This is a genomic window from Kocuria turfanensis, from assembly GCF_001580365.1.
Classification (GTDB): Bacteria; Actinomycetota; Actinomycetes; order Actinomycetales; family Micrococcaceae; genus Kocuria; species Kocuria turfanensis.
Window position 1 is genome coordinate 113,422 of the sequence record NZ_CP014481.1, and the last position, 47,517, is coordinate 160,938.

General features: G+C 67.0%; 49 protein-coding genes and 3 pseudogenes (1 of these 52 only partly in view). 24 read left to right on the forward strand and 28 right to left on the reverse strand.

The features are described 5' to 3' along the window. From AYX06_RS17580 to AYX06_RS17595, 4 genes are all read right to left on the reverse strand, one after another. Nucleotides 1-297 carry the 5' end (the start) of an FAD-dependent oxidoreductase gene (locus AYX06_RS17580; protein ID WP_062737235.1) on the reverse strand. 1,089 nt of this gene lie to the left of the window's left edge, so 297 of the gene's 1,386 nt are visible here — the first part of the coding sequence; it begins with the start codon at nt 295-297; its stop codon lies beyond the left edge, outside the window. 75 nt (nt 298-372) lie between these two features. Continuing rightward, complete coding sequence (merA, locus tag AYX06_RS17585) at nt 373-1,818, reverse strand: mercury(II) reductase (RefSeq protein WP_062737236.1); 1,446 nt, start codon at nt 1,816-1,818, stop codon at nt 373-375. A 233-nt stretch (nt 1,819-2,051) separates the two neighbouring features. Continuing rightward, nucleotides 2,052-2,972 carry an AAA family ATPase gene (locus AYX06_RS17590; protein WP_084271809.1) on the reverse strand — a complete coding sequence of 307 codons (921 nt, stop codon included), beginning with the start codon at nt 2,970-2,972 and terminating at the stop codon, nt 2,052-2,054. Beyond that, nucleotides 2,959-4,374, reverse strand: coding sequence for a Mu transposase C-terminal domain-containing protein (locus tag AYX06_RS17595; RefSeq protein WP_232319473.1), 1,416 nt, complete (start codon nt 4,372-4,374; stop codon nt 2,959-2,961). Before AYX06_RS17595 ends, AYX06_RS17590 begins: the two co-directional genes overlap by 14 nt. Nucleotides 4,375-4,823: 449 nt before the next feature. Here AYX06_RS17595 and AYX06_RS17600 point away from each other — a divergent pair, with 449 nt between their 5' ends. Together AYX06_RS17600 and AYX06_RS17605 are read left to right on the forward strand one after the other, a co-directional pair. Next, complete coding sequence (locus AYX06_RS17600; RefSeq protein WP_062737276.1) at nt 4,824-5,912, forward strand: IS110 family RNA-guided transposase; 1,089 nt, start codon at nt 4,824-4,826, stop codon at nt 5,910-5,912. Continuing rightward, nucleotides 5,905-7,152, forward strand: coding sequence for an IS256 family transposase (locus AYX06_RS17605; protein WP_062737237.1), 1,248 nt, complete (start codon nt 5,905-5,907; stop codon nt 7,150-7,152). The genes AYX06_RS17600 and AYX06_RS17605 overlap by 8 nt, the downstream gene beginning before the upstream one ends. Nucleotides 7,153-7,198: 46 nt before the next feature. Here the strand turns inward: AYX06_RS17605 and AYX06_RS17610 are convergent, their stop codons facing one another. Then, nucleotides 7,199-7,837 carry a recombinase family protein gene (locus AYX06_RS17610; protein WP_062737238.1) on the reverse strand — a complete coding sequence of 213 codons (639 nt, stop codon included), beginning with the start codon at nt 7,835-7,837 and terminating at the stop codon, nt 7,199-7,201. 371 nt (nt 7,838-8,208) lie between these two features. Here AYX06_RS17610 and cmtR point away from each other — a divergent pair, with 371 nt between their 5' ends. The 4 genes and pseudogenes from cmtR (at nt 8,209) to AYX06_RS17630 (ending at nt 11,130) form a co-directional block, all read left to right on the forward strand. Further along, nucleotides 8,209-8,568 (forward strand): Cd(II)/Pb(II)-sensing metalloregulatory transcriptional regulator CmtR, encoded by a 360-nt coding sequence (gene cmtR / locus AYX06_RS17615; RefSeq protein ID WP_062737239.1) that lies wholly within the window; start codon nt 8,209-8,211, stop codon nt 8,566-8,568. After that, nucleotides 8,565-9,164 carry a cadmium resistance transporter gene (locus AYX06_RS17620; RefSeq protein ID WP_062737240.1) on the forward strand — a complete coding sequence of 200 codons (600 nt, stop codon included), beginning with the start codon at nt 8,565-8,567 and terminating at the stop codon, nt 9,162-9,164. Before cmtR ends, AYX06_RS17620 begins: the two co-directional genes overlap by 4 nt. 95 nt (nt 9,165-9,259) lie before the next feature. Next, a pseudogene (locus AYX06_RS17625) lies at nt 9,260-9,949 on the forward strand (Gfo/Idh/MocA family protein); the annotation flags it as partial. A gap of 62 nt (nt 9,950-10,011) precedes the next feature. Further along, nucleotides 10,012-11,130, forward strand: coding sequence for an NAD(P)/FAD-dependent oxidoreductase (locus AYX06_RS17630; protein WP_371860085.1), 1,119 nt, complete (start codon nt 10,012-10,014; stop codon nt 11,128-11,130). A gap of 328 nt (nt 11,131-11,458) precedes the next feature. Here the strand turns inward: AYX06_RS17630 and AYX06_RS17635 are convergent, their stop codons facing one another. Continuing rightward, nucleotides 11,459-11,818, reverse strand: a complete 360-nt coding sequence (locus tag AYX06_RS17635; RefSeq protein WP_062737242.1) for a hypothetical protein — start codon at nt 11,816-11,818, stop codon at nt 11,459-11,461. Nucleotides 11,819-11,951: 133 nt separating this feature from the next. Continuing rightward, the gene (locus AYX06_RS17640) at nt 11,952-12,434 is read right to left on the reverse strand and encodes a hypothetical protein (protein ID WP_062737243.1); all 483 of its coding nucleotides are present in this window, start codon (nt 12,432-12,434) and stop codon (nt 11,952-11,954) included. A 752-nt stretch (nt 12,435-13,186) separates the two neighbouring features. On the opposite strand from AYX06_RS17640, the gene AYX06_RS17645 reads away from it, so the two are divergent. Further along, nucleotides 13,187-14,014: a DUF2382 domain-containing protein gene (locus AYX06_RS17645; protein ID WP_062737244.1), complete on the forward strand. Its 828-nt coding sequence runs from the start codon at nt 13,187-13,189 to the stop codon at nt 14,012-14,014. A gap of 155 nt (nt 14,015-14,169) precedes the next feature. Here the strand turns inward: AYX06_RS17645 and AYX06_RS17650 are convergent, their stop codons facing one another. Continuing rightward, complete coding sequence (locus AYX06_RS17650; RefSeq protein ID WP_147017943.1) at nt 14,170-14,844, reverse strand: hypothetical protein; 675 nt, start codon at nt 14,842-14,844, stop codon at nt 14,170-14,172. Between the two features lie 204 nt (nt 14,845-15,048). Here AYX06_RS17650 and AYX06_RS20635 point away from each other — a divergent pair. The 6 genes and pseudogenes from AYX06_RS20635 to AYX06_RS17685 form a co-directional block, all read left to right on the forward strand. Next, nucleotides 15,049-15,612 (forward strand): annotated as a pseudogene (locus tag AYX06_RS20635) (transposase); the annotation flags it as partial. Nucleotides 15,613-16,002: 390 nt separating this feature from the next. Beyond that, nucleotides 16,003-16,359 (forward strand): hypothetical protein, encoded by a 357-nt coding sequence (locus tag AYX06_RS17660; RefSeq protein ID WP_047801998.1) that lies wholly within the window; start codon nt 16,003-16,005, stop codon nt 16,357-16,359. Then, nucleotides 16,356-16,658, forward strand: a complete 303-nt coding sequence (locus AYX06_RS17665; protein ID WP_062737246.1) for a hypothetical protein — start codon at nt 16,356-16,358, stop codon at nt 16,656-16,658. Before AYX06_RS17660 ends, AYX06_RS17665 begins: the two co-directional genes overlap by 4 nt. A gap of 712 nt (nt 16,659-17,370) precedes the next feature. Continuing rightward, on the forward strand, nt 17,371-17,802 hold the full coding sequence (locus AYX06_RS17675) for a general stress protein (protein ID WP_062737277.1): 432 nt from the start codon (nt 17,371-17,373) through the stop codon (nt 17,800-17,802). Nucleotides 17,803-17,862: 60 nt separating this feature from the next. After that, nucleotides 17,863-18,951 carry a hypothetical protein gene (locus AYX06_RS17680; protein ID WP_047801994.1) on the forward strand — a complete coding sequence of 363 codons (1,089 nt, stop codon included), beginning with the start codon at nt 17,863-17,865 and terminating at the stop codon, nt 18,949-18,951. Nucleotides 18,952-19,277: 326 nt separating this feature from the next. Then, nucleotides 19,278-20,060: a hypothetical protein gene (locus AYX06_RS17685; RefSeq protein WP_047801993.1), complete on the forward strand. Its 783-nt coding sequence runs from the start codon at nt 19,278-19,280 to the stop codon at nt 20,058-20,060. A 92-nt stretch (nt 20,061-20,152) separates the two neighbouring features. On the opposite strand, the gene AYX06_RS17690 is transcribed toward AYX06_RS17685, so the two are convergent. The 6 genes from AYX06_RS17690 to AYX06_RS17715 form a co-directional block, all read right to left on the reverse strand. Further along, complete coding sequence (locus tag AYX06_RS17690) at nt 20,153-20,398, reverse strand: hypothetical protein (RefSeq protein ID WP_047801992.1); 246 nt, start codon at nt 20,396-20,398, stop codon at nt 20,153-20,155. A gap of 338 nt (nt 20,399-20,736) precedes the next feature. Next, a complete protein-coding gene (locus tag AYX06_RS17695) occupies nt 20,737-21,414 on the reverse strand; it encodes a PepSY domain-containing protein (protein ID WP_062737248.1) in 678 nt (225 codons plus the stop codon). Between the two features lie 50 nt (nt 21,415-21,464). Continuing rightward, complete coding sequence (locus tag AYX06_RS17700; protein ID WP_186815706.1) at nt 21,465-22,049, reverse strand: recombinase family protein; 585 nt, start codon at nt 22,047-22,049, stop codon at nt 21,465-21,467. A gap of 288 nt (nt 22,050-22,337) precedes the next feature. Further along, nucleotides 22,338-23,593, reverse strand: a protein-coding gene (locus AYX06_RS17705) for an IS3 family transposase (protein WP_147018050.1) whose coding sequence is annotated in 2 segments (ribosomal slippage) — nt 22,338-23,320 and nt 23,320-23,593 — 1,257 coding nt in all. Because the reading frame shifts where the segments join, the coding sequence is not laid out codon by codon here. A gap of 11 nt (nt 23,594-23,604) precedes the next feature. Continuing rightward, nucleotides 23,605-23,769, reverse strand: coding sequence for a hypothetical protein (locus AYX06_RS19980; RefSeq protein ID WP_157093481.1), 165 nt, complete (start codon nt 23,767-23,769; stop codon nt 23,605-23,607). 60 nt (nt 23,770-23,829) lie between these two features. Next, entirely contained in the window at nt 23,830-24,495 is a 666-nt protein-coding gene (locus tag AYX06_RS17715; protein WP_062737250.1) for an NAD(P)-dependent oxidoreductase, read from the reverse strand. Between the two features lie 778 nt (nt 24,496-25,273). Here AYX06_RS17715 and AYX06_RS17720 point away from each other — a divergent pair. From AYX06_RS17720 to AYX06_RS17735, 4 genes are all read left to right on the forward strand, one after another. Then, on the forward strand, nt 25,274-25,969 hold the full coding sequence (locus AYX06_RS17720) for a hypothetical protein (protein WP_147018020.1): 696 nt from the start codon (nt 25,274-25,276) through the stop codon (nt 25,967-25,969). Between the two features lie 427 nt (nt 25,970-26,396). Further along, complete coding sequence (gene istA, locus AYX06_RS17725) at nt 26,397-27,605, forward strand: IS21 family transposase (RefSeq protein WP_084271588.1); 1,209 nt, start codon at nt 26,397-26,399, stop codon at nt 27,603-27,605. Beyond that, nucleotides 27,605-28,390 (forward strand): IS21-like element helper ATPase IstB, encoded by a 786-nt coding sequence (istB, locus tag AYX06_RS17730; RefSeq protein ID WP_047802659.1) that lies wholly within the window; start codon nt 27,605-27,607, stop codon nt 28,388-28,390. The genes istA and istB overlap by 1 nt, the downstream gene beginning before the upstream one ends. A gap of 420 nt (nt 28,391-28,810) precedes the next feature. Continuing rightward, the gene (locus tag AYX06_RS17735) at nt 28,811-30,823 is read left to right on the forward strand and encodes a coiled-coil domain-containing protein (protein WP_062737252.1); all 2,013 of its coding nucleotides are present in this window, start codon (nt 28,811-28,813) and stop codon (nt 30,821-30,823) included. 127 nt (nt 30,824-30,950) lie between these two features. On the opposite strand, the gene AYX06_RS17740 is transcribed toward AYX06_RS17735, so the two are convergent. Continuing rightward, a complete protein-coding gene (locus AYX06_RS17740) occupies nt 30,951-31,922 on the reverse strand; it encodes an alpha/beta fold hydrolase (RefSeq protein WP_062737278.1) in 972 nt (323 codons plus the stop codon). A 121-nt stretch (nt 31,923-32,043) separates the two neighbouring features. On the opposite strand from AYX06_RS17740, the gene AYX06_RS17745 reads away from it, so the two are divergent. Further along, nucleotides 32,044-32,646: a TetR/AcrR family transcriptional regulator gene (locus AYX06_RS17745; protein ID WP_062737253.1), complete on the forward strand. Its 603-nt coding sequence runs from the start codon at nt 32,044-32,046 to the stop codon at nt 32,644-32,646. A gap of 258 nt (nt 32,647-32,904) precedes the next feature. Here the strand turns inward: AYX06_RS17745 and AYX06_RS17750 are convergent, their stop codons facing one another. The 7 genes from AYX06_RS17750 to AYX06_RS17780 form a co-directional block, all read right to left on the reverse strand. After that, the gene (locus AYX06_RS17750; protein ID WP_062737254.1) at nt 32,905-33,237 is read right to left on the reverse strand and encodes a hypothetical protein; all 333 of its coding nucleotides are present in this window, start codon (nt 33,235-33,237) and stop codon (nt 32,905-32,907) included. Between the two features lie 247 nt (nt 33,238-33,484). Beyond that, nucleotides 33,485-33,709: a PLDc N-terminal domain-containing protein gene (locus tag AYX06_RS17755; RefSeq protein WP_158279251.1), complete on the reverse strand. Its 225-nt coding sequence runs from the start codon at nt 33,707-33,709 to the stop codon at nt 33,485-33,487. A 55-nt stretch (nt 33,710-33,764) separates the two neighbouring features. Beyond that, complete coding sequence (locus AYX06_RS17760) at nt 33,765-33,992, reverse strand: hypothetical protein (protein ID WP_062737256.1); 228 nt, start codon at nt 33,990-33,992, stop codon at nt 33,765-33,767. Nucleotides 33,993-33,995: 3 nt separating this feature from the next. Further along, nucleotides 33,996-34,409: a hypothetical protein gene (locus tag AYX06_RS17765; protein ID WP_147017954.1), complete on the reverse strand. Its 414-nt coding sequence runs from the start codon at nt 34,407-34,409 to the stop codon at nt 33,996-33,998. Between the two features lie 156 nt (nt 34,410-34,565). Beyond that, a complete protein-coding gene (locus AYX06_RS17770; protein ID WP_062737258.1) occupies nt 34,566-34,760 on the reverse strand; it encodes a hypothetical protein in 195 nt (64 codons plus the stop codon). A 223-nt stretch (nt 34,761-34,983) separates the two neighbouring features. Continuing rightward, entirely contained in the window at nt 34,984-35,472 is a 489-nt protein-coding gene (locus tag AYX06_RS17775; protein ID WP_062737259.1) for a GNAT family N-acetyltransferase, read from the reverse strand. A gap of 155 nt (nt 35,473-35,627) precedes the next feature. Then, nucleotides 35,628-36,224 (reverse strand): GNAT family N-acetyltransferase, encoded by a 597-nt coding sequence (locus AYX06_RS17780; protein WP_062737260.1) that lies wholly within the window; start codon nt 36,222-36,224, stop codon nt 35,628-35,630. Between the two features lie 162 nt (nt 36,225-36,386). Here AYX06_RS17780 and AYX06_RS17785 point away from each other — a divergent pair, with 162 nt between their 5' ends. After that, nucleotides 36,387-36,788, forward strand: coding sequence for a hypothetical protein (locus tag AYX06_RS17785; RefSeq protein ID WP_062737261.1), 402 nt, complete (start codon nt 36,387-36,389; stop codon nt 36,786-36,788). Nucleotides 36,789-37,008: 220 nt separating this feature from the next. Here the strand turns inward: AYX06_RS17785 and AYX06_RS17790 are convergent, their stop codons facing one another. Further along, nucleotides 37,009-37,602 carry a recombinase family protein gene (locus AYX06_RS17790; RefSeq protein WP_062737262.1) on the reverse strand — a complete coding sequence of 198 codons (594 nt, stop codon included), beginning with the start codon at nt 37,600-37,602 and terminating at the stop codon, nt 37,009-37,011. 239 nt (nt 37,603-37,841) lie between these two features. Here AYX06_RS17790 and AYX06_RS17795 point away from each other — a divergent pair, with 239 nt between their 5' ends. The 4 genes and pseudogenes from AYX06_RS17795 to AYX06_RS17810 all read left to right on the forward strand — a co-directional run bounded on the left by AYX06_RS17795 (nt 37,842) and on the right by AYX06_RS17810 (nt 41,120). Next, nucleotides 37,842-38,318, forward strand: coding sequence for a hypothetical protein (locus AYX06_RS17795; protein ID WP_062737263.1), 477 nt, complete (start codon nt 37,842-37,844; stop codon nt 38,316-38,318). Nucleotides 38,319-38,356: 38 nt separating this feature from the next. Next, nucleotides 38,357-38,692: pseudogene (locus AYX06_RS17800) on the forward strand (histone-like nucleoid-structuring protein Lsr2). Between the two features lie 316 nt (nt 38,693-39,008). Then, on the forward strand, nt 39,009-40,010 hold the full coding sequence (locus AYX06_RS17805) for an Abi family protein (protein ID WP_232319475.1): 1,002 nt from the start codon (nt 39,009-39,011) through the stop codon (nt 40,008-40,010). A gap of 36 nt (nt 40,011-40,046) precedes the next feature. After that, nucleotides 40,047-41,120, forward strand: coding sequence for an IS630 family transposase (locus AYX06_RS17810; protein WP_084271814.1), 1,074 nt, complete (start codon nt 40,047-40,049; stop codon nt 41,118-41,120). A 45-nt stretch (nt 41,121-41,165) separates the two neighbouring features. Here the strand turns inward: AYX06_RS17810 and AYX06_RS19985 are convergent, their stop codons facing one another. The 4 genes from AYX06_RS19985 to AYX06_RS17820 form a co-directional block, all read right to left on the reverse strand. Continuing rightward, on the reverse strand, nt 41,166-42,569 hold the full coding sequence (locus AYX06_RS19985) for an SAVED domain-containing protein (RefSeq protein ID WP_186815696.1): 1,404 nt from the start codon (nt 42,567-42,569) through the stop codon (nt 41,166-41,168). A 103-nt stretch (nt 42,570-42,672) separates the two neighbouring features. Continuing rightward, complete coding sequence (locus AYX06_RS20980; RefSeq protein WP_084271815.1) at nt 42,673-43,134, reverse strand: Mov34/MPN/PAD-1 family protein; 462 nt, start codon at nt 43,132-43,134, stop codon at nt 42,673-42,675. Beyond that, nucleotides 43,131-44,744 carry a ThiF family adenylyltransferase gene (locus AYX06_RS19510; protein ID WP_147017899.1) on the reverse strand — a complete coding sequence of 538 codons (1,614 nt, stop codon included), beginning with the start codon at nt 44,742-44,744 and terminating at the stop codon, nt 43,131-43,133. Before AYX06_RS19510 ends, AYX06_RS20980 begins: the two co-directional genes overlap by 4 nt. After that, nucleotides 44,741-45,772, reverse strand: a complete 1,032-nt coding sequence (locus tag AYX06_RS17820; RefSeq protein WP_062737266.1) for a nucleotidyltransferase domain-containing protein — start codon at nt 45,770-45,772, stop codon at nt 44,741-44,743. Before AYX06_RS17820 ends, AYX06_RS19510 begins: the two co-directional genes overlap by 4 nt. 183 nt (nt 45,773-45,955) lie before the next feature. On the opposite strand from AYX06_RS17820, the gene AYX06_RS19990 reads away from it, so the two are divergent. Beyond that, nucleotides 45,956-46,450 carry an SRPBCC family protein gene (locus AYX06_RS19990; protein ID WP_147017901.1) on the forward strand — a complete coding sequence of 165 codons (495 nt, stop codon included), beginning with the start codon at nt 45,956-45,958 and terminating at the stop codon, nt 46,448-46,450. Between the two features lie 101 nt (nt 46,451-46,551). On the opposite strand, the gene AYX06_RS19995 is transcribed toward AYX06_RS19990, so the two are convergent. Beyond that, a complete protein-coding gene (locus AYX06_RS19995) occupies nt 46,552-47,319 on the reverse strand; it encodes an HNH endonuclease (RefSeq protein ID WP_330999252.1) in 768 nt (255 codons plus the stop codon). Nucleotides 47,320-47,517: the final 198 nt, after the last annotated feature.

A 47,517-nucleotide genomic window follows, 5' to 3' on the forward strand; every position in this document is an offset into this window, starting at 1 on the left:
CAGGTCGCGCACGAGCACGGCGCGGCGGTGCAGGTCGATCTCCAGGACCTCGTGACCGGTGCGGGCGTCGATGGCGTGGTGGTCGCGGAACTGTTGCGGGGTACGGGCTATCAGCTCCGTGGTGTCGGCGACGTCCTTGCCGATGAAGTACGGGATCCCGCAGGCCGAATACGAGGTGTAGTGGCCCCGCTCGAAGGCCACGATCTCCAACTGGTCCTGGGGCAGCTGGCGGCGGGCGGCGGAGGCCGCGCTCATCCCCGCGGCGTCCCCACCGATGACGATCAACCTCTGGGCCATGACTTCCCCTTCCGTTACAGTGCCTGCTGAGTCGTCAGCTCCCGGCTGTGCTCGATGCTCGAGGCCGACCGATCCTCACGCGGCGCAGCAGGAGAGTTTGGAGACGTCGGTGCGGAAGGACTGGGCGGCGATCTTCAGGCCTTCGGCCATCGTCAGGTACGGGCACCACAGGGTGGCGACCTGGTCCACCGTCATGCCCGCGGACAAGATGTAGACCCCGGCCGCGGCAAGCTCCCCGGCGTCCTTGGCCACCGCGGTGATGCCCACGATCCGCCCGGTCTCGGCCTCGGCGACGATCTTCACGAACCCCCGGGTGTCACGGTTGACCAGCGCCCTGGGCACGTACTCCAGGGGCAGCACCCGGCACTCACACCGGAGGCCGGCTTCCCGGGCCTGCTGGTCAGTCATGCCCACCGCCGCGATGGCCGGGGAGGTGAAAGTGACCCGCGGCAGGTGGGTGTAGTCGATCTGCTGGCCGGTGTGGTGGAAGGCGTTCTCCACCGCGGTGACCCCGTGGGCCGAGGCCACGTAGACGTACTGGGGGTGCCCGGTCACGTCCCCGGCCGCCCACACCTTCGGATTCGAGGTCGCCATCCGGGCGTCGACGAGGATCTCCCCGCGGGCCCCGGTGTCCACCCCGACCGAGCCGAGGCCCAGGTTCTCGGTGACCGGACGGCGCCCGACCGCGACCATGAGCCGGCCCGCCCGCAGGGTGTCCTGCCCGCCCGGGCCCGTGACGGTGGCCACCACCTCCCCGGTGTCCCGGTCGGGCGTCACGGAGGAGACGGTGGCCCGGGGGATCACCCGGATGCCCTCCTCGGCGAACACGCCCCTCAGGGTCCGGGAGACCTCGGGTTCCTCATGGGAGGCCAGCCGGGACCGCACGACCATGGTCACCGCAGTGCCCAGGCGGGCGAAGAGCTGAGCCTGCTCCAGGCCCACGTACCCGCCGCCGATGATCAGCAGCGACTCCGGCACCTCGTCGAGTTCCATGGCCGTGGTCGACGTCAGATACTCCACCTGATCCAAGCCCTCGATCTCCGGGACGATCGGGGTGGAGCCGGTGGCCACCAGGTAGTGGGCCGCCCGCACCCGGCGGCGGGAACCGTCGGCTCCGGTGACCTCCAGTACCGGATCCTCGGCCGTGCCGGTGAACACCGCTTCACCGGTGGCCAGTTCCCAGCCGTAATCGGCGATCAGATCCAGGTACTTGTCCGAACGCATCCCTTCCACCAGCGCGTCCTTGCCAGCGATCAGCCCGGGCATGTCCACCCCGGCGGCCGACGTGCTCAGACCAGGAAACCGTCCTGTGGCGTCCAGCGCCACGTGGCGGGCCTCGGCGGCGGCCAGCAACGCCTTCGACGGCACGCACCCGGTGTTCACGCAGGTGCCCCCGACCGTGGCACGCTCTACCATCACCACTGATTTGCCGAGATTGGTGGCCCGGATCGCGGCGGCAAAAGCACCACCGCCGGAACCGATGATCGCCAGGTCCACCTCGTGCGTTCCCGTCTCAGGCATGACCGGCCTCCGTAAGTCCGTGATGAAGGCCCCGACGGGCCGTCTGTGTGCGGTGCTGTGCTGTGCTGTGCCCAGCCTGCACCTTCCCCTGAAGAGGAAGGTCAAGACGTCACCGCGGCAATGTCATGTGCACGACCGTATGTGCCCCAGACCCGGGGGCCCTTTCGAGGAGTCGCTGCCAGAGGCGATTGCCTGGCCGGTGGATCTCAGGAACTGGTGGCCGGCCCGTGTGCTCAGTGACCGATCAGGAGTGACTCGCGGGCGGCTTCGACCACTTCGGGGGTGACGGTGGCCAACTGGTTGATCGTGAGGATGCGTTTGATCTGGGTGAGGAGGCGGTCGACGAGACGGAAGTTGCCGCCGGTGATCCGGGCGACGGTGGCGATCGCGACCGCCTGGGTGAACTCGTCATCGGTGGCGAGTCCGTCGGTGTGCCAGCGGCGGTTCAGGACGGCGGTGAGCTCTTCGGGGGTGAGTTGGCGGTATTCGTGGGCGAAGCCCACACGGCTGTAGAGCTGGGGGTAACGGGCCAGGCGCTTGTCGATGCCGGGCATTCCGATGAGGATCACCCCGATGGTGTGGCGGTCGTAGTAGTCGCGGACCTGTTCCAGGCCGGTGGTCTTGAGCCGGTCGGCCTCGTCGATGATGAGCAGCTCGGTGAGCCCGGAGGAGCGCGAGTCGGGGTGCACGAACGGGTCGACGCGGCCGTGGTGGTGGTAGTCGATGGCGTAGGAGATCTGCTGGCAGGCCCGCGGCAGGGCTTGGTCGACCTGTCGGGGGCTGGCGGTGACGGTCGGGGTCCACAGCGCGGTGCGGGCCTGCAGGACCTGCTCAGGGATGGGGCCGGGCTCGCGGTCCTCGCCCAGGTCTCGTTGCCACTGCTCCCATTGCGAGGCCCCGGCGTAGTGGCGGGCCGAGAGGGTCTTGCCGACCCCAGGTGGGCCCCAGCACAGGCCGATGTAGCGGTGGGCGCGGACGGTGTCGGCGAACTCGGTGAAACGGCGGTGCTCCCGGGTGGGCAGGAACGCCGGTGAGCCCGGGGGCGGGGGTGAGGTGAGCCCGTTGACCTCTCCGAACGTGCCGGAGAGGAAGCGCCGGCCGTCGTCGTTCTTGCCCAGCAGGCTCCGTGTGGAGTCGGGATCAGTCGGTGGCATAGGTCCGCAGCCGGTGTCGGGGCGCCGGCTCCGCTGGCGGGTCTGCGGCCGGGCCCGGAACCGGGGCGGGTGGTGGTGCCCAGCGGTCGTCGGCGGGCAGGGCGTCGGCGAGGCTGCGCCGGGCGCGCAGCTGCTGCTTGAGCGCGGCGCGGCGTGCGCTCCGGGCCTGCTGCAGTTGCTGGAGGGTGATGGTCTCGGCGGCCAGTTCGGGGGCGATCGCCCGGCACAGGTAGGTGTCCTGGTGGTAGACGCGCACCTCGCCGGCGTCGCGGGGGTCGTAGCGGATGGTCACGGTCTCGGAGACATAGGCGGCCAGCACTGGACAGATGTAGCGGGTGCCGTGGAAGCGGATGCCGTCGCGCTGGACGATGCGGGTGGTCGCGGCGGTGAGCAGCAGCAGGTCGAGGTCCTCGCCCCGTGCCGGGGTGCGCGGGATCCACCCGGCCCCGATCCAGCGGGCGGCCGGGGCCTGTCCGGTCTCGGAGTGCACCCGGGCGTGATAGTCCTCGATCAGGTAGCGCTGGACCACCGCGTCGAGCTGCTCCAGGCTCAGGGCGGGTGGTGAGGTGGGGGTGCCGCCGGTGCCGTGCGGGATGTGGCCGGGCAGGTGCGGGAGCACCTCGGTGGTGATCGTGCCGTAGAAGCGTTCGATCTTCCCCCGGCCCTGCGGCACCCCGACGCGGGAGTGGATGAGCCGGATGTGGGTGTCCAGGCAGACCCGGTCGAGTCGGGTGCTGGTGAAGTCGGCCCCGTGGTCGCTGTAGAGCACCTCGGGCAACCCCTGCACCGGCCACCGCGGGTCGGGTTTGGCCCGCACCGCCTGGTGCAGGGCCAGGGCGGTCTGCTCGGCATTCGGGGCGCCGGTGAAGACGGTGTAGCCGGCGACCGCGCGGGAGTAGTCATCCAGGATCACGCTCAACCACGGCCGCACCGGGCGCCCCCGGTGGTCGAGGATCGCCACGTCGAGCAGGGTGTGGTCGGCCTGCCACTGCTCATTGGGCCTCACCGTCGTCCGGCGGTGCACCAGTTCGTACCGGTCCCGGTAGGCGGTGTCTCCTTCCAGGGCCAGGGTGCGCAGCCCGGGGTCGATGGCGGCGATCACGCTGCGCACGCTCGAATAGCTCGGGGGCGCCCAGCCGCGCTCCGGGGCCAGATCGCACACCCGGCGGTGGATGAAGGCGGTCGTCGGCGCCGGCCGGCGCAGCGCCAGGGCCTCGATCACCGCGATCAGCTCCGCAGGCAACCGGCGGTGGCCGCGGTCGCTGCGGGCCTGGCGGTGCAGCCCGGCCGCCGAGGAGTCCGCCCGATACTCGGCGGCCCAGCGCTGCAGGGTGCGGACCGAGACCTGGGCGTGGGCGGCGAGCCGGGTCAGCGGCACCCCGTCGTCGAGGTGCTGGCGCAACAGTGCCGCTTTCTCCTGCGGACTCAGCTGCACCACCACCATCACCCCACGAGGGTCAGTAGTTGAGCCCCCGATAGTGGTGTAGCGCGGTGGCCCTGCTCGTCGTCCCGGACGAGAGCGCGGCCACCGTGAGATCTTTCGAGTTCACCTCTCACAGCACCCTCGAAAGGACATCATCACGATGACCGCTCCTCATATTGTCGACAGTGAGGATGGAGTCCGGTACCCCGGGCGGGGGTCTGACTCGATTGTCGACGGGCGTCATTGACTGCGACTGCCTTTGCATGGGATTTGTCGGCCTCGTTGCCCGGGGTGCCGCGCACGTGACCGGACGAGCGGTGTGACCTCATAGGAGCTTGTGCAGCAGCCCCATCACTGTCATGTCCACCTCGGGTGCCGGTCGTGTGCCGTCCCCTGTAATCGGACTTGAAAGGCGGCACGGAATCATGATGACTGAGAACTCTCCGGTCCTGGAGGTCTTCGGCGGAGTCGACACCCACTCGCTCACCCACCACGCCGCGGTGGTGGACACGCTTGGCCGTGAACTCGACGACCAGGAGTTTCCCGCGACGCCGGCCGGTTACGAGGCATTGCAGGCATGGCTGGTCGGTTTTGGCCAGCTCGTGAGAGTCGGCGTTGAAGGGACCGGTTCCTACGGTGCGGGATTGATGCGAGTACTGACCGGCACCGGGATCGTCGTGGTCGAGGTCGACCGTCCTGACCGCACTGCGCGCCGCTCGCTGGGCAAGTCTGATCCGCTGGATGCCTATGCGGCGGCCCGGGCAGCGGCGTCTGGACGTGCCACGGGAACTCCGAAGTCGCGCGATGGCATCGTGGAGTCGATCCGGTGCCTGCGCTTGGCGCAACGCTCGGCGATCAAGGCGCGGACCCAGTGCATCAACCAAATCCGCGCGCTGCTGGTCAACGGGCCCGCCGATCTTCGTGAGCACCTCGCGCAGTTGCCCACGGCGAAGATGATCAAGTCCCTGACCCGTCTGCGACCCACCACCGACCTGACCGACCCTCACGTGGCCTGCAAGCTGGCGTTGCGGTCCTTAGCGCGCCGCTACGCCAGCCTGGATGAGGAGATCAAACAGCTGCACCGTGGGCTTTGCGACCTCACCCGGCAGGTGGCCCCGCAGTTGCTCGAACGTCCGGGCATCGGCGTTCAGGTCACGGCTCAGCTGTTGATCACCGCTGGCGATAACCCCGGCCGGTTGGGCTCCGAAGCGTCCTTCGCCCATCTGGCCGGAGTTGCCCCCGTTCCCGCATCCTCCGGGAAGCGACAGCACCGCCATCGGCTCAACCGCGGCGGGGACCGCTCCGCGAACAACGCGCTCTACACCGTTGCGCTGGTCCGGATGCGCTACCACGAGCCAACCCGGGCCTACGTTGAGCGACGCACCGCCGAAGGCCTCTCGAAGAAGGACATCATCCGCTGCCTCAAACGCGCGATCGCCCGAGAGGTTTACCGTCTGCTCACCAGGCCAACAGTCCCGCTGGTACGCACGGTGACCGCACCACCCGCAGCTGCTTGACTTCTATAGGAGCATCCCTGCCGGCCTGCTCGGCGAAGCCCTGACCGAAGCCTCCCCGGACTTGATGCGGACCCTGCTGCAGACAGTGATCAACGCGCTGCTCTCCGCCGACGCGGACGCGGTGGTCGGCGCCGAGTGGGGCAGACCCGCTCCCGAGCGGGTGACCCAGCGCAACGGGTACCGGCACCGCGACCTCGACACCCGGATGGGTACGATCGACGTGGCCGTCCCGAAGCTGCGCGCTGGCACCTACTTCCCGGAATGGCTGCTCGAGCGCCGCAAGCGGGCCGAATCCGCCCTGATCACCGTGGTCGCCGACTGCTACCTCGCCGGGGTCTCGACCCGCCGGATGGACAAGCTGGTGAAGACCCTGGGCATCAACTCCCTGTCGAAGTCCCAGGTCTCCCGGATGGCCACCGACCTCGACGAGCACGTGGAGTCCTTCCGCCACCGGCCCCTGGGCGAGGCCGGGCCGTTCACCTTCGTGGCCGCCGACGCACTGACCATGAAGGTCCGCGAGGGCGGGCGGGTGGTCAACGCGGTCGTGCTGCTGGCCACCGGGGTCAACGGCGACGGCCACCGGGAGGTCCTCGGGATGCGGGTGGCCACGGCCGAGACCGGGGCGGCCTGGAACGAGTTCTTCGCCGACCTCGTCGCCCGGGGACTGGGCGGGGTCCGGCTGGTCACCTCTGATGCCCATGCCGGGCTCAAGGACGCGATCGCCGCGAACCTGCCCGGTGCCGCCTGGCAACGGTGCCGCACCCACTACGCGGCCAATCTCATGTCGATCTGCCCGAAGAGCATGTGGCCGGCCGTCAAAGCCATGCTGCACAGCGTCTACGACCAGCCCGACGCCACCGCCGTGAACGCCCAGTTCGACCGCCTCATCGACTACGTCACCGAGAAGCTCCCGGCGGTGGCCGAGCACCTGGCCAATGCCCGGGAGGACATCCTCGCCTTCACGAGCTTCCCCAAGGACGTCTGGGCGCAGATCTGGTCCAACAACCCTGCCGAGAGGTTGAACAAGGAGATCCGGCGCCGCACCGACGCGGTCGGGATCTTCCCCAACCGCGCAGCCATCGTCCGCCTCGTCGGCGCGGTGCTGGCCGAGCAGACCGACGAATGGGCCGAGGGCCGCCGCTACCTCGGCCTGGAGGTCCTCACCCGCTGCCGGCTCACCACCGTCGCCGACACCGGAAGCGAGGTGAGCCCCGACCCCCTGACCGCCCTCACCGCCTGATCCCCGCACGAAGGATCGCTACACCACTCCCGGGGGCTTGACCGGGTCAGTCCACCGGACCGCGGTCGGGCTCTGGTTCGGCGGCGGTGACCGGCCCGGCCGTCACCGGCTCCGGGGGCCGGGGCGGGAGGTGGCGGTAGAGACTGGTGCGGGTGATCCCGGTCTTGGCCACGATCTCCGCCATCGTGTGCCCGGACTCGCGCAAGTGTGCCGCGTAGGCCAGCTTGTCCGGGTCCACCACCGTAGGCCGCCCGATCCGCCGGCCCTTCGCCGCGGCCACCGACCGGGCGTGGGCGGCCCGCTCCAGGGTGTAGGTGCGTTCCATCTGCCCGAACAACGCCAGCAGCACCACCGCCAGCTGCGCCATCGGATCGTTCGGGTTGGTCGAATCCACCTTGATCGGGTCCGCGAGGTTCCGCACCCCCACACCCCGCTCGGCGAGGTCGTGGATCAGGTTGAGGGTGTCGCGCACGGTGCGTCCGAGCCGGTCCAGGGTGTGCACCACGATCACATCGCCCTCCCGGGCGTAGGCCAGCGCCGCGGTCAGACCGGGGCGTTCCGTGGTGGCCCCGGACTTCTTGTCCACATAGATCCGCTCCGGGGCGATCCCGACCTGCCGGAGGGCATCGATCTGCCGGTCGAGGTCCTGTTTGGCCGTCGAGACCCGCGCATAGCCCAATTCCATGCGCCCAGCGTACCGGAAGTCGGTTCCGTACGACCTAAATGGTTCAGTATTTTTGGCCCAAGTTCTGGTACAGGAATCGCCGATCATGCACATCGGGCATGAATCTCCACGCGGGCCGTCCCACTACCTAGGAAGTGGGACGGTTACCCGCGGCCGGTCAATCCGTTGATTACCTCGAGCTCGGCCGGTCCGACGACTCCGATCGAGAGGCAAGACCTCGATGCCGCCATTTAGCTCTGTCAGAACACCGCCACTTGTCGCTGCGGTTCACAGCCTCGGACGGACAGATTTCGCCGGTCGGTATTTTTGTAGCGGAATCCTTCGTTTTCGGGTCAAGGGGACGATTCAGTCGATACTGTACAGTCCAGTACATGCTGACTATTACTACTCGACTGGATGTGATGAACCGGTTGGGTCGGGCGATGGCCGATCCAACCCGGTCACGGATCCTGATGACCCTGCTGGAGGGCCCGGCCTACCCTGGGCAGCTGGCCCGGGACCTGAAGCTGACGCGTTCGAACGTGTCGAACCATCTGACGTGCCTGCGCGACTGCGGGATCGCGGTCGCCGTGCCCGAGGGCCGTCAGACCCGGTATGAGATCGCCGATCCGCATCTGACGCGGGCGCTGACCAACCTGGTCGCGATCACCCTCGCGGTGGATGAGAACGCCCCGTGCCTGGACCCGGCCTGCTCGGTGCCCGGATGCTGCACCGTGGAGGAGGAGGCATGATCCTGTCCTCGATCCTGCAAGCGATCGGCCTGTTCATCGCCACCAATATCGACGACATCATCGTGCTCTCACTGTTCTTCGCCCGCGGGGCGGGACAACGCGGCACAACGACCCGGATCATCCTCGGCCAGTACCTGGGGTTCGCCGGCATCCTCGGCGCGGCCGTGCTCGTGTCCCTGGGCGCAGGAGCGTTCCTACCCCCGGAGGTCATCCCCTACTTCGGGCTCGTTCCCCTGGCCCTGGGGTTGTGGGCGGCCTGGCAGGCCTGGCGCGGGGACGACGATGATGACGACGAGGCCAAGATCGAAGGCAAGAACGTTGCCGTGTGGACTGTCGCCGGGGTGACCTTCGCCAACGGCGGGGACAACATCGGCGTCTACGTCCCAGTCTTCCTCAGCGTCGGCCCGGCCGCGGTGGTGGCCTACTGCATCGTGTTCCTGCTACTGGTCGCGGTCCTGGTGGGTCTGGCCAAGTTCGTCGCCACCCGCCGGCCGATCGCCGAAGTCCTGGAACGCTGGGAACACGTCCTGTTCCCGATCGTGCTGATCGGTCTGGGCATCGTCATCCTGGTCAGCGGCGGAGCCTTCGGGCTCTAACCCATCCGAGGTGGGCACTCCACCCGGAGCCCTTGCTCCAGGTGGAGTGCCCACCGCCATTTGAAAGCGACAGAACACCGCCATATAGAGGCGAAAGCCACACCGGGGTGGTCCTCACCGTGTTCCAGAACCGTCGCTGGGACGCTGACTTCCTCACCCTGCGCAAGCTGGTCGAGACAGGCGCCCTCGGCCGGGTCCGCACCTTCGAGTCTCGCTTCGAGTGGTGGATGCCGGATGGCTTCGGCTCCTGGAAGGACGAGGCCCCACTTTCGGAGGCCGGCGGTATCCTCCACGACCTCGGCGCTCACCTTGTCGACCAGGCGCTGCAGCTCTTCGGCCCGGTGCGCGACGTCCACGCCGAGCTCGCCCGCCACACCCATCCCGAGGCATCCGACGCCGAGCAGGACGCCTTCGTGTCGCTGCTCCACGAGAACGGGGTCCGCTCCCGCCTGTGGATGAACGGTCTCGCCGCACAGGTCGGCCCCCGCTTCCACGTGCTGGGCTCGGAGGCCGCCTACACGAAGTGGGGTCTGGACGGACAGGAACCGGCCCTGGATGCCGACACCTCCCCCACCGACCCCGCCTACGGTGAGGAACCCCGGAAGGACTGGGGAGTCCTCGGTAACGACGGAGCCCTCGCTCCGGTGCCGGCCGAGCGCGGGGACTACCCCGCCTTCTACCGAGAACTCGCCGCGTGCCTACGGGATGGTGGGCCACTGCCCGTGGACCCCGCCGACTCCGTGGCGGCTCTGCGGATCATCGAACAGATTCACGGCCTGAACTGAATCAGGCCCGTCCCCGGCAACGGATCACACCCCATAGAAAGAGAGCGTGCACCTTGTCCGCAATTACTCCCAACCCTCAGCGCGTCGTCGTTCTCGGCGGCGGCATACTCGGCGTCTCCACCGCCGTCCACCTCCTCCGAGAGGGCGTCACTGTCACCCTCGTGAGCGAGTCCGAGCTCGCCAGCGGAGCCACCGGCCGCTCCCTGTCCTGGCTCAACTCCGCCGGCGCCCGCACCGATCCCTACCACCGGCTGCGCACCCTGGGGATCGACCGCTACCGAACCCTCTTCGCCCAAAACCCCGACCAGGACTGGCTGCGCTTCGACGGCGGGCTCTTCTGGGACTCCCCCGGACAGGCCACCGCCACCGAGGAACGGCACCAGCACGAGAAATCCCACGGCTACGACTCGCTGCTGCTCAAGCCCGAACAGATCGCTGAGGTCACCCCCAACATTGAGGCAACAGCGGTCGAGGACGTCGCGGTCTTCAACCCCGGAGAGGGCTGGGTCAGCCTGCCCCACCTGGTCGATCACCTCATGGAAGAATTCGATGCCCGAGGCGGTGAGTTGCTCACCGGGGCCGGCAGGTCCTCCCTCGAAGTGGTCGACGGGCGTGCCACCGGCGTGCGCACCGCCGACGGCACACTCCACACAGCCGATGCCGTGGTGGTCGCCTGCGGGGCCGCCACCCCCTCCGTAGTCGCCGAGCACGGGGTAAAGATCGACAACGGATCCCCCGTGTCCATGCTGGTGGTCACCGAACCCGTGGAGCATGGCGTGCAGGCGGTGCTGAACACCCCGCGCGCAGCCCTGCGTCCCAACCCCGGCAATACCCTTGCCGCGGACCACGACTGGTATGAGGCGAGCATCGTCGAACACGAGGATGGTTCGTTCACGATCCCCGATGAGGTCGTCCAGGAGCTGCTCGACGAGGCCTCCGCCCTGGTCGCCGGCACCCCGCACCTCACCGCGAACAACTGGAAGATCGGTTACAAGCCCATCCCCGGAGATGGCGAGCCAGTGTTCGGAGAACTCGAGCGAATTCCGGGATGCTTCGTGGCCTTCACCCATTCCGGAGCCACCCTCGGGCTGATCGGCGGGGAACTGCTCGCCGGTGAAGTGGCAACAGGAGAGAAGCACCCGCTGCTGGAGACCTTCCGACCCGAACGCTTCGAGCGGTAACACCGAAGCAGGACATCACGACGCTGGTCGAACCAGCTCTTTGGACCCATCACAGCTCCCAGCTCGCCCGCCCGAAGAATAGGGCTAGCTACTGCACCGACTGCAAGGGCTAAAGCCCCTCAGACAATTGGCGGCAGGAACAGGGCAGGCCCCGGCGCATGATGCGCCGGGGCCTGCCCTGTTCCTATCCATCTACCAGAAGAGGCAGCCGGCTGGAGTGCTGGCGCAGTAGCGGATCAAAGGATAGATTCGAGCGACTGCTGACAGCCCCGCTGTCGGCGCCGGCGAGCATATTTTGGGCCAGCCGACGATGCCCGCGCAGGAACCCTTAGTGCTCCACCGGACAAGCGGCGGGTGGGTCCTCGTCGGTGAACGTGAACATGACGGTCATCACCGGCCCCAAGGGGTCCTCGGGGTCCGTGGGCACCAGGGCCGCCCGCAGCCGGGCCGGCAGGTCGAGGATCGGTTCCTCCCACGGGATGAACCCTTCCCGGGTGCCATGGACGTAGGTGCCGACACGGATCTTGCCCTGTCCATGAAGCCCCACGATGTAGTCGATGGCGTTTTCCTCGGTGGCGGGCAGGCCGTAGGTGGTGGCATCGTCGATCACGTTGGCGACCATCACCCAGTCGATCTCGTTGCGCTCCCGCAGCAGACGCTCAAGCCCTGCATAGTCCGGGCTGCCCATCGCGCTTCCTTTCTCCAGCGTGCCCGTGGTCCCTGTCCCTGAGGTCGCGGGGCCAGGCCTGTCGCCCCACCGCGACGACACGACGCCAGCGGTCGCCGGTACGATCACCGGGCTCCCAAGCGCTGTCAGAGGCTCACGGGATCCGGACCTCGCAGGTCTGACCGGTTGGTGTCCCGTCCAGGGTGAACTGGAGTCGAAGGATCCCGGCCGCTTCCGGGTGCTGGGGCACAAACTCCCAGGTCGCCTCCCATTCGGTGCCGTCCCCGGCCGCCTGCCCAGCGATCAGTCGGTACTCGGTGCCGGCCTCATCCGTAAGCACCACCCCGACCCGGTCCAGAACGGAGAACCCCGGCATGAGCGGCACCGGCTCCTTCCCCCGCCTTCCGCCATCCTCCCGCTGGGCCCAGGCCAGGCGGGCGGCCTGGAACTGCCCATCCCGGCGCATGGTCTCGGCGCCGCGCACCGCGGCGAGACTGATCCGCACACCGTGGACATCCGGTGGCTCCTGCGCGTGGGCAGACAGCTCGGCGGCGAGATCGATGCCAGCGAAACGCACATCGATCCCGTCGCTGGTGGCGATCACCAGATCGGCAGGAGCAGACACGATGGATCCCATGCCACCACCGTAGAGACATCAACAGGTCTCAGGCTCTCACGCCACGCGCCCTCGCTCTGCACGGGTCAGCCGAATTTGAGAATCACCGCAAGCGACCACCGGACACTGCCCCGCACCCGGGCACGAACCCCAATCGCAACTTTGTTCTCGTGAGCCACTGGCCGGTAAGTCCGCCATATGTAAAGCAACGAGTGAGAGCTCGCCTGCGTCCGTGCCGTCGCCGGTCCGATCAGGAGTTGTCCGGACGGTCCTGAGGCACCGATCGCATCCCGGATACAGGGTGCAGCTCGCCTGAAGGAATCCCGGGCACGGAACCGCCAACATAGTGACAAGCATGCTTTCTATCAGTAAGCTTCATACTTACGCTGGCCGCAGTGGTCGGCGTACGGGGTGATCGCACAGTCGGGTACGACGGTGCCGGCACCCCGGGAGCCTGCCGTTACTCCGCGGTGAGGTCCTCGCCTCCGCGCCGCCAGCCATGACGGCGCGGAGGCGTTCCCCGGCACGTATCAACCGTGTGAGGGCAACTTCAAAGACCGTCTCCTAGATCGGCCGCGGCTGTGAGGAGCTGCGCGGATCACCCCTCGCCACACGAAGGTTCCGTTCTCGGTGAAGCCATTGATCAGTAGGCTGATTATCAGTACGCTAAAGGACAGCAGTCGAATGCACCTGTCCGCCCCCTCGGCGGGCACCGTCTGCGCCGGGCTTCCGCCCGTGAGTTCGTGCCACGCGAATTACCCAAAGGAGATTTCATGGCCACCTACGACGTCAACGCCCTTCTCTCCGCCACCGCCTACGGGTCGGACGGCGACAAGATCGGCAAGGTCGAGCAGGTCTTCCTGGACGACAACACCGAAGAGGTCACCTTCGTGACCGTCAACACCGGTCTGTTCGGCACCAAGGAGAGCTTCGTCCCCGCCGACGGCGCCCAGCAGGACGGCGACCGCCTCGTCCTTCCCTACACCAAGGACGTCGTCAAGGACGCCCCGAACGTGGACGCGGACCAGCACCTCTCCCCGGCCGAGGAGGAGGAGATCTACCGCTACTACAAGATGAACTACTCCGGCACCGGCGGCCGCGACGACCGACACGCCACGGAAACCGATCGTAACGCCGCTCCGGCGGCCGGAACCGCCGGGTACACCCGCAATGACCAGTACACCGACGAGACCGCGGACCGTCACGACACCGCCGCTCGCGCCGATCTCGACGACAACGAGGTCATCCGTCACGAGGAGCGCCTGCACGTCGGCAAGGAGCGTCAGGAGACCGGCCGCGCCCGTCTGCGCAAGTACGTCGTGACCGAGCACGAGACCGTTGACGTCCCCGTCCAGCGCGAGGAGGTCCGGGTCGAGCGCATTCCCCTCGACGGCACCGAGGTCACCGGCGGCACCATCGGTGAGGACACCGTGGAGGTCACCCTCCACGAGGAGCGTGCCGTGGTGGCCAAGGAGACCGTGGGCGTCGAGAAGATCGAGCTCGAAAAGGACACCGTCCGCGACACCGAGCGCGTCGACGCCGAGGTCCGCAAGGAGCAGGTCGAGATCGAGACCGACACCGATCGTCGCGACCGCATCTGATCGCACCCGATCGACTCCGGGGCCCCCGTCACCGTGCCGGTGATGGGGGCCCCGTCGTCGTACCGGGTACAGCTAGCAGCGGCACCTCGATCGGGGCCCTGTCTGGCAGAATCTGGTCGGCCGCACAGACGCCGTCTGACGTTGAGCGCGGGCGCTCAGGACGTGCTCTGCGGACGGTCGTTCAGCAGCCCGGGAACGACTGTGGAGGTCCGCAACCACCCGGCCAAGTCACGATCAATGATCCCGGCAAGCTTGAGACAGGCCTGATGGGCGTCCTGCACCTCGAGCCTGATGCGCTGACCAGGCAGTGGGAAACCGTTGACGAACGGCTCGTGGTGAGCCGCCCGGTTACGGGCAGCATGGACCACGGTGACTTTCTCCAACGTCCACGAGCGGGTGAACTGGGCTCCCTCGGCCCGGGCCATGAGCCGGCCCCCGGGAAAGGCCCGGTGCAGGCAGTGCACCCACAACGCTTCGTGGTCGGCGCGGAACCGCTGCGGGGCCCGGCCCACATACCCGCCGGGCTCGAGGAGGCCCTTCCAGAAACCGAGCATCAGCCGGGCCACCAGATGGCCCGGTGTTTGACTCCCCGATGGCAGGGCCGCCCACGCCTGGGCAAGGCTCTGCCGCGTCGGCCCGTCAAAGCCCACGTCGACCTCGAACCATCGGGGGCCGTAGGCGGCCGTGAGCTGATCGTTGAGCGCGTTGCGCAAAGCGACTTCTACGATGGCGACATCAGCCAACAGGGCCGCAGCAACATCACGATCCCAGATGTAGAGCTGCGTGGCGAGACCGACTTCATGGCCGGCGGCGTGCAGATAGCTGCCCATCCGCAACGGGGTGATCGCCCGTTGCAGAGCACGTTGATGCGCCCCGTTGCTCCACCCCGGTGCTGCCATAGATGTCCGGTCCTGTCTTCGCTACACTAGGTTGCGTAGTCCCCGGATCCGCCTCTCTGGACATGAGCCATGATGCGGCCGGGGTATTTTTCTGCCCTCACCCTACTGGCCCCGTGACCGCACCGAGAGCGGGGTAGAGACAGGCCGGTGGCGATCGAGCCGGGCATCGTGAAGAAGCGGCAGCGTGGCAGACATGGTACTCTCGCTGTCCACCCACGGGCTCGCACACGGTGACACCAGTGCGCGCCTGGCCGAGGTCTAGGGTACGGAGGTGTCGAAGACGACGATCTCCACGATCACGAACATGGTCCTCAGGTGCATGACCGAGTGACAGAACCGCGCCCTGGACCCGGCGCTCCTCGTGGATTGCATCCACCTCAAGGTGCGCGACAGACAAGTCGCGAACCGGCCGATCTTTATCGCCCTGGCCGCGACCGTGGACGGCAACCGCGACATCCTGGAGCTGTGGGGCGGCGCCGGCGGAAAGGGCGCAAAGTACTGGCTTGCAGGTCCTGACCGAAATCAAGAGCCGCGGGGTCGAGGACGTGCTCATGCTCGCCTGCGACGGCCTCAAGGGTCTGCCCGATTCCGTGGCCAGCGTGTGGCCGACCACGATCGTGCGAACATGCGCGATCCACCTGGTGGTGGCGAGTTTCCGCTACCCCCGCACGGCAGGACTGGGACGCGATCTCTCAGGCCGCGACCGTGGACGAGACCACAGAGGGGACTGCAAGAAGAACGGTGGGGCGGGCCGGATCCAAAGAAGACGTCTGTGTCAGTGTCTACGGCTGAGATGACAGGCACGATGATCCCTCCGGTCACAGGATCACGCACCAAAGATTTCGTCCTTCCGCGCAACACCGAAGCCCACCGCCACCTCAACTTGGGCGAGATGGCCCTCCAACAGGTGGCCAGGGTGCCAGGGCCGGACCAGCATCCACGTCGAGGCCTGGACCCCGGATATCTGAAGGCACCGGTGGGGTCGGTGCGATAGGAAGTGTGCTGGCGTTCTCGGTGGTGCCTGACATATCCTGGTCTCCGGTCAAGCAGCGGGCCACGACCCCTTTTCGCGTATCGAAAGCTGCTGCCATGGACCACAAGATTTCTGTGACCGTCCACGTCGATCTCGACGGACGCAACGTCCGGATCGTTGTCACCGGATGTCTCACCGAGTTCAGTCAGCGGGCCCTGCACCCGCTGATCCGCCGGGCCCGCACCCTGACCCCCACCGTTGAGGTCACGGTCGATCTCACCCGAGTACGCCATCTGGAGCCCCTCGGTCTGGACCTGCTGCGCCAGGCCGTGGATCAGGACGGGGCCGGGGGAACACGGTCACCGGTGCACTTGGTAGTGGCCCAGCCCAGCCGTTCCCGACCGGTGCCCCCGCTGGGCGCACGCCCCGCCGCGCGCCCGGGCACCGGTGCTGGTGGGAGGATCGCGGCATGAGCATGTCCACCCACGTGCTCATCGACGACCCGGCTGCCGCAGTTCCTCTGAGTCCGTCGACGCCTCCGGGTCGGCCCCGTACCTGTCTGGGACCGGATGAGCCTTTCCCCGGTGCACTGGCCGAGCTGCCGCTGACCCAGGTGCAGGTGTTGCACAGCCGGATTTGCTGCCAACTCGATGAGGACTACCGCACCGATCCCTCCGGGCCGCACCCGGTGACCCTGGATCGACACCACGAGCTGGTCGAAGAGCTGGCGATCCGCACGCGTGTGGCAGCCGAGCACGGGGCGCACCGGTGAACCGGTGCGGTGTCCGAACCAGTCCCCTGCAACCAAGCCGGATCATCCGGGGTGCTCAGGGGGTCCTCGCCGGCCGCACCGGGGGGCACCTGGGGCAATCGAGACTGGCCCCGACCGTGTCCTGTGCGCCCACGGTCCCGGCGACCACCGTGCGGGCCCCGCAGCGTGGGTGTCCTGCCCGGCTCTCTCCCCCGCGAACTGGGCAGGAAGAACCACGGGCCGGGACGCTCTTGACACCCCCGGTTCCCGAGCCCGGCACGGTGGCGAGGGTGGTCGCCCAGTCGGTAGCCGCCACCCCGGGGGTGCTGCAGCTGATCCCCACCGTGCTCACCAGGGTCCTGGCCATGATGTGCGCCTGGACGGAAGCGGTCCACCGGATACGGCACCGCCGACCCGGGGGCATCGGGGCGTGCACCGGGGTGTGCGTGCACGTTCGAGGGGCACAAGTGCAGGTGGCGGTGGATCTGTCTTTGGATCCGGCTACTGTCCCGACAGATCAGAAGCTGCAGGCGGCGGTGGCCATCACGGCCGCGGTGGAGTGCTGCGTCCAGGAGACCCTCACCGGGCTGGGGTGCAGTTCCGCCGGTGTGGATATCACCGTCCACGCTCTGCACCAGTCCACCCGCCGGCAACGAAACCTTCGATCGAACCGGAAGTGAGGCCCGTGTCCCATCCCGCCGCCGTCCCACCGGCTACTGCCACCCACTTTCGGGTGCTGCGCACCGTGCCCAACTACACCGAAGCACAACAGGTCGTCGACGCTCTCTCCGACGCCCGGTTTCCCGTCGAGCATGTGCGGGTGGTCGGCACCGGCCTGCGCCTGGTCGAACAGATCACCGGGCGGATGACCTACGGCCGGGCCGCTGTGCTCGGAGCCGGAACCGGGGCGTGGCTGGGACTGTTCCTCGGACTGTTGCTGGGTATCCTCACTCTCATCGGCTGGTGGCCGGTGCTGATGTGGACCCTCGTGCTGGGGGTGATCTGGGGGCTGGTCCTAGGACTGGTCGCTCACGCCGCCACCGGTGGGCGGCGTGACTTCTCCAGTGTGCAGGGCCTGGAGGCGGATGCTTATGACGTGCTTGTCGACGCCGACCACTTCGACGCGGCGACCACCACGCTCAACAGCAAGGGCCCGAACCCGTGAGCTGCACAACAAGGAAGGTACCCGCTGTCATCACCACCCGGTGCACCCGGCCAACCGCCTGTGCCTGCTGATCCGTCCTCGACCGCCGCAGACCCCGTCGATGACCCCACCCCTCCGGAGCTGGCCTTGGGAATCGTGATCTCTCCGCAGGTGGCGGGGCTGGTGGGCCCCGAGGTCGCTGCCACGGTCTCGAGCTTGTTGCGGGACCGCCACCCGAACGTGCTGTGGCAGGTGGTAGTGATCGAAGACCGGCTGGTGGTCCCGCCGGCGGATGCCCTCGATCTGTTGGAAAGCGCCCGCGACCGGATGCTGGAGGAGAACTGGGACCTCTCCGTGGTGCTCACCGATCTGCCGCTGCGGCACGGGCGTCGACCGGTACTCACCCAGGTGAGTCCGCTGCACGGTGTGGGGCTCGTCGACGTCCCCGCCCTGGGGGCGGTGCACGTACGACAACGGTCGCGGGAGGCCGTAGTGGCCGTGGCAGGACAGCTACTGGGTTACCACCCCACACACGCCGACGCCGCGCAGAGCTTCACCACCCGGGCCCGGCAGATGGCCAACGACCTCGACGACCGCGCCGAGGACCACCTCGTGCCCTTCACCGCCCGGGTGATTACCGGCAACCTGCGATTGTTGTTGGGCATGGTCCGCGCCAACAGGCCCTGGACACTGGTGGTCCGGTTGTCCCGGACACTGGTCGGGGCCGCAGCCACAGGGGTGCTGACCCTGGTGGCCTCCGATGTGTGGCTGCTCGCCTCAGCCTACGGGCCGATACGACTGGCCCTATTGGCGGCGTTGGCGGTCGGAGCCGTCAGCGCCACCCTGATCCTGGGCGCCGGGCTGTGGGAACGGCCACGGCGACCCGGCGAACGGGAGCAGGTGGTCCTGTTCAACCTGGCCACCGCCACCACCGTGGCCATCGGCGTGGTCGTGTTCTATCTCGCCCTCTTCGCCGTGTCCTGGCTCGGTGCGCTGCTGCTGGTCGAGGCCGGGGCGCTGAGCGAGGTCCTGGCCCGGCCGGTCGGGGCGGGAGACTACGCCAAACTCAGCTGGCTCACGGCCACACTGGCCACCGTAGGCGGGGCCCTAGGCGCGGGACTGGAAGACGACGACGCGGTACGCTCCGCCGCTTACACCCACTCCGACTGAGTCACCTCCCGCAGAACGCCTCGTGGCCCGCCTGAGACGTCATCGCCCCCAGCCACCACCTTGTAACCCATTCCCGGGCCTTTGTCCATCATCGCGGTGCGGGTTGCACTCACGGTCCGAGTCAGGAAGACTAATCAGTGTACTTACTATTAGCTTGGTTCCGGCCCTGCACCCCGTCGCATCTCGCCAGAGCCGACCAGCGCTTCGTCGCGATGACACAAGGGTTGTCCTAACAGGGCCGCGTCAGGCCCCGCAGAGCGCACACCATGTGCTCACGCCACGAAAAACTCCAACCGGTAGCACCATCTGTCCAACGAGGAGCCATCATGTCCAGTACCCCCGCCAACTCCGCCTCCACGTCAGGTTCCTTCCCAACCGGCACCGAGGACACGGCCAGCCACACCTACCAGGCCCCCAAGCCGTCCTGGAAGGACACCGCCCTGGGCGATGACCGGGAAGGTAATCCCCGCAACATCTCCTGGGGGGCGGTGATCGCCGGGGTCGTCACCTTCTTGGCCTTGACCCTGTTGCTGTCGCTGATCACCGCCGCCCTGGGGTTGGGCATGGCGGATCTGACCTCGGCCAACCCTGGGGAGGGGGTGGGCATCGCCACCGGCCTGTGGTCCATCGTGACCCTGGTGTTGGCCCTGGCCGCCGGTGGTTACGTCGCCGGCGCCCTGGCCGGTCGGGCCGGGCTGATCCACGGGTTCCTCACCTGGGCCACCGCCCTGCTGGCCGCCGTGGTTCTCGCCGGCCTGCTCGTGGGCAACATCCTGGGCGCGGCCGGGAACCTGCTGGGCTCGGCCACCTCCACCGTCACCGACGCTGCAGCCCAGAACCCAGGCCAGGCCGCCTCGCTGGCCCCGGAGGTGGACCCCGCCGAGGCTGAGCAGGCCGCCGAGAACGCCCAGCAGGAGGCGGGTCAGGCCGCGGAAGAGGCCGCCCCGGAGGCCGAGCAGGCCGCTGACACCGCCGCCGCCGGTTCCCTGTGGACCTTCGCCGGGCTGCTGCTCGGGGCGATCATCGCCTCGATCACGGGCCTGCTCGGCTCCCGGTCCGTGACCCGGGACCACACCAAAGACCCCGAGCTGCGCGCCTCCCGCAGCTGATCGACTGCAGCAGGTGAGCGCTCCGGCGGTCACTTCATGAGCAAGCCCCGCCCGAGAAGTTCCTCGGGCGGGGCTTGCTCGCGGTGTGACGGTCAGGATCCGTAGTTCTCGAAGATCAAGTCATCGGTGTTCTTGTCCAGCTGCATGGCGCTGCTGTGCTGGATCAGTCGCGCCACCGTGGACGCCTCACTGTCGGGCACCACGAGCAGGTACTCCTCCACTCCCTCATCCAGGGTCAGCTCGAAGGTGTACGCACCAGGCTGGCCCTCCCCGGCGTTGCTGCGGATCACATCGACGCTGGTGACCCGACGGATGTTCTTGCCCTGTCCTGCCGGCATGTGCTTCTCCTTCTCATGACGCCACGATCGTGGCGAACTCGGATAGCTGTCGCTGCGGGGGCGACTCGCCCCGCCGGTTGACTTTGACAACCCCGCGCAGGGCAACAGGTCATCCACGACCGCTCCACTGCGCAGCACTGTGAACGCTACCCAATGGACAGCAAGCTGACTAGAGCCACTGAAGGCTGCGTTTCCCACCTGCATCCGGGGGCCCCTGTCCCCGCCCACCTGTGGGCCGGAGTAAAAATGGGCCTCGGCCAGAGCCTGTCGAACCTGCACCGGGGCTCTCACCGAACCGCCCCCAAGAACCAGTTTCCCCCGGGGTCGGTCCGGTGGGCTCAGCGATCGACCTTGAGCACGGAGCCGTTGTCGACGTTGACGTACACATCCACCGAGGTGCCCTGATCATCGTCGATGTCGACCTCCCACACGGTGGTGCCGTCCTCGGTGTCCAGCTGGGCGCTGTCCAGGGTGCCCTCCACCTCCTCCAAGGCGGTGCGCACGGCATCCTCCAAGGGCACCTGGACCTGGGCGAGGTTCTCCCGATCCTGCTGGTCCAGCTCGTCATCACTCTCCTGCGGAGTGACCTCCTGACCGTCGGCGGAGACCTCCACCTCCTGCTCACGGTCCTCCACGGCCAACTTCACCTCCCACCCGTCACCGGCGTCCTTACGATCGATCTCGAAGACCTGCCCACCAGCCACGGATTCCTCCGCGGCCACGATCGCCCCGGCCACCGCACCGGCCTCCTCCCCGACCCTGGCCGCCCCGGAGGCCGAGGGAGACGCCGAGGCGCTCTCGCCCGCGGTCGCCGCGCCGGAGGGAGACGCCGAGGCGCTCTCGCCCGCGGTGGCGCTCTCGCTGGCGGTGGACTCGGTAGTGGCCGCACTCGTGGCGGACCCGCCAGTGGTCTCCTCACCACCGCCCTGGCCTCCGCCGTCGGCGCAACCGGCCAGCAAGAGAGCGGAGAGCGCCAGGGCGCTCAGGGACAGAATGTTTTTATCAGTGTGCTTCATAACTGCTTATTGTGGTGGGGTCGGCCTACCGGCGCAAGAAGATCACCGGCTCAGAACACCCGACCGCACACATCTATCACGAAGGCCCGCATCACCGGACCTCCCGGGCACCGAAGACGGCATGGCCGGCGGCAGCAGCCGCCTCGGCGTTCCCGATCTCGACCTCGTCGGCGGGCAGCCCCCGGCCCGATGCAGCCGGTGGACGGCGCGGACCTGCTCGGGGCCGTCGAGGACTTGCGACCCAGCTGCACCACGCAGGCCCGGGCGGGCTTCGGCCCGTCCTGGACACGCCCCACGATCAGCGCCTGTTGGTACTCGACCATCACCGCGAATACATTGAGCTGAAAGCGTCCGGCCCCGAAGGGGTCGACGGTATCGCTGAGACTACGCAGGATGACTCCGAGACGAATCAGTTCGTCAATGGCGGTGACCATGTGCACCAAGGACCGGCCCAGCCGGCCCAAAAGGTAGTGCACGAAGGCTCCCTCCTCCCGGGCCTCGGCCATGAGCGCGGCCTGGCCCAGGCCCTCGGCTTGGGCGCCGCTGACCTTGTGGGCGAAGACCAGCTTCGCCGGCACTCCGGTCTCGGTGAGTGCGCGCAGTTGCACATCAAGGTTCCAGGAGGTGGCGGGCACCCAGGCGTGGCAGCCGCCCGACGAGGCGGGCCGGACCCGCTCACTGCTCAACCAGCCCCCGCAGCGGCGCGCCCGAAGCCCCGCAGCCGCGCCTGGGGGCATCGCACTTCCACGGTTACGCGGGTTCCGCCACCGGCGGCACACCGGATGACCCGTCACGAAGCGAAGCAAAGCTCCTACCCATAGCAAGTTTGCTGTCTAATGGCTACCCTGATAAGGCGCTGTTCCGATGCACAGCGCCGCGGAATGGCCCCAGGGGGATGAACCGTCACGGCTTCTCTGCCGTCTTTATACGGGCTGCGCCGCCGGCTGGGGCGCAGTGATCTGATCGTAGTGGGCGGCCTCGAACTCGGCAGGCGGGACGTTGCCGAGGCTGGAGTGCAGCCTGCGGGTGTTGTACCAGTCCACCCAGGCCAGCGTGGAGTACTCGACGTCGCTGACAGTTTTCAGTGGTGCCTTCACGAACGGGCCCGGGCGGATGCACTCGGTCTTGTAGAGGCCGATGATCGACTCCATGAGGCAGTTGTCGTAGGCGTCCCCGACCGAACCGATCGACGGGGCCATCCCCTCCAGGGCCAGATGCTCGGTGAAGCGCAGCGCCGTGTACTGGGACCCGGCGTCGTGGTGATGGATCAGCCCCTCCGGCAGCACCAGGCCCTGACGGGTGCGGTCCCACCGGCCCATTCGCAGGCAGGTGAGCACCAGATCCGTCGTGCGGGTGGTGGCGGCGTTCCAGGACACGATGCGCTGGGCGAAGACATCGACGATGAAGGCGACGTAGACGAATCCGGCCCAGGTGCGCACGTAGGTGAAGTCGGCGACCCACACGGTGTTCGGGGCCGCGGCGGTGAAGTTGCGGTTGAGCAGATCCGACGCCCGCGTCCCATCCTTGGCCGGGATCGTGGTGCGCACCCGCCGGCCTCGGACCACCCCGGCCAGCCCGAGGGAGCGCATCAGTCGATCCACCGTGCAGTGGGCCACCGCCAGCCCACACCGGCGCAGGTAGGCGGTCATCTTCCGCCGGCCGTAGAGGCCCTCCGGGGTGCCCACGGTGGCCAGCAGCACATCCATGACGATCGCGTCGCTGACCGTGCGCGCGGCAGGCTGCCGACCGGGTTGCTTCCAGGAGCGGTAGGTTCTCGCGGCGATCGGCACGCCCTGCTCGCGCAGGGCCGCGCAGATCGACTCGACCGCGTAGCCTTCGGACCTCATCTGGTCGATGAACCCGGCGATCAACGATTGCGGGGGTCGAGCTCCCCCGCGAAGAAAATCGAGGCCTTGCGCAGGATCTCGTTGGCCTCGCGCAACCGTTTGTTCTCGGCCTTGAGCCGCTTGATCTCTTCGGCCTCGGCCGTGGTGACTCCATCCCGGTCCCCGGAGTCGATCTCGGCCTGACGGACCCAGTTGCGCAGCGTCTCCCGCCCCAGATCCAGCTGCTGACCGATCTGCTGACAGGCCACCGTCAGCGACGGATAGTCCTGCTGGTGCTCGCGCACCATGCGCACCGCTCGGGCCTTGAACTCGGCGTCGTACTTCTTGGGCATGTCCTCATCCTTCATCGAAAGGAAGCGGCATCAAACCCGTGACGGTTCAGTTTCACGTCGTGGTCGACGACCCGCATGGAGGAGGTGGTCACCCCGTGCTGCTCGAGCGCCTCTAGCACGTGGCGGGCCATCAGCTCGCTGCTCGAGGGGGACGGGTCCCACTGCGCCTGCTCCACCCGGATGGCCTTGACCGGGCGGCGAAAAAGGTATTGGTTGCCCTGGGCTGGAGGCGGCGGTCAGTGGCTGATGGCGGGGGCGGCGCCGATGAAGCGGGTGCTGAGCACCTGGGTGGCGGCGAAGCCGGCGATCTCCTCGGCGCTGGCCCCGATTCCCACCTGATCGCGGCCGAAGTCCCCGACATAGTTCACGCCACGTCCGCGCCCCGGGGTCCGGTGGGCAAACCGCACGATCGTCCAGTCCAGATCAGCGCCGGTGACCACGGCGAGGATCTGCTGTTCCTGCCGGCACCGCTCAGGATGCAGAGCCCTGGCCAGGGCACGGTGGGTGCGCACCGCCATCGGGGGCCGCTCGTGCGGGTGCATCCCCGCCGCCGGCCCGCCCAGGCCGATGTAGCGGCGCACCTGGTGGGCTTGCATTGCGGTCACGATGTGACCGGTGGCCTCCACCAGCGCACCGCCCCGGACGGTGCGGTCCAGGCGCGGGTCCAGGGCGTTGACCACTGCCTCGCTCCAGGCCACGGCCTCAGCCACCGCCACCGGATCGGCGAGCTCCCCCCGCATCACCTCGACGCCCTGTCCCCACCGGCGGGCCGAGGGCCCCGGGTCGGCCACGAAGGCCAGCACTTCGATTCCCTGGCAGGCCAGATGCTCGACCACTGCCTGCCCCACCTCGTTGCCCACCCCGAACACGGTCACCCGCATGACGTCCTCCCAGCCCCCCATCCTCACATTCTCTATTGCAAAGTAGACGAAAGTACACAGACCGCGGGTTGGTTGTGAGGTAATTCATTCCCGCCCCTCGGGGGTGTTCCGGCACGGCAGTCCGCGCCCGGCGGGCGCGGCAAGAGCCCACCTCCAGTGCCGGCCGGCACCCAGATCCGCCAGAACAGCGCCCCTGCCCCAGGCGCGTGCGAGCCGGTGCCCGTGGTAGGCGGCAGGGTCCTGCTGGCCCCGCTGATCACCCGGTGCCGGGCACGCCTGTTCGGGCTCGCCGGTGTGGCGCTGACCGCCAGGATCTGGGTAACCGACCCGGCGGTGGACCATCTGTTCCTCACCCGGGGGGCGGGCCCGCGCCACCACCGCCGGCACCTTCTGCCTGACCGCGCCACTGGCCACCGCCCCACCCGAAGCATCCTTTTGCCCGGAGAGCGACTCATTCTGAGCTGGGAAGCCGTTGCTCTCCGCCGGGAGCATGGCCCCGAGTCGGCTCGCTTCCTCCGTTGGCGGGACACAGGCACCGCTGCTTGGCGCGCGGACGGGGGTCGAGGAGACCCTGGTGACTGTCGACGGCAACAGGCAGAAGACGACCGCTCCAGCACAGCCGACAGAAGAGAACCCGGGCATCAGCTGGCCCGCGCGTGGCGTCATGCTGGGGTAACAGGGCCGCCGCATGGCCGGGGCTTCCTGACATCCCTTGGGTCGGCCCGTACACTCACCGATCAATGGCGCCCCCCCTTCGGTCCGCCCCCTGGCCGATCAGCCGAGCAGGAGATCCCCGTCCATGTACTCCTCACCTATGCACTCCGTTCCCGGTTATCCCGATCCGGCCTTCGATCGGGCTCGGGCCTACATCGCCGGGCCGGTGACCCCGGATGAAGGGCTGATACCGGCACTGCAGTGGGCCTTCCAGCACCACCCGGAGGGCCGGTGGGAGCGGATCGGGATCCTGGTGCCCGCACAGGAGCAGATGCGAGGCCACCGGGAACTGCACCGGCTGCGGGCCCGCGGGGTCACCGTCGAAGCAGCCACCGACCCCGGGGCGTTGACCGGATTCACCGGCCCGGTGATCGTCTACTGCCCGGACCTGCACGCCCTGGCCGTGGCAGAGCGGCTGCCGATCACCTGCGGGATCGTGGCGGTAGCCGCCGACAACGCGCCCCTGCGCCCCTGGGTGCACGCTTTCACCCCGCAGCACCTGGCCGGACACGTCCTGACCCCGGTGCAGCCACTGCTGCCAGATGCCACCGTGCGCCGGGCCATGATGTACTTCACCCACCGCCTCACCACCACGCCCCTCGCCCAGGACCACCCGCGGATCGAGGGCATCGTGAAAGGGCTGCGGCAGTTGCGGGCCCAGGGCGCGGTGTTCACCGCCGAGGAGCTCATCGCTCTGGCCCTGCAGCTGAACTGGCCCGCCGACGCGGTGGACCAGCTCCAGCAGCTGACCACCGACACATTTCCAGAGCCAGCCGCCTGACTCCTACGACGCATCGCCCCGGGGCCCTTCCCGCACCACCCTCACCTTTTCCAGGGCCCCCAATGGTGGAGGCCCCGACCGGCTCCAGGCCCCTGGAGGCCGGCTCCCCCCGGATCGCCGCCTTCACCTAGGGCGCCGGGGCGGAACACCCAGATAAAGCCGCCGCAGTCTGTCCGCGCCGCCGAAGTCTTGAACTGCAGCCGTGGAGTACCGCACGCACTGGCACCCCTCCCACGCTGCCGTGGCGACGCGAAAAAACGAGGCAAGCAAAACGAGGCCTGCGTAACGACTATCTGTGGCGGAAGGAGATCACGCACGGTGTGGTGACGTTCTGCATCGCCAACCCCCGGGGGCCCCACTGTTGTCGACGCCGGACGAATACTGAGCAGATGCGACGGTCGAAAAGTGAGCACTCGACGATTGGAGTGTGATCACTGTGGAAGATTGGGCGTTGATCCGTCGGCTGCATGCCGAGGGGGTGCCGAAGTCCCAGATCGCGTCGCGGCTGGGGATTTCGCGGAACACGGTCGCCAAGGCCGTGGCCGCCTCCCGGCCACCGCGCTACGAGAGGTCCGCCGGGCCCAACGCGTTCACCGATGTCGAGCCGGTCGTGCGGGCGCTGCTGGCCGAGCACCCGTCCATGCCGGCCACGGTGCTGGCCGAGCGGGTGGGGTGGTCGGGGTCCATCACCTGGTTCCGGGACAATCTCCGAGCCATCCGCAGCGAGTACGCCCCGCCCGATCCGGCGGACCGGTTGTTCTACCGTCCCGGGGACCAGGTCCAGTGCGATCTGTGGTTCCCGCCGGCACGGATCCCGCTGGGTGACGCTCAGCAGGGATCACCGCCGGTGCTGGTGATGGTCTGCTCCTCCTCGCGGTTCATCACCGCGGTGATGATTCCCTCGCGCACCACCGGTGATCTGCTGGCCGGGATGTGGCACCTGGTGGTCGAGCAGATCCAGGGCGTGCCGCGGCGGTGGGTCTGGGACAACGAGTCCGGCATCGGTCGCGGGGGCCGCCCGGCCGAGGGGGTGGTCGCGTTCATGGGCACGATGGCGGCAACCCTGGTGCAGCTCAAGCCCTACGACCCGGAGTCCAAGGGCATCGTGGAGAGGGCCAACGGCTATCTCGAGACCTCGTTCCTGCCCGGGCGCAGTTTCGCTTCCCCGGCCGACTTCAACGCCCAACTGCGCCAGTGGCTGGTGGGTGCCAACACCCGGCGGGTGCGGGCCATCGCCGCCCGGCCGGCGGAGCTGATCGCCGCTGATCGGGCCGCGATGCTCCCTGTGCCGCCGGTCGCCCCGGCGATCGGGCACCGCTGGTGGGTGCGGCTGGGTCGGGACTACTACGTGCGGGTCGCCGGCAACGACTACTCCGTGGACCCGACCGTGATCGGGGCCATGGTCGAGGTCACCGCTGACCTGGATCGGGTGCTCGTGCGTCACCAGGGCCGGGTCGTGGCCGAGCACGCGCGCTGCTGGGCAAGGGCGACCACGGTCACCGACCCGGCGCACGTGGCTACCGCTGCGGTGCTGCGCCGGGCCTACCAGCAGCGCCCGCACCCGGGCGCCGAGGCGGATCCGCTGGTGCGGGATCTGGCCGACTACGACCGCGCGTTCGGGATCGAGGTCGCCTGATGGCCACCACACCGGCCGAGACGGCCAAGACCCTGGAGTACCTCACCGCCTCGTTGAAGGCCCCACGGATCCGTGAGGCCGCCGCCCGGATCGCCGACACTGCCCGTGCGGGGCACTGGTCCTACGAGGAGTACCTGGCCGCCGTCCTCGAGCGCGAGGTCGCCGCCCGCAATGCCTCCGGGGCCCGGCTGCGGATCACTGCCGCAGGCTTCCCCGCGATCAAGACCGCCGAGGACTTCGACTTCACTGCCCAGACGGCGATCACCCACACCGACTACGCCGCGATGGCCTCGGGCCGGTACCTGGCCGAGGCCGGCAACATCGTGCTCCTCGGGCCCCCAGGCACCGGCAAGACCCACCTGGCCACGGCCCTGGGCATCACCGCCTGCCAGCAGGGCCACCGGGTGCTCTACGCCACCGCCGTGGACTGGATCCACCGGCTCAAGGGCGCCCACGACACCGGGCGCCTGGACGCAGAGCTGCGCAAGCTGGGCCGGTACCGGCTGATCATCATCGACGAGGTCGGCTACCTGCCCTTCGAGCAAGAGGCCGCGAACCTGTTCTTCCAGCTCGTCTCGACCCGCTACGAGAAGGCCTCGCTGATCCTCACCAGCAACTTGCCCTTCGCCCGCTGGGGCGAGGTCTTCGGCGACGTCACCATCGCCGCGGCCATGATCGACCGCATCGTCCACCACGCCGAGGTCCACACCCTCAAAGGCGCCAGCTACCGACTCAAGACCTTGGGCACCGACTCCCTGCCCAGCACCACCCACCAGACCAACTAGCGACATCCACTGCTCACTTTTGGGCCGTCGCTACTGCTCACTTTTCGACCGTCGTTGACAACTGTCCGGCGACCACGGACGGAGAGGCTGCACACCCGGACCCGAGCCCCGATAGTTTTCACCCTCGGCGTGAGAGCCCGTCCCCAATGCAGGGGACAATACCCTGGGTTCACGCTCGTGCGACAAGCCGGACACACTGCCGCAGGTCGATGAGGGCGATTCCCCAGCAGCGGTAAGAGGTCCAGCGACATGCCTTGACGGCGGCGTGCCGCACGTTTTCGGACACAAACCGGGAAGTTGTCCCCCGACCTGGCGACATGGAGTTCGCATCTGTAATCTCCCGATGGGAAGTTCCCTTGCTTTCCCTCCCCCCTCAGGTGGATCCCCCTGAAATCCATCTCTTGGCAGATTCGAGCGATCATGACCCTTCGCAACACGTTCTTCGCCACCGGTACCGCGGCCGCACTGGCCACCGGTGGACTGTTCCTTTCGGCCGCCCCGGCAGCGGCCGCTCCCGGCGACCCGGCGTGCGTGGCCGCGGAGGCCGAGCTGCGCGCGGCCCTGGAGCGGGCCGGCCTGGAGGCTGCGCTCGTCGACGAGCTGGAGGCCGCGGTCGATGCGGTGATCACCGCCCAGGCCGAGCGCGACGCCCTGGCCGTGGCCGCCGCCGAGTCGCTGACCGCTCTGGAGGAGGCCGAGGCGAATCTGGCCGCAGCAGTCGAGGCCGCCGCCGTGGTGGACATCGAGACCGCTGAGGCCGAAGTGGCCACCGCCCAGGACGCCGTGGACGCCGCCGCCGCCGAGCTCACCGAGGCCGAGGCGGCCCTGGCTGTGGAGGTGGATGCCTACGAGGAGGTGGTGGCCGCCGCCCAGGCCGAGCTCGACGCCGCAGTGGACACCCAGGAGACGACGCAGGAGGAGCTGGCCGCCGCCCAGGACGCCCTGATCACGGCCGAGGCCGACCTCGACGCCGCGGTCACTGCCCAGGAGACCCTGGACGCCGCTCTGGCCGCCCAGGTCGAGGCCGACGCCGCCGTGGCTCCGGCCCAGGACGCCCTGGATGCCGCGGTGGCCGCCCAGGTCGAGGCCGACGCCTCCGTGGCTCCGGCCCAGGATGCCCTGGACGCCGCGGTGGCCGCCCAGGTCGAGGCGCAGGCCGCGGTGGACGCCGCCCAGGGTGAGCTGGACGCGGCGGTGGCCGTGCAGGCCGACGCCGACGCCGACGTGGCTGCTGCCCAGGGTCAGCTGGATGCGGCGGTGGCTGTGCAGGCCGAGGCCAACGCGGACCTGGCGGCGGCTGTGGCCGCCCGTGACGCCGCACTGGCTGATGAGGACCCGGACAACGACGCGGCCGCCGAGCAGGCCGTCGTGGACGCCCAGGCCGCGGTGGACGCGGCGGACGCGGCGGTGACCGAGGCGCAGGTGGCGCTGAGCGCCGCCGAGGGCGTGGCCACGGACGCGGCCGCCCTGGTCGCCGTGGAGCAGGGTGAGCTCGCTGCGGCCCAGGCCACCCTGGATGCCGCTGCCGCGGTGACCACCGAGGCCCAGACCGGCCTGGATGCGGCCCTGACCACCCAGGCCGCCGCTGACGCGGCGGTGGCCACCGCCCAGGCCGAGCTGGACGCGGCCCTGGCTGCCCGGGCCGAGGCGGACGCGGCGGTGGCCGCCGCCGAGCTGGCGGTCCAGGACGCCGGCACCGTGGCCGACGCGCAGGCGGCGGTCGAGATCGCGATCGGTGACCGGGATGCCGCCCAGGCGGACCTGGAGGAGGCCAACACCGCGGTGGCCGAGGCCGAGGCCGCCCTGGCGGAGGCCCAGGTCGAGCCCGAAGCGCTGGTGGAGGCCCGTGCGGAGGTCACCGCCGCCCAGGAGGACCTCGCCGCCGCCCAGGCGGCCCGGGCACAGGCCCAGGCCGAGCTGGACGCCCAGCTGGGCCTGCTGGCCGAGGTGGAGGCCGCTGAGGAAGACTTCGTGGCTGCGCAGGAGAACTTCGAGCTGGCCCTGGCGGCCGCGGTCGAAGCCCAGCTGGCCCTGGACGCGACCATCGAGGAACTGGCCGACCTGCGGCTGGCCCTGGGCGAGGTCGGGGTGGACGTGGCCGAGCTGGAGGCCTTGTTCGAGGCGGCCCTCACCACCTGCGCTACCGGGGTGGACATCGACATCGACACCGACACCGGTGTCATCTCCGGCCCGCCCGCCACCCCGGGGGCACCGTGGTCCCCGGGCACGACCCCGACCACCTGGGTGCCCGGCTCCTCGATGCACAGCACCACGGTGTACGGCACCAACCAGGGGATGAACGTGCAGACCGCCGGCACCGGCACCACCGCAACCGAGGACGGCAGCACCGGCCTGGGCGTAGCACTCACCGGCGCCGGGCTCCTGGCGGCCACCGGGCTCGTGCTGCGCCGCCGGTTCAGCGCCCAGAGCTGACCCCGTTCGTGCCGGCCGGTGCCACATTGCACCGGCCGGCACCCTCAGACCAGGGCCGGGCACCGGTGACCACACCGGTGCCCGGCCCTCACCACACGCAGTGTGGCCGGTCCTGGTCGCACCCGGCTCATTCCTGGGCTGCGAGGAAGACCTCGATCTCTTGGGCGATGCGGGCAGCCTCCTCGGAGCCCACCGCGTGGGAGGCCTCCGGGTAGACGACCACGGTGCCGTCCTGCAGTGCCCGTTCGGCGACCTCGGTCGCCTCCTGGGGGTCGTGCATGACGGACTTGCCGGCCAGAACTGCCAGGACCGGCATCTGAAGGCCCTCCAAGCTTGCTTCGGGGATCAGGGTCGGCTGGGGCAGCTTGATCGAGTAGGCGCTCATCGCGGTTTCGATCATGCGGGCCACCGGCTCCTCCTCCACCGGTGCGCCCCCGGCGGTGTAGGAGGCGAAGGAGTCACGCCAGGACTTCGGCAGCCAGGGCACCGCGGCCGGAATCGCGCGCACCGCGGTCTCGGCGGGGATGTTGTCGAAGGCGTAGACCGGGTCGATCAGCAGCAGGCTCGCCACCCGCTCGGGGTGATGGGTGGCCATGTTCGTGGCCGTCCACCCGCCGATGGACAGCCCCAGCAGGTTGAACCTTTTCTCGGGCAGCTCGGCCAGGGCTTGGTCGAGCCAGGCGGCGTTGTCCGCCAAGTCCTCGATCGGGACCTCCTGCACGCTCAGGCCCGGCTCTCCCAACAGGTCCAGGACGTAGACATCGCCCAGCTCCAGCAGGGAAGCCATGTTGTCCGCCCAGATCGGACTGGGCGAGGACCGGCCCGGCAACAGCACGAACGGGTGTTGCGTCGGGGTCTCGGTCGTGGCCTCGAACCGGTAGACGCGCACGAATCCGAACCCGGTACGCACATCCAGCGTCTCGTCCGGCACAGGCATCGGTTCCCAGGCCCGCTCATAGTCGGCCATAAACGCCTCGTACCCTGCACGCGAGTTCCAATGCCCCACCGGGCTCGGGCTCCGCAGCGCGAACGCGGCGGCTACCACCGCCACGACCAGCACCCCAACGGTGATGCCCCACCCCCGGCGGCGCCGACGCATGGGCACCGCCTTGGGCGTCACCTCCGCAGAAGTGGACTTCTGCATTTTCTCTTTCATGGCTTCCCCTACACGCTTTTTTGACCGATTGGTCAATTTCTGGGTTCGAGGATAGCATTCCGACATGCCAGCGCGTGCGTCGGAGAGCGACGGTCTGACCCGGATCGAGCGGGAGCGGCGCGCCCAGATCATCGCCGCAACCATCACCCTGGTGGCTGAGCGCGGATACCCCGCAGCGTCCTTGTCGCGGATCGCGCAGGCCGCCGGGGTGGCCAAAGGCACCGTCGTTTACCACTTCACGACCAAGGACGCGGTCCTGGCCGCGGCCTACCAGCAGGTCCTGACCTCCTTGGTCACGCACGTGGCAGAACAGGTTGAGACCGTGCCCATCCGGCACGCTCCGCAGGCATACGTGCGAGCAATGCTCGAACACCTCACCGGTCACCCGGACCACGCCCGCACGATCGTGCAGGTCGGCCTGGCCTCTGCCGCCAACGGTGGCCGGGTGCGCCCACCCAGCCAGGAACGCTGGGCACCCTTGGCAACCCTGCTGGGCGAAGCCGTCGCAGCCAGCGGCCGCACTGTGAACACGGACAAGCTGCGGACCCTGGCGGTCCTGGTCGGCGGGATGATCGACGCTGTCGTCGCGGAGTTCCTCGACGACCCGACCTACGACGCCGATGCCGCGGCCGAGCAGATCGTGGACCTGCTGACCCATGAGCTTTGAAGACAGGCCCTAGATCCCCTCATGGAGCACGGTCCCGGCGTCCTTGCCTGCACCTGCCGAACACGATGACGTAGAAGGCCGCCGCGACGCTTCCGACCACCGCCGGCACTCAATAGAGCTGACGGACGATGGTCTCAGCGCCGAAAGCAAGGTCCACCACAGACAGTTTGCCCACCGCACGACGCCAGTGCTCTCCCGGCGCGGCTCCAACGGGGATCTTCAACCGTTGGGCGCATCGACCAACCCAATTGCAACACCTCAGCGTCGGTCGATGAAGTCGATCATCGTGTTCATCACCAGTCCCAGCGGATCTGCAGGGTCTGTGGGAACCAGTGCTGCGCGCAAGCGCTCACGCAGATCGAGGATGGGTTCGTCCCAGGGCACGAATCCTCCTGGGGCGCCGTTGATGTAGGTGCCGACACGGACCTTCCCCTGTTCATGGAGCCCGACGATGCAGTCGATAGCTGTGTCCTCAGTCGCGGGATACCCCAATGCACCCGCCTCTCGCATCACGTTGGCCACCATCACCCAGTCGTCCTCGTTGTACTCCCGCAGCTCGTGCTCGAGCTTCTCGAGATCTGCATCCTTCATGGCCCTCCCTTCCTGTGGTGTTTCCGACATCACCGGCTCCGGCAGCTCTGAATGCACCACGGTTCGCGTGGCACAGAGTCGATGCTGGTTCCACGATTGAAACCATCCTGATGAGCTCCCCCGAGTCCTTCACCCTGTCTCCCGTCCACCGCAAGATCTGGACTGGGCGGGTGAAAAAGGGAGGGCGAGACGACCCCAAGCCGTCTTGCCCCGTCCGGGTCGACTCAGGCTGGATCCCGCCCACTTCTCACCGGGCGGGCCGGTTCCGGGGTTCGGGCGCGTGGCGCCGCCCGAGGCTCAGCCACAGGAGCGGGCCCACCACAGGGGCGGCCAGCAGCACGAGCAGCCACAGCAGGCGCTGGCTCGCGGTGTAGCGCTCATCCCGGGACAAGGAGAGAACCGCGACGACGAACAGCACGATCACCGCGGCCCCGACCAGCAGCGCGAGGACCTCCCAGCTGGTGGGGATCAACGGGTTCGCGCCCTCCCCATCCGGGCCAGCGGAGCTCGGAAAACTTGCGATCATCTCAGGATCCTTCCGGGTCATCGGGACGCAGGCGCGATGCGCGCCGGCGCTCCCACCCGCGCATCAGGGCGGCACCAAGACCGGCCACGCTCAGGGCGGCCAGGGCGGAGGCGAGAAAGCCTTCGGCCCACCAGCCGGCGGCACCGGCGAGGAACCCGACGACGATGCCGATGACCGCACTGACCGGATCGGTGATGATCCCGCCGGAACCCGAAGGCCTGGTGCTCACCGGTCAGTCCTCGGTGACCTGCAGCTGTGGGGTGAGCCGGATCCATCCTTCCGGGGCTTCCTCCTCGGGCAACCCATCGGGGGCGTAGTCGGTCTTCACTCCGACCTGGCCGCCGGTGCCCATACGGCCCCCGGACGCATTGCATCCCGCAACCCAGGTGTCCGGGGCGTCCGGATCGAAGCTGAGCAAACAGTCACCCATAGTCGGTGAGGACATGGCGAAGAACTGATACCCGTTGTGCGTGGCCAGCAACCTCGAGCTGGCCGGGTCGTAGTCGTGGCCCTCGGCGGAGACCTGGGCCGGCAGCACATCGGACTCAGATTGCTCACCGTCGTAGACGCCAGGCGCAGAGGCGGCGCAACCGGCGAGGGCCACCACGGCGGTCGTGAGGAGCATGGTCACCAGTGGTCTACGCATGATGATCCTCACTTCCAGTCGGGCACAGGATGCTGCAATCCCTTCCACTGTAGGTGCCGAGAACACTGCATCGCGCCGCACCGACACGGCCCCCGCGTGCACTGTCGAACCTCAACCGCAACGTTGCGGCCCCGAATGGCCGCCGGCAGCAAGGACCTAGCGCTTCTGGTGCCGGCTCTTTACGTCCAAGGTGCCCCGTCTCCACGACACCACCGCCGCGCCGGCGATCACCGTCAGAAACAGGCATGCCAGCACCATGAATAGCGACCAAACGTTCTCCCGCCACCCGACGACAGAGAGCACCAAAAGAAACAGCATCAGCGATGCGAACAGCGTGAGAAGAACTTCCATCGTGGTTCTAGACACTGCTCGTCTCTATCGCTTGAGTACTCGGTGCCCGCATCGTCCCACAGCATTCCTGACGGGCGCCTGAGCTACTTGTGGCGACAGCTGGTCCGAGACCGAGCAACACCCACAGTCAGTACCAGAGCAGTGCCCCAACCGCATCCGCAACGCCGGGTGCTCGGGCCGGGCCCGAGTCGATCTCCGGAGCGAGCGGGCGCCCACAAGCGAACTAGTGGGGTCTTGGTCGCTCCATCTCCATGGCATGCCAGGGGTGGCCGTCCATCTCGGTGCTGCGCACCCGGCCGGTCTCCCGGAAGCCCAGATCCTCGTACACGCGTCGAGCTGAGACGTTGTGCGAGTACACGCCCAGCTTCATGGCCGGCAGCTCCGTGGTCTCGAAGCCTGTGCGCACCGCCGCGCTGATCAGCTCCCGCCCCAAACCACGCCCTCGAGCTGCCGGATCGAGGAGGACGCAACCGAGCCGCATCATGGCCGCGTCAGCGTCGACGAGCAGGGAGGCGTGACCGACAGGGTTCCCCGACTCCGGGTCCAGCCCGGTCCAGTACCGGCGTTGTTTGTTCTGCAGGTAGCTCTCCAGTTGCCCACGATCCAGCGGCCAGGTGAACGTGCGCCCGGACCAGAGCACCATGTCCGCCTCGGACGGCACCCAGCTCAAGAGGATGTCCAGGTCGGCTGGGACCGTCTCTCGCAGGCGCATGCCCCCATGCTAGGGATGCCACCACCCGGGCTGGCCCAGCTACTGGTCAAACTGCACGATCGACGAGGAACCTCTACTGCAACGTCGCGGCACCGGCGGCTGACTGTCGTTTCAGCAGCCCTTGGCGTGTGCGGCCTCTCCACCTGGGGGCGCCCTCATGCCGCAGTGCGGGTGCGTAGCTTCTCGGTCAGGGATAACCGCACGGTGGGCCACTCGCTGTTGATGATGGAGAACACCACCACATCGCGCATGGTCCCGTCACGCCACAGGTCGTGATTGCGCAGCACCCCGTCCTGTTTCGCACCCAGGGCGGCGATCGCCCGCCTCGACCGGTGGTTGTGCCAGTGAGTGCGGAACTCCACCGCGATACAGTCCAGAGCCTCAAAGGCGTGGGTGAGCTGGAGCAGTTTCACCTCGGTGTTCAGCCCGGTGCCCTGAACACTGGGAGCGATCCAGGTGGACCCGATCTCCAGACGCCGGTGATCGGCACGGATGTTGAGGAAGGTCGTCATCCCCACCGCCCTCCCGTCGCCGGCCCGGATGGTCCACGGCACGAGGTGACCGGCCGCGTGGCCGGCCAGCCGCTTCTCGACCTCCGCGCCCATCGCTTCCGGGGCAGGCAGGCGGGCGTACCAAACCTGGTAGAGGTTCTCCTCCGCGACCGCCTCCGCCAGTTCCCCGGCGTGCTCCGGCGCAAGCGGCTCGAGGGTGGCCAAAGTGCCGGTGAGCGTGGGGATCCCCAGAAAGTCCATGCCGCCAGGCTACTGAACGCCAGCGCAGCCCCACACGCACCACCACGTTGCCCATGAAGTCAGGCCAAAATAGGGAACCACAACTGCGCTGTTGATTAAGGGGCCGACTGAGGACAATGAGCCCATGACCCGCACCGCACCCAGCCGCCCGGCTAGGTCCCCGTGAGCCGCATTCTGCTCGCTGTCGTTGCGGGACTGATCGGTCTCGCCACGTCGGTCGCCCTATACCTCGGTCTGGTGCATGCGGTTCCATTGGTGAGCTGGGGCACCGATGAGGAAGAGCTCCTGCGCGTCGAAGGTGCACACGACGTGCGAATCGCATCCCTGCTCGCCGGGCTGGCCGGCGTCCTGCTCCTGACCGCCCGTGCCCGGTGGACAGGCGGCATCGCGGTGGCAGCCGCCTGCCTGATGGCTGTGCTAGCCCATAGGAACACGGTCGCGTCTTGGGGCCTGCTGCTGGTCTACGTGCTGGTCCTGCTGGTGGGTTGTGGGGCCGTCGTCGGACAGACCCGGAACCTGCGGAGTATGGCACCGTCACGATGGGCGCGCGGTCGCCTCAGGTGAGCGCGCTACTTTCGCATCGCTACATTGGCCGGACATGCTCACGGCCTCGACTACACCCTGGACTGGCCTGAAGCGTTAGGAGGACCCTTGCCGGTCCGCCTGCGGGTGAAGGTACATCGGAGAGAAACTGAGTGTGGTTGATGCCCGTTTCCCCTGCCCGAAAAGAGATGCCCGCATACGCACGACATGTGCATCACGATGCCCCCAGGCAACGACGGGCTCAGATGGTCGTCACTTGCGGCAGCTCCCGGATCCGCCGGTACAGGGTCGCCCTGGACATCCCCAGGTCGCGGGCGACCTGAGCAGCCGGCTCCCCGCCCTCGATCAGGCGCAGGACGTTGCGGATCTGGGAGTCGGTGAAGGTCTGGCGCCGCCCGCCGAGATCCTTGCCCGCGGCCCGGCGCTTGGCCACCGAGTCGGTAATCCGCTCCCGCTTGATCTCCAGCTCCATCTGCGCCAAAGCGGCCATCACCGTGAAGACCATCGAACCCATCGGGGTCGCGGTATCCACGTCTCCTCCCCCGAGGTTCAGCACCCGCAGCCCGGAACCTCTCCCCCGCAGCGCCTCGGCGAAGGTCAGCATGTTCTGCGTGGACCGCCCCAACCGGTCCAGCGTGGTGATGACCAGCGTGTCGCCCTCTTCGAGGGCGGCCACGGCACGGTCAAACTGCGGACGCGATGCACGGCCCCCAGACACTCCACTGTCTACGTACACGTCATCACGTCGCACGCCGGCACTCAGAAGGTCAGACACTTGACGGTCTGCGTCTTGTTGGCGCGTCGACACCCTGGCGTACCCGATCAGCTTCCCCACGTCCACCTCATCTGTCTCGCAACTAACGTTGAGTATCCGATTCTAAGCGCATGGATAAAGTACAAGGATGCGAGACAGGTCGAACCGCGGAAACTCGCGGGCGCAAGTTTTCCGGACGAGACGTCTCGCATCCCATGCCTTCAGAGACACACCCGATGAGCCGATCATGACTGTCATGAAAATGCTTGCAATGGTTACGATGAAGTTGATCACTGCCAGTCAGAGCAACAGGGGGGACGATGCCGTTCGAGGTGTTCGACAAGCGAATGACTCCGCTGGCCAAGGCGCCGAGTGTGACCATCCAGAAGCGCGGAGTAATTTCGCTGAACAAGGCCGCTCACGATCTGGTTGATAATGCGGAGACGGTGGAATTGCTCTACGATCGCGACCGCCAGGTCATGGCACTGCGCGCCACCGATGACTCCTCCCCACATGCCTACGCGGTGCGGAACGGGTCCAAGCGCGGGCCGGGGCAGGCGATCGTCTCGGCTAATGCCTTCACCGCCCACTACGGGATCGACACCACCGCCACCCGGCGATGGAAGCCCTTCGTGGAAGACGGCATGCTCTGTGTGGACCTCACAACCGAGGGCACCGTCATCACCGGCAACCGCACCAAGACCACGGCGCCGACAGACGCCGTGGAACCAGCGGAAACATCAGTCGACGGTGCGACCCCTAAAGAGTCCACCGACGACAACCCCGACCACCCCTGACCCACTCCCCCATCCGGATATCGAAAGGGACACCACCCATGGCCCAGAAAGTCGAAGTGCACCTCGAGGACGACTTCGACGGCGGCCCCGCCGACGACACCGTCACCTTCGCCCTGGATGGCAAGGACTAAGAGATCGACCTTTCCACCGCCAACGCTGAGAAACTGCGGGAGGCGCTGCGTCCCTTCGCGGAGGCCGGCCGCAAGATCACCCGCAGCGGCGGTGCCCGTGGCACCCGGTCCCACGCCTCTAGCAGTGACCCGGACACCGCGAAGATCCGGGCCTGGGCGAAGGAGAACGGCTACGAGGTCTCCGACCGCGGCCGGATCCACCAGTCCGTCAGGGACGCCTACTACGCCGCGACCGCTGGTTGATCCTGCATTCCGGCATCGCTGGACCACGGAACAATCGGTGGGCGGGATGCCTGTGGGGCTGCACCCGCCCACCTGGGGCAAGCGGCATCAGCCGGCTTGGTCTCATGGCTTGTCGCGGCCAGTGAAGTGAGACACGGGGCCACTCCCCAGTAGTACCCGTCTTCTCGAACCCCTGGATGCGCGGTAAGCTGGAACTACTAGATCCCCCTCGCCTCTCCACGATGCGCACCTGGGGGATTTTTCATGGCTGGGCCATAGGATCGTGCCCATGCCCAGAGGCCCCTTCTCCCATCGCCCCAGGGGCGATGCCCACTACATGAAACCCGCCCTGTCCCATGTGCAACTGGTGGAACAACTGGCCGAGCGGGGGCTAGAGATCCCAGATGCGGACCGGGCCATCCGCTATCTGCGGCACATCGGCTACTACCGACTGTCGCCCTATACGATCCCCTATCAGATTCACGATGGGTCCCATCAGTTCCACCCCGGGACGACGTTCGATGATGTGCTCGGCCTCTACGTGTTCGACCGCCAGCTACGCCTTCTCGTGCTTGATGCCGTGGAGCGGGTGGAAGTCGCTGTGCGCGCCAGTCTCACCGACATCATGGCCACCAGTGCTGGCGGGCCTCATTGGTATGTGGATCCAAGGCACTTCGGTGACGCCCAGAAGCACCGCCGGCTCCTGGACGAGATCCGCGAGCAATGCTCCCAACAGCTCCGCCGTCAGGCAGAACCCACCGGAGACCCCGTCACCCATCGCTCCGCGTTGGAGCACTACCTCACCACCTACGCCACTCCTGAGCTCCCACCATCGTGGGTGATGGTCGAAATGTTGACCATCGGGCAGCTAAGCCACCTGTACTCGAACCTTCGGCCGCGCCATGCCAGGACCGCGATCGCGCACTCACTCGGACTGAACGAGGCAGTCCTGTCCTCGTGGCTGAAAACCTATGTCCGGGTCCGCAACGTGTGCGCCCACCACGGTCGCCTGTGGAACGTCGGTCTGGGCGTCTACCCCGCCATCCCCGCCGACGCCTCAGTCGCCTGGCTCACGGACCGCGCGGTCTTCGATGAGGACGAGAACCGGCGCAAGCGTCTCTATCCCGTCCTAGTTTCGCTGCAATCAGTCCTCACCACCGTGTCGCCCCGCAGCAGCTGGTCGCAACGATTGGTCCAGCTACTCGAGCAACACCCACACGTCCCGTTGCGAGCCATGGGCTTGTTCCACGGTTGGGCGAATGACCCGTTCTGGACCGCCCCCCTCGCACCATTAGCCAATTCCCCCGCAGAGTCTCACAACCTAGTGCCGAGGGGTTGAAGTACCTCAGCGGTTGATGCGGTGGGATCATGGGTTATGGCAAACCACCCTGCAGCCCCGTTGCTGTTGCGTCAGGGCGACCGGGAGAAGCTGCAAAGACTGGTGCGATCCACCTCGGTGCGGGCGGGGTTGGCGCAGAGGGCACGGATCGTGCTGCTGGCCGCCGAGGGGATCTCCAACACCGAGATCGCCGAGAAGGTGGGCGCGACCCGCAACACCGTGATCGCCTGGCGGGCCCGCTACGAGGAGGCCGGCATCGAGGGGCTGGCCGACCACGACCGGTCGGGGCGGCCGCGGCGGATCGATCATCGGGCGATCGTGGCGGCCACTTTGACCCCGCCGCCGAAGAAGCTGGGGGTTACGCACTGGTCCTCCCGGCTCCTGGCGGGCAGGCTGGGCATCGACCACACCACGGTGGCCAAAGCCTGGCGCGAGTACGGGGTTCACCCCTGGCGGGAGGGCACCTTCAAGTTCTCCACCGACCCCGAACTGGTCGCGAAAGTCGTCGACGTCATCGGTCTCTACCTCGCTCCACCGGAGAACGCGATCGTGCTGTGCGTGGACGAGAAGTCACAGATCCAAGCGCTCGAGCGCACCGCCCCGGGACTGCCAATGCAGCCCGGCAAGGCGGCGGCCCGCACCCACGACTACGTCCGCCACGGGACCTCCACCCTGTTCGCCGCACTGGAAATCGCCACCGGTCATGTCACCGCCGCGTGCAAGCCCAGGCACCGGCGCCAGGAGTTCCTGGCCTTCCTCAGACAGGTCGCCCGGGCCTACCCCGAGGGTCAGCTGCACCTGGTGATGGACAACTACGCGGTGCACAAGACCCCTGAGGTGAAGTCCTGGCTGGCCGAGAACCCCAGGTTCCGGGTGCACTTCACCCCGACCTCGGCGTCGTGGCTGAACCTCGTGGAAGTCTGGTTCGGGATTATCGAGCGCCAGGCCCTGCACCGGGCCGACGTCGCCTCGGTGCCTGAGCTCAACGCCAAGATCCGCGCCTTCGTCACCGGCTGGAACGACCGCTGTCACCCGTTCGTGTGGACCAAGACCAGCACCGAAATCCTCAACAAGGCCAACCGCTCAACGACTTCAATTACGCGCCACTAGGTGGCTCATAACCCTTGGGGGTTGTGAAACGGATTGCCAAGGTTGTTACGGGATCTGGAAGGCGGGGGCATAGCCCACGCCGGTGCCTAAATGTTCGTAGACAGTAGTGGCTCCGATGCGGTTCCAGCGATGGCCCAGCAGCAAAGCTAATCCACCAGGCCCAGCAAGAAAAAGGTGCACGCGTTCTGTCGATGGATGCCGTTCAATTTGGCGTCGTATCGCGTTGATGAGGTGCTGAACGTAGCAAATGGCCTCACCAGAGCCAGCGACGGACTGATCGTGGGCTCCTTCTTCCGGAGTCAGTGACAAAACTTCCCTGACATGCAGACCGGCCTGGCGCACGTAGCTCACGACCGCTGGAGTCGCATCGAGGGCGAAGTTGATTACCACTGCCAGCTCGTTGCCTGCCTCGACTGGTGTACTTTGGGCGATCGGTTGGGGAACGAGGACGCGAGGGGTTTCGGTATTCCAGATATGGCCAGCTTCTGAGCCTCGACGTTGCATGTAGGACAGCCCCCATTGGCGTGTGCGGGGAGCAGCGGCTCCAACAAGGAAGAACGTGGCCTGGCGCATGGCTCCTCGGATTACCATTTTTCGCCAGCCTGCATTTTCGAGTCGTTGGACTGCTGCTTCCAACTCCTGTTGCATGGTTTCCCAGCTCCGGTGGTCCCGAGGATGAGTTCTCTCTCTCGGTGCGTTGCCCTCGAAGAGGTCGACCCAATCAAGGGCTGCGGTGGCGTCTTCGGGGTGGCCGTCCCTGTCAATGGCCTGCACCAGTAACACCGCTTTTGGTTCTCCGGCCTGCAAACCTAGGCGATCGATGTCCTTCTCGACATCCTGGGGGGTTACGGTACGTAGCCCGTTGCGCACCCATGCTGCAGCCGCGGAGAGACCTTGTTCGAGGGACTGGTGGTTTGAGTGCAGGCCTACGCTGGCCATCAGTGCCTGGATCCGCTCCGTTTCTCCCGAGATGGTTCGTCCGGTGGTGAATCGAAGATGCTCCAGCATTTCCAAGAGTTCGTGGCGTTCGGCTTTGACATGAGTTGCCCAGCCAGCGAGGAGGATTCCAGCCTTGCTGGTCGATCTTTGGTCAGCGGCGTACGGAATGAGTAGATCGCTGCGACCGTCGATGTGCCCCAAAAGATCATGCCCCGGGTCGGCTGCTCTATTAGTGATGAGCTGAAGCGTTGGGTGGGCGCCGTGCCCCTCAGCGGGACGGAGCTTCTGGTAGCTGCCGTACAGCTTCTGCAACAGCGATGTCCCCCCGGCTGCCCGCACACCAGTCATGAAGTCTTCGTCCAACAGGGCGCCTGCTTTGCTGGACCATTTCACCTGTCCAAATTCGTCAGCGCCGTTACGACCGCGCAGCACTACGTCGTCGACATTTCCGACACCACGCGCTTCTACTTCCAAGGCTGTGAAGGGGCTGTCACGTTGCACGAGCCGCATGGCCGCGGCCCATACGAACAGGTCCTGGTAGTGGTCTCCTCCCCGGCGCACTCCAGATGGGGATGGGGCCCCTGCAGCAGGGGATGACATGCTCATAGGATTCTCATTTCCTGGGATGAAGGACGTGAACTGTCACTGGGCAAGACTGTCCATGCCAAGCGGCGCGTCCCTCAATCATCTGATCGCTGCGATGCACCAAAAGAAGTAGCGGATGAGAGTAGTTCTCGGACGCGCGGCAGATGCTGTGATTGTCTTGCGGGCTGGGACCGCATGGCGCCGGGTGTGTGTGCCAATCGCCGATGTAGCCCAGCCAGGGATGTTGTTCTGTGGCCAAAACTCGTTCCAGGATGTGTTGGGATCGTCGTGAGTCTCGGGTCCACGAGGTGCTGGTCGCGGCTGGGTCGAATACTTCCACAGCCTGCCGTGCGACGATTTGATCGGCGTCCCACCATCCCAAAAGCAGGCCTCCTGTCTCCACTTCACCGGCTATGGTCGCGAGCCGGTGTATCTCCGCTTCAGCTTCAGGGTGCAGGTCGACCACCAGGGGCCGAGGACGTTTTCTCATGTCGGCAATTGCTGGGGAGTGGTTGTTGAGCTGTTGCCGCCTTCATGGCCCTTGGAGGGCGGTGCCGATACTGTTTGTCGCTCGGTCTGGCCCTCAACCCATCCCACCTGATCGAAAGGCGCCTCCGGTTGGGACCGGCGTACCTCCGCAAGGCTCGCCGGATAAGTCCGGTGAGAAAGGGCCTCATCGATGACGACCCGACAGGCTAGCTCAGCCGCCGCAACCACGGCTCCGGGGGGTGTGAGAGACACCGGGCTTCCGCACCCACGCTCCCAAGGCAGGTCCCCATCCTCGATCAGCGCGAGCCCCGGTAGATAGGTTTCCCCTTCATCCGCGGGGAAACGGTCCACGCGCACCACATCACCTTCTCGCTGAACGCAGACTGACACGACGACACCGCCGATGATCTCGGCCGCCGTAGCGAACACGCTGCTAGCCCGTGCACTAGCTGTTGCGTCCACGACCACGTCGTGTTCACAGACCAGCTTGATCGCGTCGGAAAGGCTTCGTACCGATCCGCTCGTTGCGCGAACCTTGGTGGTGTTATCAATGGCGTCCAGACAAGCCCGGACGGCTTTCACTTTGGGGAGCCCCACCTGGTCCCTGCCAGCAAGGTGGCGCACTACGTTTCCGGGCCGGAGAACTTCGCCGTCGATCAGGGTCAACCGGTGGACGCCGGAACGGAACAGCAGGTCGGCAGCAAAGGAGCCAATGGCACCGCAACCCACAATGGCGACCTTGGTGTCACCAAGTGCGCGGGCCTGACGGCCAGCACGCATCCTGCGCGTGGAGCCGCTGACGTCGGCACTTTCACAGGCTGTAACGGCAATTCCCCTCGCTGGAGAAGTGCGGGCACGCACAACGAGCACAGACGATTGGGTGCCTCGTTGGTAGCGCAGGATGAGGCGTTCGATGAGTCCAGCGCTTATCCCTGCGGCGATGTTGGCGGCACGTGTGCCAAGCCGATTTTCAAGGTCTGCCCATGAGCGGACCGGTTGCTCCAACGTGCCGAGATCTTCCACCCAGGCCAGGTGCTGATCCTTGCGGGCCAGGCGTCTACGGCTGTCCGACATGGATCCAGCCCGAGTTTCAGCGGTAACCCGTACCGTGGCGGTTGTCTGTCCATCTCGTACGCGCACTGGTACCTGCTTGAGGTTTTGGAGTTCGTCGTTGTCGTACAGGACGAGAGGACCGTGGTCCGGAGGTAGATAGCGTTCCAGGTCGCATGCATTGTCGTCGGGCCAGCCGTGGGCGGTGTTTTCCAGCCAGCCGGCCACTCGGTGCAACAGTTGTTGGGGATCACGCCAAGGAGCGACCGCGACGTCCCAGTCGTCCTCCCACAGACAGAGGTGGCCGTTGCCCCCGGGCTTTTCAGCCCGCTCGATGTGGAAGGTGAGTTCCAGCGGGGTACTTGTCTCCAGAATCCGTACCTGAGGAGGGGCGAAAGGAAATCGGTTATCCGGAGCCACTTCGATCCGGGCACTTACGGCACCGCGATCCGGATGCTCCCACTGGACGGGCCCACACAGTCGATGTCCGTCGTCGTCGAAACCCAGTGCTTGCAGACGCTCTCGCCACTGGTCCAGCTCTGCGGAGGCGGCGACGTTCACGCGTACCGGTCGCGTCCGGCCGGCACCGCCGGTGCACCACGGGTGATGGTCGTGGACTGCTTCTGTGTCCCATCAGCATTGCAGTACTCCGGCATCGGGAACACCAACTCGGCCGTCTCGGTACCGTGCGTGGTACCTAGCAACTCCTGCCACAGCTTCGCTGCTCGACACATGTCCGTCTCGGCCAGTGCCTGCTCCGCTAGATCGGCAGCTTCCGCGATCCGGTCGGCGGCCGCCTTAATTTGCTCGGCAGTCGCCTTGGACTTGATGGTCTTCCCCTCCAGCGTGGGGTCATCTGGTCCGGTTTCCGCGCACTCGGGCAGAGCCTCCGCTACGGCCCTCAGGATCACGGTGAGGTACTCCGCCACCGTGCTCTCTTGAGGCTGGTTCTCTTGGAAGGCGTGCCACGTAAGCACTTCGAAGTAGTAGCCGCCGGGTTGATCCTTCACCCACGTGCGGCGGATCTGTCGCATGAGTTTGACGACCGGCACGTAGACGCCTTTGCCCTCGTTGCTCGCGCCGAGCAGGAAAGTCTGGTTGGCCTCGGTAGTGTGCTCGGTCATGGCCGTCGGATTTGTCTCAATCCAGCGGGCATTGCCGTCGTCCTCGATCCTTTGAGGAATCTGCCAATGCTCTTCGGGGTGCTCCACGCAGGGGCGAGCAATGACCGCGTCGACTGAAAGGTCAAGGTCAGGGAAGTCGACCATGACTGACCTGTGCTGACGAGTCACTCGGTCCTCGAAGGCTTCCTCGAGGACTTCCGTGATGTGGTCGAGGATGTCCCCCGGGCGCAGGTCCTTGCCGGCGTCCTGTAGGCGCACGAAGACGTCGACGTCTTTGACCCGGCGGATGGACACGTCGCGCTTGTACGAGCCGATCAGAACAGGGGAAACCCCAAGGCCCCGGAGGCGTTCGTCAGCTTTGAGAACCTCGGAGACCTCCTTGTGGGCTCCCTTGGCGTGGTCAGCGTCCTCAGCGGGTTCGATGTTGCTCAAGGCCTTGTTGAATTGTGTTGCGTGCGTGGCCACGGCTCCCCTTGTCCTTATGCGTAGTCATCGAGATCTTCCTCTCACCATAGAGCCGACCGCCGACACGGTGACTCCTCAGTTCAGACATGTCCCTACGAAGGGTCGGAGGCGCCCCTATCTCGTGGGACGAAAGCCGGGCAAGACGCTCATCCTAAGTGCATTCGCATATGCAATACTCAGCCTATGCCCAAACTGACCAGATGGAATCTCGGCCCTCGCGAGCAGGTGCTGGATGTGCACGCCGTCGTGGACATCGCGGTTTCCCGCAGCAAGGTATGGAGCCTAATAAAGCCAGCAGAGAGTGCCGTACTCCTCGACCCCAATACCGTTCGAGCATTTCACGTACCCGGCACGCCAGTAGGTATTGGGGAAATGCAAGGGTTTATCTCGCGCCGGGACGGGCGTGAACATGTGAGCATAATTGAAGTCCTGGACGAGGTAAGTGGTGAGTATGCCGTAACCCGTAATATGGGTGGCGATGACGACGCCTACAGGATGAGCTATTTCCTGGCTTCAACACCCACCGGAACCAGGCTAGAAATCCGCGTCACCTTCACAGTGACCGCAGAGCAAATGGAGTACACAAATGGTTACATAGTGGCACACCGACGGTATGCTGAAAATTTCGCGCAACGAGCGAAGTTGATTGCGGAAAGCCGCTGGCACGGCTCGCCGTAACGGTGTACTAAAACGATCTAGACGGGAATTGCTCCTTACATACACAGAATTATCAGCATCTGCAATGCCCATGGTGTCCGCAAAGGCGCTCTACCCCGACACTAAAAGACTTCATCGGGCGGTTCTTCTATATGGATTCGGGAATCGCCTTCTTGAGCGATGGCTATAGTGGCAACACATAACTGGACTTTTACTCCAGAATGCGTCACGGCTCGCGTATTCTGGGCACCAAAAACTCGTAGTCCAAGTGCGCGCAACTCATCAAGACGGGTGCTTAAAGACCGTTTTGCCTCTCGGATGGATCCGAATCCTTGAAGTTTCACGTCATCGCTGATCTCCCCCCAGTCGTGTGCCTCTTGCAGGAAGCCGTCTGATGCATCCACCAGATTTTTTGGCGCATCCGGCTCTTCAAGACCGTGAAAGTCATAGGCTTCAGCGCCAGCGACCACGGACCAAATATCTGCCCCACTGTGCAGAGCAGGGATAGGGGTAGCCTCAGGATCGGACGCTTCAAGAGCAGCATCCAGCGTGTCCGCCACCCAGCGCTCGTGCGCCCCCTTGATTTTGCGCAGTTTCCCCGCGGGAAATTCCTCGATCTGATCGTCGACTTGTTTGTGGTGCACGCGGCACAGGAGGAGGAGGTTGTCGAGCTCGTCTTTGCCGTTCCCCGGCAAGGGTTCGTACCGGGGCCCGCCTGGCGATCTCGCTACGATGTGGGCCTCTTCGCCCACCACTGATTCGGAGCTGAGCTCGGTTCTGTCTTCGACTAAACGCCTTCGACACAGTGCGCATCGGTTGCCGGACCGTGCCCATAGAATTCGGCGAGTCTTATCGCTGATAGCCATGGTTCCATGATCGCCCACGTTCATGACATCGCAGGGATCGACAACGGCGAGGAGGTGCTGACTCGCCGTTCCTTCTGGCCTAAGGCTGGCTTGGGAAGACGTCGTTGGACTGTCATAGCGTGACAGAGTGCCGCTCTAGGATGAACGTATGGCCGAAGCTCTGGCTCTTGATGTACTACGTGAGGGGGACACCTTCGATCTCCGTAAGGCCCGGGGGGGGGG

Bases quoted from the DNA above. Each gene is read 5' to 3' on its own strand.
- AYX06_RS17780 (WP_062737260.1), bottom strand. From the start codon at position 36,224: ATGGACTTTCTGGGGATCCCCACGCTCACCGGCACTTTGGCCACCCTC.
- cmtR (WP_062737239.1), top strand. From the start codon at position 8,209: ATGCTGACTATTACTACTCGACTGGATGTGATGAACCGGTTGGGTCGG.
- AYX06_RS17770 (WP_062737258.1), bottom strand. From the start codon at position 34,760: ATGGAAGTTCTTCTCACGCTGTTCGCATCGCTGATGCTGTTTCTTTTG.
- AYX06_RS17765 (WP_147017954.1), bottom strand. From the start codon at position 34,409: ATGCGTAGACCACTGGTGACCATGCTCCTCACGACCGCCGTGGTGGCC.
- AYX06_RS19985 (WP_186815696.1), bottom strand. From the start codon at position 42,569: ATGCGGCTCGTGCAACGTGACAGCCCCTTCACAGCCTTGGAAGTAGAA.
- AYX06_RS17690 (WP_047801992.1), bottom strand. From the start codon at position 20,398: ATGCCGGCAGGACAGGGCAAGAACATCCGTCGGGTCACCAGCGTCGAT.
- AYX06_RS17610 (WP_062737238.1), bottom strand. From the start codon at position 7,837: ATGGAATTGGGCTATGCGCGGGTCTCGACGGCCAAACAGGACCTCGAC.
- AYX06_RS17750 (WP_062737254.1), bottom strand. From the start codon at position 33,237: ATGAAGGATGCAGATCTCGAGAAGCTCGAGCACGAGCTGCGGGAGTAC.
- AYX06_RS17640 (WP_062737243.1), bottom strand. From the start codon at position 12,434: ATGGGATCCATCGTGTCTGCTCCTGCCGATCTGGTGATCGCCACCAGC.
- AYX06_RS17590 (WP_084271809.1), bottom strand. From the start codon at position 2,972: ATGCCACCGACTGATCCCGACTCCACACGGAGCCTGCTGGGCAAGAAC.
- AYX06_RS17810 (WP_084271814.1), top strand. From the start codon at position 40,047: ATGGCAAACCACCCTGCAGCCCCGTTGCTGTTGCGTCAGGGCGACCGG.
- AYX06_RS17715 (WP_062737250.1), bottom strand. From the start codon at position 24,495: ATGGGGGGCTGGGAGGACGTCATGCGGGTGACCGTGTTCGGGGTGGGC.
- AYX06_RS17650 (WP_147017943.1), bottom strand. From the start codon at position 14,844: ATGGGCAGCTATCTGCACGCCGCCGGCCATGAAGTCGGTCTCGCCACG.
- AYX06_RS19990 (WP_147017901.1), top strand. From the start codon at position 45,956: ATGCCCAAACTGACCAGATGGAATCTCGGCCCTCGCGAGCAGGTGCTG.
- AYX06_RS20980 (WP_084271815.1), bottom strand. From the start codon at position 43,134: ATGAGAAAACGTCCTCGGCCCCTGGTGGTCGACCTGCACCCTGAAGCT.
- AYX06_RS17665 (WP_062737246.1), top strand. From the start codon at position 16,356: ATGAGCATGTCCACCCACGTGCTCATCGACGACCCGGCTGCCGCAGTT.
- AYX06_RS19995 (WP_330999252.1), bottom strand. From the start codon at position 47,319: ATGAACGTGGGCGATCATGGAACCATGGCTATCAGCGATAAGACTCGC.
- AYX06_RS17660 (WP_047801998.1), top strand. From the start codon at position 16,003: ATGGACCACAAGATTTCTGTGACCGTCCACGTCGATCTCGACGGACGC.
- istB (WP_047802659.1), top strand. From the start codon at position 27,605: ATGGCCACCACACCGGCCGAGACGGCCAAGACCCTGGAGTACCTCACC.
- AYX06_RS17635 (WP_062737242.1), bottom strand. From the start codon at position 11,818: ATGGGCAGCCCGGACTATGCAGGGCTTGAGCGTCTGCTGCGGGAGCGC.
- AYX06_RS17745 (WP_062737253.1), top strand. From the start codon at position 32,044: ATGCCAGCGCGTGCGTCGGAGAGCGACGGTCTGACCCGGATCGAGCGG.
- AYX06_RS17735 (WP_062737252.1), top strand. From the start codon at position 28,811: ATGACCCTTCGCAACACGTTCTTCGCCACCGGTACCGCGGCCGCACTG.
- AYX06_RS17600 (WP_062737276.1), top strand. From the start codon at position 4,824: ATGACTGAGAACTCTCCGGTCCTGGAGGTCTTCGGCGGAGTCGACACC.
- AYX06_RS17795 (WP_062737263.1), top strand. From the start codon at position 37,842: ATGCCGTTCGAGGTGTTCGACAAGCGAATGACTCCGCTGGCCAAGGCG.
- AYX06_RS17720 (WP_147018020.1), top strand. From the start codon at position 25,274: ATGTACTCCTCACCTATGCACTCCGTTCCCGGTTATCCCGATCCGGCC.
- AYX06_RS17695 (WP_062737248.1), bottom strand. From the start codon at position 21,414: ATGAAGCACACTGATAAAAACATTCTGTCCCTGAGCGCCCTGGCGCTC.
- AYX06_RS17775 (WP_062737259.1), bottom strand. From the start codon at position 35,472: ATGCGCCTGCGAGAGACGGTCCCAGCCGACCTGGACATCCTCTTGAGC.
- AYX06_RS17740 (WP_062737278.1), bottom strand. From the start codon at position 31,922: ATGCGTCGGCGCCGCCGGGGGTGGGGCATCACCGTTGGGGTGCTGGTC.
- AYX06_RS17685 (WP_047801993.1), top strand. From the start codon at position 19,278: ATGTCCAGTACCCCCGCCAACTCCGCCTCCACGTCAGGTTCCTTCCCA.
- AYX06_RS17620 (WP_062737240.1), top strand. From the start codon at position 8,565: ATGATCCTGTCCTCGATCCTGCAAGCGATCGGCCTGTTCATCGCCACC.
- merA (WP_062737236.1), bottom strand. From the start codon at position 1,818: ATGCCTGAGACGGGAACGCACGAGGTGGACCTGGCGATCATCGGTTCC.
- AYX06_RS17645 (WP_062737244.1), top strand. From the start codon at position 13,187: ATGGCCACCTACGACGTCAACGCCCTTCTCTCCGCCACCGCCTACGGG.
- AYX06_RS17805 (WP_232319475.1), top strand. From the start codon at position 39,009: ATGAAACCCGCCCTGTCCCATGTGCAACTGGTGGAACAACTGGCCGAG.